This is a genomic window from Pseudomonas sp. 478 (assembly GCF_003254125.1).
Classification (GTDB): Bacteria; Pseudomonadota; Gammaproteobacteria; order Pseudomonadales; family Pseudomonadaceae; genus Aquipseudomonas.
On record NZ_QKZG01000002.1, the window covers coordinates 565,584 to 622,359 of the forward strand.

The following is a 56,776-nucleotide window of genomic DNA, read 5'->3' on the forward strand; positions in this document are numbered from 1 at the left end:
TCCAGCACGTTGTTGTTGAACATGCGGAAGCAACCGTGGCTGGTGCGCATGCCGATGCCGAACTTCTTGTTCGAACCGTGGATCAGGTAGCCCGGCGTGCCCAGCGTGAACTTGAACGGCCCCAGCGGGTTGTCCGGGCCGGCCGGCACCACGTTCGGCAGCGGATCGCCATCGGCGGCGTGCTCGGCCTTGATCGACGCTGGAGGGGTCCAGGTCGGGTTCGGCGTCTTGGCGGTGATGGTGGTATGGGCAATCGGCGAGCCCCAGCCTTCACGGCCGATACCCAGCGGGAAGGTGTACACCACGTTCCGGCCTTTCGGGAAGTAATAGAGGCGGTACTCGGCCAGGTTGATAACGATGCCTTCACGCGGGCCTGGTGGCAGGATGAAACGCGTCGGCAGCACCACTTCGGTGCCAGCGCCCGGCAGCCATGGATCGACGCCAGGGTTGGCCGCGACCATTTCCGAATAGCCCAGATCGTAGGTGGTGCCAAGGTCGGCGAAGGTATCTTCGTACTTGGCCTTGATCACCTGGACCTGACCGACGATGTCTTCACCGGGCGGTGGCAGGGGCAGCTCCAATGCTGCTACGGGACCCGCCACACAGAGGGCGGCGAGAGACAGGTAGCGGGTGACGGCAGGAAAGCGCGGCAACATCCGGAAAATCCTTCGCATGATCGACAAGGGTATAAAAAACGGGATTGTACACCGGCGTCTGCAAAATCGGGGAGTTGACCGATAGCAAGCAATCTATCGGCTTCTAAAGCTCGAAACGCAGTTCCGGCCAGATCGGCGATGTGCCGCGTTTTTGCGATTCCAGAATGGCCCGGCACAGCGAGCACAGGCGCTGATCCTGGAACACACGGCGATCGACGCTCGACCAGCGCGGTTGTGCTGGCAACAGGCTGCCGCACAAGGTCCGGTCCGCCGAGCCGCCCAACTCCAGTTGACGGGTCACCAGGTGTACCCGCACTTCCTGGCAGGCGAACAGATCCAGCTGTTCGTCAGGCTCGATCAGTTGATAGGCAAAAAGTGACCAGGCAGGACGCGGCATCGGGGGCTCCAAATCGGGGGCGCCACCTTAGCCGAAACACCGCCGCTAGAAAAGCGTCAAAGCAGCGGTTTCAGTGTAGGCCAGACATTTTCCAGCAACTTGCCCTGAGCCCCGGCAGCCGGGTGCAAGCCGTCGGACTGCATCAAGTCCGGATGACCACCTACGCCGTCGAGAAAAAATGGCACCAGCGGGATCTTTTTCTCCTCGGCCAATGCGTTATAGACCTCTAACTTGGGCAGTCATGGCACGTCTGTCGGATTTAAGAGCTGGATAGCACTCCATGGTTAATTCCACATTGACATCATGGCCAACCGCCAGCGAGACTCGCTGTATAACCTCACCAATGATAAGGAAATCCAATAATGAAAAAGCGCTCCTTTTTGGTACCAATGGCTACTCTGGCAGCAGCCGTAGCTACCGAGCACGCTTCAGCCTTAGCCACCCACGAGGTTGTCGAGCCCAACACCGATACCACCATCTCACTTCAATCGGCTGCTCAGAGCGAAAACATTTCGGCTCGCGGTGGTAATGATCTATTTGCGTTTGTCCTAAAACGTGGTGATCAAGGTCAATTCATGGCTTACCACAGCTCTCATAGCTCCCACGCGTCGCACAGCTCACATAGTTCCCACCACTCGGGCTCCTGAAATGGAACTTGCGACTACGCTCGCCTTTGATGAGCGGCTTTATGACGTACAGGTTCTGCAAAAAGCCGCTTACCGCTCGATGAACTCACTGACAGCTGATATCACATGCGCTGATGGAAAATTTATCTGCGCCTTATCCCCGAATATCGGCATAGACGAACCTTCGTTTTTGTCTGCGGTTCAAGAATTCAAAAAGGACGTACTCGACTACCAGCTACGCCACCAGCTGAACGCTGAAACCCTACCGATCAAGAATCTGATCCTTGGGCTGGCCTTCTCAAAAACCGGACTGATCAGTGAGTAAATTCCAAAAGCTGGAATTTTATGTACAGCAACGCCCCTACGAGTTGCTGCCATTCAAATTTGATCGCCTGAATGACGACGAGTACGTCATCACCAATATGGCAGGCGAGTATCACGTCATACCGATACCGATGCTCGAACCGCTGATCAGCAAGACGCTCCCGATCACATCAGAGCTGATCCCTACGCTCCGGTCGAAGCAGTTCATCCGATTCACCAATGAGCAGGCACCGCTTCAGCTTCTGGCACTCAAGATACGTACACGCTTGTCCAGACTGGCCCAGTTCACCAACCTACATATCTTTGTCGTAACCCTTCGCTGCGACCACAGCTGCCCGTATTGCCAGGTATCAAGGCAATCGGAGAGCAAAGGCGAATTCGACATGACGACGAAGATGGCTGAAAAGTCGTTGGATTTTGTTTTCAGGTCACCCAATCCAGCCATCAAAATAGAATTTCAGGGTGGCGAGCCACTGCTGAACTTCGAGATGGTGAAGTACGTCGTTCTTGAAGCAAAAAAACGCAACCTCAAGGAAGGTCGTGACCTTCAGTTCGTCATTGCAACCACGCTTTCGCTACTGACCGATGAGGTGCTGGTTTTCTGCAAGCAGCACAATATCGTGCTTTCATCCTCTCTCGATGGACCAATGGATCTCCATAATGCGAATCGCCCGCGCCCCGGAAGAGACAGCCATCAGCGCTTCGAAGAAGGCCTGAATAAAGCCCGCGCCGCCCTTGGTTACGATCAGGTTTCAGCTCTGATGACGACTACAGATAAAAGTCTGCCGCGAGCACGTGACATCATCGATGAATACTTGCGCCTGGGTTTTGACGGAATCTTTCTCCGTACACTCTCCCCATACGGCTTCGCAATCAAGACCAAGAAATTCATGTCGTATGACACCGAGCGCTGGCTGGAATTTTACAAGGAAGGTCTTGAGTACATCATTGAGCTGAACAAGTCCGGCGTACGATTTGTGGAGCAGTATTCCGCACTCGTGCTGACGAAAATGCTGACATCAGGGGATCCTGGATTTGTTGATTTGATGAATCCTGCTGGCGCTGGTATCGCCGCCATCGTGTTCAACTACGACGGATCGGTCTATGCCTCAGACGAAAGCCGAATGCTTGCCGAGATGGGCGATCATACGTTCAGGCTGGGCAATATTCTTGAACATTCCTATGAGGAGATCATCCTCTCGGACCAGCTGCTGGATGCACTGGAGAACTCCTTCACCTTAAGCGCCCCTATGTGCTCTGACTGTGCATTTGAACCCTACTGTGGTGCCGAGCCCGTCTACCATCACGCCATGCACAAAGACCTAGTAGCGAGAAAACCTGAATCCTCGTTCTGCAAGCGCAACATGGGGATTTTCAAGCATCTCATTGGACTGATGGGAAGTGACGAACCTACAAAACGGATTTTTATGGGGTGGGCCAATCGATGCTGAAGCTCAGCGGCAAGGTTATCCGTATCCACGCGGTTAATGTTTACAAGGATCTCACCCTGATCAAGGTTTCCACCAACCGGAACCTGCCAGAAGTCTTGCGCCGGGAAAGGGCCTATCTGATTTCCGATCATCAGATTCCCAGCGGATTTGCACACTATCTACTGACGGAGCCATATCAGAAGCTGGCGGAGAAGCTGCCTACCGGATCTGACTACTCAATCCTGCCAAATGACTACAGCTACATCGGTGACAATGACGTTATCCGGCTTTCAGCGGATCGTCAGAGCATCCGAGTGCTGTTTCGGGCTACGTCACCGAACAACAGCATCCTGCTGACCGAGCAGTGCAATAATTACTGCCTTATGTGCTCCCAGCCACCTAAAGCAAGTGATGATTCATGGATACTCGATGAGGTCGAAAGCTTGATTCCGTTGATCTCAAAAGAGACCCGGGAGCTGGGCTTTACAGGGGGCGAGCCAACGACCAACAAAGAGCGTTTTCTTAAGATCATCCGCCTAACCAAAAGCTATCTGCCAAGAACCGCAATCCACATCCTCTCGAACGGTCGAAGCTTCAAAGACCCAACGTTCGCAGAAAAATATGCAGAAATTGAATTGTCCGATGCGATGATCGGAATCCCAGTCTACTCAGACGATCCCACACTGCATGATTACATCGTCCAGGCTCGAGGGGCATTTGATGAAACCATCCAAGGTATTCTCAACCTGAAGCGCTTGGGCCAGAAGGTTGAGATCCGCGTGGTCATTCACAAACTCTCAGTACAGCGCCTTCCTGAACTGTGTGAGTTCATCGCCCGCAATCTTCTGTTTGTTGATCAGGTAGCGCTGATGGGCCTTGAAATGATGGGTTTCACCAGAGCAAATCTAGACGAGCTATGGATTGACCCATTCGAGTACAAAGACACGCTCAGCAGGTCGGTTAACATTCTGGCCAGATATGGCATGAACATTTCTGTCTACAACCACCAGCTTTGCTTAGTGCATCCGGACATTCTGCCCTACTACCGCAAATCGATCAGTGATTGGAAAAACGAGTTCGCACCCGAATGCCAGAGCTGCAAAAAACAGAATGAGTGCGGGGGATTTTTCGCCTCGGGGGTCAAGTTCGGATACAGCAAACAGCTATCTCCATTCTGATCTCGTTGTCTCGCCTCGGGATTCCGTATTTTTTCAGTCGCCAGAGATGAAAAATCTGTTTTCGAGGATCAGCGTCTGTTCTGATCCTCCTGTGAGATTATTTCAAAGCAGCGGTTTCAGTGTAGGCCAGACATTTTCCAGCAACTTGCCCTGAGCCCCGGCAGCCGGGTGCAAGCCGTCGGACTGCATCAAGTCCGGATGACCACCTACGCCGTCGAGAAAAAACGGCACCAATGGGATCTTTTTCTCCTCGGCCAGCGTGCTGTAGACCTTCGCGAAGGCCTCGGTATAACGAACGCCGTAGTTGGGTGGCAATTGCATGCCGAGCAGCAGCACCTTGGCGCCACTGGCGCGGGAGCTGTCGATCATTGCTGCAAGGTTTTGTTGCAATTGCGTTGGCAGCAATCCGCGCAGGCCATCGTTGCCGCCCAACTCGAGGATTACCAGCTCCGGCTTATGCTCTGCAAGCAGCGCGGGCAGGCGCGCCTGGCCTCCGGCGCTGGTGTCGCCGCTGATGGACGCATTGACCACCTTATCGTCGAAACCTTCGCGCTTGAGCCGTTGCTCAAGCAGCGACACCCACCCCAAGCGGGTATCCAGTCCGAAACCGGCGCTGATACTATCGCCAACGATGAGGACAGTACCCGCCGCTGCGTTCTGGGCCATGCACATCAAGGCCAGGCCAGCACTCAAAAACCACACACGCATCGGATTCTCCATGGGCGCAAGCATTCTCACCGCGAAGAACCTCAGCAAAGTGGTTCCCAGCGCGGAAGGTGAACTGACCATCCTGCACGAACTGAGCCTGAAATTGAACAAGGGCGACAGTCTGGCCATCGTCGGTGCCTCCGGTTCCGGCAAATCCACCCTTCTGGGCCTGCTCGCCGGTCTCGATCTGCCAAGCAGCGGTGAAGTCACGCTCGCGGGTCAAGCCCTGAGCAACCTCGATGAAGACCAACGGGCGCGCATCCGCGCCGAGCATGTGGGTTTTGTCTTTCAATCATTCCAGCTGCTGGACAGCCTCAACGCCCTGGAAAACGTCATGCTGCCGCTGGAACTCGATGGCCGCAAAGACGCCCGTGAGCGTGCCACCGAACTGTTGCAACGCGTCGGGCTGGGCCAACGGCTGACCCATTCGCCCCGCCAGCTCTCCGGCGGTGAACAGCAGCGCGTAGCGATTGCCCGTGCGTTTGCGGCAGAACCCGATGTGCTGTTCGCCGACGAACCCACCGGCAACCTCGACAGCCACACCGGCGAGCGCATCAGCGATCTGCTGTTTGAACTCAATCAGGAACGCGGCACGACCCTGGTGCTGGTGACCCACGATGAACGCCTGGCACATCGCTGCCGACGCCTGATCCGCCTCGACGCCGGCCTGCTCGTCCCGCCTCTGGAGGTTTAATGGCACGCCTGCCGCTGTTGCGCCTGTTCAGTCTTGCCATCCGCCAACTGCTGCGCGACGCCCGCGCCGGTGAGTTGCGCGTGCTGTTTTTTGCCTTGCTGGTGGCCGTTGCGGCAAGTACCGCCATCGGCTACTTCGGCGCCCGCCTGAACGGCGCCATGATGCTGCGCGCCACCGAGTTTCTCGGTGCCGACTTGCTGCTTGAAGGCAGCTCTCCGGCACGGCCCGAACAGATTAAAAGCGGCACGGAGCTGGGCCTCGAACACGCTCAAGTGGTGGAGTTTTCCAGCGTCATCGCCACTGACAATGGCATTCAATTGTCCAGCATCAAGGCTGCCGATGACGTCTACCCACTGCGCGGCGAACTGAAAAGCGCCCCGGCGCCCTTCGCCCCGGAAGAACCCGGTGGCGGACCGAAACCCGGTGAAGCCTGGGTCGAAGCGCGACTGTTGACGGCGCTGGACCTGAAGATCGGCGACAGCATCGACGTCGGTATGCGAACCCTCAAACTGGCGCGAGTGCTGACCTACGAACCGGATCGCGCCGGCAATTTCTACAGCCTGACACCGAGGGTGCTGATCAACCTCAGCGATCTCGCCGCGACCGGCGTGGTGCAACCCGGCAGCCGGGTCAGTTACCGCGAACTCTGGCGCGGTAAAGCCGAGGCGCTGGAAGCCTATCGTCAATTGATCAAACCCGGCCTGGCCGCCAACCAGCGTTTGCAGGATGCCCGTGATGGCAACCAACAGATCGGCGGCGCCTTGGGCAAGGCCGAGCGTTATTTGAACATGGCCAGCCTGGTGGCAGTTCTGCTGTCGGGTGTGGCGGTGGCGCTGTCGGCTACGCGCTTCGCCACCCGCCGATTCGATGCCAGTGCATTGCTGCGTTGCCTGGGGCTGTCCCGACGGGAAACCATGGTGCTGTTCAGTTTGCAGCTGATGGTGCTCGGGCTGCTCGCCAGCATCAGCGGTGCCCTCATCGGCTGGTTCGCGCAGCTGGGTCTGTTTGCGCTGCTGCATGATTTATTACCCACCTACGTTCCACCGGGCGGTCTGTTTCCTGCCATTGCCGGGATTGGCACCGGACTGGTGGCGCTGGCCGGTTTTGCCTTGCCGCCCCTGGCGGCACTGGGCCGGGTTCCGCCATTGCGGGTATTGCGTCGAGACATGCTGCCGATTCCTTCCAGCACCTGGATGGTTTACGGCGCGGCATTGGGCGCCCTCGGGCTGATCATGTGGCGCCTGAGCCTGGACCTGCTGCTGACGTTCGCCCTGCTCGGCGGTGGCGTGATCGCAGCGCTGATCCTTGGCGGCTTGCTGTTGCTGCTTCTGAAGAGTCTGCGCCGAATGCTGGCGCGCGCCGCTTTGCCGTGGCGCCTCGGGCTGGGCCAATTGCTGCGTCATCCACTGGCGGCCGCTGGGCAATCCCTGGCCTTTGGCTTGATTCTGCTGTCCATGGCGCTGATCGCATTGTTGCGCGGCGAGTTGCTGGACACCTGGCAGAACCAGCTACCGAAAAACGCGCCCAACTATTTCGCGCTGAACATTTTGCCGGCGGACAAACAGGCGTTCACCGATCGCCTGATCGAATTGTCGGCGCAATCGGCGCCGCTATACCCGGTGGTACCTGGACGGCTGATCAGCATCAACGGCGAGCCGGTACAGGAAATCGTCAGCAAGGATTCGGCCGGTGACCGAGCGATCCAGCGCGACCTGAGCCTGACCTGGGCGGCGGATTTGCCGGCGGGAAACAAACTCACGGCGGGTAACTGGTGGGCCGAACAGACGCCGGACGATATCCCCGGCGTATCGGTGGAAGGCAAAGTCGCCGAAAGCCTGAAACTCAAGCTCGGCGATCACATGGTGTTTACCGTGGGCGGCGTCAATCGCGAAGCGAAAGTCACCAGCCTGCGGGACATCAACTGGGACAACTTCCAGCCCAACTTCTTCATGATCTTCCAGCCCGGCACACTGAAGGATCTGCCGGCGACCTACCTGACCAGTTTTTATCTGGCGGCCGGTCATGATCAGCAGATCGTGGATCTGTCCCGGGCGTTTCCGGCGGTGACCATCTTGCAAGTCGAAGCCTTGCTTGAACAGCTGCGCAGCATTCTCGCCCAAGTCACCCTGGCGGTGGAATATGTGCTGTTGTTCGTGTTGGCGGCGGGGATGGCGGTGTTGTTTTCAGGGCTGCAAGCGACGCTCGATGAACGCATTCGACAAGGCGCCTTGTTGCGAGCGCTAGGGGCCGAGCGGCAACTGTTGGTCAAGGCCCGGCGGATCGAGTTCGGTTTGCTGGGGGCGGTCAGCGGATTGTTGGCGGCGCTGGGTTCGGAACTGGTAAGTATGGTGCTCTACCGCTACGCCTTCGACCTGCCGTGGCACCCACATCCGTGGTTGTTGGTGCTGCCACTGATCGGTGCGGTGCTGATCGGGGGAGCCGGTGTGTTTGGTACGCGCCGCGCGCTGAACGCCAGCCCCCTGACAGTCTTGCGCGAGGGTTGATAGACTCAAGCTCTCTCTATCACAAGAAGTTGCCATGAGCCGTTATCGCCCTCCCCGCCCCGCTGGCACCGCGCTGATCACCCCCGAAGGTGAAGCGCGGATGCGGGCCGAGTTTCATGAGCTCTGGCATGTTCGGCGGCCGCAGGTGACACAGTCAGTCAGCGAGGCCGCGGCACAGGGCGATCGCTCGGAAAACGCCGAATACACCTACGGCAAAAAGATGCTGCGCGAGATCGACAGTCGCGTACGTTTTCTCACCAAGCGGCTGGAAGCGCTCAAAGTCGTCAGCGAAAAACCGAGCGATCCGAACAAGGTTTATTTTGGCGCTTGGGTCACGATTGAAGACGAGGACGGCAAAGAGTCGCGCTATCGCATCGTCGGGCCAGATGAGCTGGACTTGAAACAGGGCCTGATCAGCATCGACTCGCCGCTGGCCCGTGCCCTGATCGGCAAGGCGCTGGACGCCGAAGTTCGGGTTCAGACACCGACCGGAGAGCAGTGCGTGTACATCGTGGCGATCGACTATCTTTGAGCCGCTGCGCTCTAAACCTCAACGACGGGTAATCAGCCCCTGTCGGGCAACGCGAATCAATTGCTTGATCACTTCGGGGGCGTCCTGGAGGCTGGGCGATTGAATCACCGCCAGATCGAAACTGTCGCTGGCAAATCGAGCCAGCGACTCACCCTCTTCGACAAACTGGATCAGGAAGGCCGCAGGCCCACCAGTGCGACGTGGCCAGCCATCGAGATAACGCAAAAGTGTCGGCTGATGTTTGCCGCCAAGCAGGATTTTTGGATTGCGCTGGGTGAGGTGTGCCGTGATCGGCGCGGGGCGTATAACTGGGCTTAGTGCATTCATTGTGTCGTGTCTCTGCCTCAAAAGTCTGCATGGCAGGTGAGAGGCAACACCGAACCAGCGCTTTAGCGGTATTTCGAAGCCTGTTTCAAGCTTCTATCGGCAACTGAATGAGTCACCTGGCGCCCCGCAAGTAGCTGTTTAAATCGGCGCATGAGCAGCATCCTAGAGAAGCTGACCGGACAGTGTCAAGAATGACGAGCAACAAAAAGGCCCGCAATGCGGGCCTTTTCATTGAGCCAGAGCGGTCAGCCAGCGATAGCGCGGTCAGCCGAGAGCTTGCCGGCGCCTTCGATCAACACCGCGATAGTGCCACCGAGCAGGGCCAGGGCGAATTCATAACCGTTGTTGACCATGAACAGACCGTGAGGGAGGTGTACCGAGAAGATCGCCACCAGTGAGAGGATGGTCAGGCCGAGGGCTGCCGGGCGAACCAGCAAGCCAATGATCAAGGCCAGACCGGCGAAGAACTCGGTACCGCCCGCCAGCGTCGCCATCAGGTAACCCGGCGTCAGGCCGATGCTTTCCATGTACTGCGCGGTGCCCGCCAGGCCGTAACCACCAAACGCCCCAAAGAGTTTCTGCGAGCCGTGGGCAGCGAAAATGATGCCGACGAAAATCCTCAAGACAGTCAGGCCGTAGCCAGCGCGGGTAAACAGTACCTTGTTGATCAGTGTGCTCATGCTGTGTCATCCGTTGTCAGTGTGTGTTGGTTGGCCGCTATATTAATCAGTAAATCTCATGTTAAAAGCGCAATTAATGCGCCATAACAATCAGTTTATTCGATTATTTGCGTGAGGCAACTTTCTGCCCCTGGGGCTCCAACGACTCCCGCTCCCGATCGAACGCCAGGTAATACTTGTTCACGCTATTAACATAGCTGACGGCGCCCATTCCCACCTGCTCCATGGCGATGCGTTCGACCTGGAAGAACCACTGATTGGGATTCAAACCGCGCCGACGAGCCTCGGCACGCATGCCCTGAACCCGCTCCGGCCCCATGTTGTAGGCCGCCAGCACGAACGCCATGCGCTCGCGCTCGTTGAGTTTGGGGCTGGCAAAAAACTTGCGACGAATCATCGCCAGGTACTTGGCCCCGGCCTGCACATTGGCGTCGAGATTCTGAATGTTGTCGACCCCCACCCGCTGGGCGGCGGACGGGGTGATCTGCATCAGGCCGGTAGGGCCGCTGCCACTGCGGGCATTGGGTTGCAGGGCCGATTCCTTGAACGCCAGGGCCGCCAGATTCAACCAGTCCATGCCTTGGGCTTCGGCGTGTTTCTGCAGCACCGGTCGAAGTTTTTCGAGGCGCTGCCGATCAGCCTTGGCCAATGGATAGTGCACTTGATACAGACGTCGATAGATCCGCAGGAACGCGGCATCCTGATCCGATGGGTTTTTGTAACCGGTCAGAAAGCGATCAATGCTCGCGCGCAACATAGAGGCGTCGCGGCGCACGAACCAGAACTCTTCGCCCGGTTCACTGATGAGTACCTGCCGATCGAAACGCAATTTGGGCAGGATCTTGCCCCAGCGCTCGGCAATGGGTTGCTCGACGATCGTCAGGTGAAAGATTCCGCCCTGGACCATCTCCAGCACATCCTCGACCGCCAGACTGGGATCGACCCACTCGATGGTCACCGGTGGCAGTTTGAGCAAGGCGAGCTTTTGATTGATCTGGCTGACCGCGTCCCCGGCGGCACTGCCGGTGGGCAACGCCAGGGTTTTGCCGGAGAGTTGTTCGAGACGGGTATAACGTCGCTCGCCTTTGATCCCGACCAATATCAACGGGATGTTGCTGGCAATCGGTTCACTGGTACTGACCGCGTGGCCCGGTTGCAGGTCCAGCAATTCCCCCGGTGCGACCAGATCCCCCTCGCCGCGCTGCAAAGCGCCGATCAGTTGATCCTTGCCCTTGGGAATGATCTTTAGGGTAATTTCCTGACCGTCACGGGCGTGACCGTTGAGGTACTGCTCGAAGGCACGCAAGCGGTGGTATTCAACACCGATGGCCTGACCCTGGACTTCGCCGGAGCTGTTGCGGCTCTGGTTGACCAGCACCCGCAACACACGACTGCTGCGGATTTCCGCCAAGTCTCGCACTTTGGTCGAAGGCACGGCTTGCAACGGCCCGGCCAGACGCGCAACCGCCGGCATCGGCAGCAGCAACGAACAACACAGCAGGAGCAAAACCGAGGGACGTATCATCCACTCTCCAGAAAGAATACTGGGCCGACTTCAAGAATTTTCATGAAATCGAACGACAGAAACAGAGCGCCGTCAGCGCTGGCAAAGTGCGAAAGACTGGCACAGTGATGGCACCCTGACCACCCTGACCTGTCTCGCGGCACCAAGAGACAGCTATAACTCGTTGTAGTTCTTGGCTTTTCTTATAAATCTACAGCTCTGATATGCTTTCCGGCCTTTGGTCCGAGGTAGCACCATGCAACTCATCGATATCGGCGTCAACCTGACCAACCCCAGTTTTGCCGACAAACACCAGGCTGTACTCGACCGCGCCTACGCTGCCGGGGTCTGCCAATTGGTGCTCACCGGCACCAGTGTCGAGGGCAGTGAGCAGGCGCTGGAACTGTGCCGACAACTGGACGAAACGGCTCAACGGCTGTTCGCCACGGCCGGCATTCACCCCCACTGCGCCAGCGACTGGAACGCCGACAGCGCCCAACGTCTGCGCAGTTTGCTCAAGGAGCCAAACGTTGTGGCGGTGGGTGAATGCGGGCTGGATTTCAATCGTGATTTCTCCCCGCGCCCGCAGCAGGAAAAAGTCCTGGAAAAGCACTTGGAGTTGGCGGTCGAGCTGCAATTGCCAGTGTTCCTCCACGAGCGCGATGCCAGTCAGCGCTTGCTGGAAATCCTTCGCGATTACCGTGATCAGTTGCCGGCCGCCGTGGTGCATTGCTTCACGGGCGAAAAGAAGGCGCTGTTCAGTTACCTCGATCTGGATTTGCACATCGGTATCACCGGCTGGATCTGCGACGAGCGCCGGGGCACGCACCTGCATCCACTGGTGAAAGAGATCAAGCGGGGACGGTTAATGCTGGAGAGCGATGCGCCGTATCTGTTGCCGCGCAGTCTGCGACCCAAGCCGAAGAATGGTCGCAACGAACCGGCGTATCTGACCGAAGTGTTGCGGGAAGTGGCGCTGCATCGCGGGGAGAGCGAGGAAGATCTGGCGGCTCACAGCACCGCGTGTGCGCGAGCATTCTACGGGTTGCCAATGGTCGACTGACGAACCGAACCTGTGGGAGCGGGCTTGCTCGCGAAAGCGGTTGAACAGTCAAAATTGATTTTGAATGTCCGTCCGCTTTCGCGAGCAAGCCCGCTCCCACATTAATCAGTGGCTGTTGCGCAACATTTCTTTGGGTACGTACTTGCCGATCTCGAACTTGCCGATCGCCGCGCGGTGCACTTCGTCCGGACCGTCGGCCAGGCGCAGAGTGCGCTGCATCGCATACATGTAGGCCAGTGGGAAATCGTTGGACACCCCTGCCCCGCCATGGATCTGGATCGCCCGGTCGATCACCCGCAAGGCCACGTTCGGTGCGACGACCTTGATCTGAGCGATTTCGCTTTTCGCAATCTTGTTGCCGACGGTGTCCATCATGTACGCCGCTTTTAATGTCAGCAGCCGAGCCATGTCGATTTCCATCCGCGAGTCGGCGATTTTGTCGATGTTGCCGCCCAGGCGTGCCAAAGGTTTACCGAACGCAGTACGGGTTACCGCCCGTTTGCACATCAGTTCCAATGCACGTTCAGCCATGCCGATTGAGCGCATGCAGTGGTGAATCCGTCCCGGGCCAAGGCGACCCTGAGCGATTTCGAAGCCGCGTCCTTCGCCCAGCAGGACGTTTTCGTACGGCACTCGGACATTTTCGAACAGCACTTCGGCGTGGCCGTGGGGTGCGTCGTCGTAACCGAACACGGGCAACGGACGAACGATCTTCACGCCCGGGGCATCCACCGGCACCAGAATCATCGAGTGCTGCGCATGACGCGGCGCGTCAGGATCGCTCAGGCCCATGAAGATCAGAATCTTGCAGCGTGGATCGCAGGCGCCTGAAGTCCACCATTTTTTGCCGTTGATCACCCACTCGTCGCCATCACGCACGGCGCGGGCGGCCATGTTGGTGGCGTCAGACGAGGCCACGTCCGGTTCAGTCATGGCGAACGCCGAACGGATCTCGCCGCGCAGCAACGGTTCGAGCCAGCGTTGCTTCTGCTCTTCGTTGGCGTAACGCACCAGCACTTCCATGTTCCCGGTGTCTGGCGCGGAGCAGTTGAACGGCTCGGGGCCCAGCAGCGAACGACCCATGATTTCCGCCAACGGCGCGTATTCGAGGTTGGTCAGGCCGGCGCCGAGTTCGGACTCAGGCAGAAACAAATTCCACAAACCTTCAGCCTTGGCCTTGAGTTTGAGCTCCTCCATGATTGCGGTCGGCTGCCAGCGATCGCCCTCGGCGACCTGGCGCTCGAACACCGCTTCAGCGGGATAAACGTAGGTGTCCATGAACGCGGTCACGCGCTCACGCAGTTCTTGCACCTTGGGCGAATAAGCGAAATCCATGGGCAGCTCTACCTTTTGACTGAGGGTTTTGATGAGTTGTTCAGGTCATGCATTCGATGCTAGAACAGCTACGAAAATTTACCTAGCCTATTCTCGGCGTGTATTAACATTCATCACCGATATATGATCGGGTGATCGCCAAGGCCTCCGGCCACAACAAAAAGCCCCAAACAATAAGAGTGCCGCGCAATGAATCTGAGCAAGGTCGACCTCAACCTTTTCATCGTCTTCGACGCGATCTACACCGAAGCCAACCTGACCCGCGCCGGGCAGATTGTCGGCATTACTCAACCGGCGGTCTCGAACGCCCTGGCCCGTCTGCGCGAGACCTTCAATGACCCATTGTTCGTGCGTACCGCTCAGGGCATGGTCCCGACGCCCATGGCGCAGAACATTATCGGGCCGGTGCGCAACGCCCTCTCCCTGCTGCGGGTATCGGTGCAGGAAAGCCGTATTTTCAACCCGTTGCAGGCGGTCAAGACCTACCGCATCAGCATGACCGACCTCACTGAAGCGGTGATCCTGCCGCCGCTGTTCCAGCGCCTGCGTCGCCTGGCACCGACGGTGATCATCGAAAGTTTCCTGTCCAAGCGCCGCGAAACCACCAAGGAACTGGCGGCCGGGCGTCTTGATTTCGCCGTCGATGCCCCCCTCAACACTGACCCGCAAGTGCGCCACGTCAAGTTGATGGAGGACCGTTACGTGTGCGCCATGCGCAAGGGCCATCCGCTGGCGGGCAAAGAAAAGTTCACCCTCGACGATTACCTGTCGCTGACCCATATCCATATCTCCAGCCGCCGCAGCGGTCTGGGTCATGTCGACCTGGCCTTGGGAAAAATGGGCATCCAGCGCAAGATCGCCCTGCGGTCCCAGCATTACTTAATGGCATCCCAAGTGTTGCAGCAGACCGACATGGTGATGACCGTGCCGGAACGTTTTGCCCGTCGCCATGATTTGTACTCGGTGAACCTGCCGGTCAACGATGTGCCGCCGGTGGAAACCCACCTTTATTGGCACGAAAGCACCGACCAGGACCCGGCCAACCGCTGGATGCGCGAGCAGATGATCGAGTTGTGCCAGCAGGTGACGGCACATGAGAAGAAGCTCGATAAAGTGTAGGGCTTGGCACCGCGTCATCGTTCTTCGCGAGCAAGCCCGCTCCCACATTCGATCGCATTCTTTCTGAAAGAACTGGGTTAAATGTGGGAGCGGGCTTGCTCGCGAAGAGGCCCGTAAGAACACCGAAGATCAGCGATGCTTGACGTAAACGTCAACCTGCCATTAGCTTAGCGCCATGACCTTTTTCGAGCGCTTCCATGAGCAGCCAGACCTATAGCATTTCCGACCTCGCCCGCGAGCTCGACATCACCACCCGGGCCATTCGCTTTTATGAAGAGCAAGGCCTGCTCAGCCCCGAGCGACGCGGGCAGGAACGCATTTACTCGCCCCGTGACAAGGTCAGCCTGAAGCTGATCCTGCGGGGCAAGCGCATTGGTTTCTCCCTGGCCGAATGCCGCGAGTTGATCGAACTCTATGACCCCACCGGCGGCAATCAGAAACAGCTGCAAACCATGCTGACCAAAATCGCCGAACGCCGCGAACAGCTGGAGCAGCAGATGCTAGACATCGAACAGATGAAGCTGGAACTGGACACCGCACAGGAGCGTTGCACCCAGGCGCTGGAACAGACCATCAAAAACCAGGAAGTCATTCAATAGGTCTACACAAATCTAATGTGGGAGCGGGCTTGCTCGCGAAGGCGATCAGTCAGCCAACATCAATGTTGAATGTAAGTCCGCTTTCGCGAGCAAGCCCGCTCCCACATTTGAACAGTGTTCGTCCATAACAATAGGTCAATCCCATGTCCCTACCCACTCACGTACGCCTGGTCGAAGTCGGTCCACGCGACGGTCTGCAAAACGAAGCCCACCCCATCAGCGTTGCGGACAAGGTGCAACTGGTCGACGCGCTGACTGCCGCCGGTCTCGGCTATATAGAAGTCGGCAGTTTCGTGTCGCCCAAATGGGTACCGCAAATGGCCGGTTCCGCCGACGTCTTCGCGCAAATCCAGCGCAAGCCTGGCGTGACGTATGGTGCACTCGCCCCGAACCTGCGCGGGTTTGAAGACGCCATTGCAGCCGGGGTCAAGGAAGTCGCGGTCTTCGCTGCCGCGTCAGAATCGTTTTCCCAGCGCAACATCAATTGCTCGATCAGCGAAAGCCTGGAGCGCTTCGTGCCGATCATGGACGCCGCCAGGCAACACGGTATCAGCGTGCGCGGTTACGTGTCCTGTGTGCTGGGCTGCCCTTACGAAGGTGACGTCGCGCCTGCACAAGTCGCTCGGGTCGCTCGCGAGCTCTACGCGATGGGCTGCTATGAAGTTTCCCTGGGCGACACCATCGGCACCGGCACCGCTGGCGCGACCCGCAAGATGATCGACGTGGTGTCGGCCGATGTACCCCGTGAAAAACTGGCCGGGCACTTCCACGACACCTATGGCCAGGCCATGGCCAACATTTACGCCAGCCTGCTGGAAGGCATCTCGGTGTTCGACAGCTCCATCGCCGGCCTCGGCGGCTGCCCATACGCCAAGGGCGCCAGCGGTAACGTCGCGACCGAAGACGTGGTTTACCTGCTCAATGGCCTGGGTATCGAGACCGGTATCGACCTGGACGCCTTGATTCTGGCCGGTCAGCAGATTTGCGCAGTGCTGGGGCGACCGACCGGTTCGCGCGTGGCCAACGCTCGTAGCGCACAGTGAGTGCGCGGATGTGCCGGGGTGTTACCGCCGCGTCTGAAACGTGGGGCGCAAGCGAGTAACACGGAAACAAATTGTCGGGTTTTGACGGAACGAAAAATCCGACAAAATCATAAACTATTGATTTAAAAGGATTTTTAAAAGTTGGCACGGCTTCTGCTATCTCTATGGCATAACAAGAACAAAAAAAGCGGCAAACCTAATAAAAATAAGACGTAACGACTCTGACATAACAAAAACAACACGGCAGAGACGCAGCTAACAGATTTTTTTGGAGAGGATATGCTTTTCAGGGTGCTTTTCGGAGTAACCCGCAACCGGGCAGAGAACAATAAAACTACCTTCAGGTAGCTCCCGAACTGGTTGGATCGCTTAGCGAAAAAGTAGATCAGCGCTCAAAAAAATACGTTTGCTCTTGATCCCGGATGGGGATCGACAAAAACAGCGGTAAAGGGTCACGGTTTCCAAAAACAACAACAGACCGCCCCTCAATAATAAAAAAAGAGCACGCGCAACGACAAAATTAAAGGGGAGCTTCGGCTCCCCTTTGTGCTTTCCGGCATTCGTGTTTTCCTCGATCAAATTGTGGGAGCGGGCTTGCTCGCGAACGCGGCGTGTCAGTCACTGCATGTGTCGACTGATCCACCGCGTTCGCGAGCAAGCCCGCTCCCACAAGGGGAATGTTGTCAGTCTTGGTTACCGCGCAATTCCTCGATACTGATCTCACGCATCCGAAACTTCTGGATCTTCCCGGTCACGGTCATCGGAAACTCATCGACGAATTTAAAGTAACGCGGTGTCTTGAAGTGCGCGATGCGCTCCTTGCACCACGCTTGCAGCTCCTGCTCGGTAGCACTGTGGCCAGGATGGAATTTGATCCAGGCGACAATCTCTTCACCATACCGCGAGCACGGAATCCCGATCACTTGCACATCCGCCACCGCTGGATGGGTAAAGAAGAACTCTTCCAGCTCCCGCGGGTAAACATTCTCACCGCCGCGGATGATCATGTCCTTATTACGTCCGGCAATGCATACGTAGCCTTCGTCGTTCATGCTCGCCAGATCACCGGTGTGCATCCAGCCGGCCTGGTCGATGGCTTCCGCGGTGCCTTGCGGGTTGTTCCAGTAACCGAGCATCACGCTGTAGCCGCGGGTGCACAGCTCACCGATAGTGCCGCGCGGCACGAGATTGCCCGCCTCGTCGATGATCTTGCTTTCCAGTTGTGGCTGGGTGCGACCGACGGTGGTGACGCGCAATTCCAGTTCGTCTGACGGACCGGTCTGCAATGACACCGGACTTGTTTCCGTCATGCCGTAGGCAATCTGCACTTCGCTCATGTGCATCTCACTGATGACCCGACGCATCACTTCGATCGGACAGGTCGCCCCCGCCATGATCCCGGTGCGCAGGCTCAACAGATCGAATTCAGAGCGCTTTGGCTGATCGAGCATGGCGATGAACATGGTCGGTACGCCGTAAAGCGCGGTGGCCTTTTCTTCGGCGACGGTAGTCAGGGTCAGCAGTGGATCGAACGCATCGTTGGGATAAATCATGGTGCTGCCGTGGGTCATGCAACCGAGGTTGCCCATGACCATGCCGAAGCAGTGATACAGCGGCACCGGAATGACCAGGCGATCACTCGCGGTCAAGCCGAGGCTTTCGCCGACCATGTAACCGTTGTTGAGAATGTTGTAGTGACTGAGGGTCGCGCCCTTAGGGAAACCGGTGGTACCGGAGGTGTACTGGATGTTTACCGCTTGGTCGAAATGCAGGCTGTTTTGACGTTCGCTCAACTGCTGCGCCGACACGCTCCCCGCAAGATCGGTCAATTGCGACCACGGCAGGAAACCCGATGGCGGCTGGGCATCAAGGCTGATGACACCGCGCAGCTCCGGCAGTCGTTCACTTTGTAACTTTCCGATGGATTGCTCAGCCAGCTCGGGAACGAGGCCTTGCAGCATCCCGTGATAGTCGGAGGTCTTGAAGGCACCGGCGCAGACTAGCCATTGGCAACCGGATTGCTTCAACACGTATTCGAGTTCGGAGCTGCGGTAGGCCGGGTTGATGTTGACCAGAATCACGCCGATTTTCGCGCTGGCGAACTGGCTGATACACCATTGGGCGCAGTTCGGTGCCCAGATACCCAGACGGTCACCGGTCTGCAAGCCCAGCGCCAACAAAGCTTTGGCATGCAGATCCACGGCTTCTGCCAGTTGCTGCCAGGTGTAGCGCAACTGTTGATGGCGCACGACCAGCGCCTCTCCGGTCGGGTACTGCGCGACGGTGTTATCGAACGCCTCGCCAATGGTCATCGCCAGCAAGGCTTTGTCCTGGGAACCACGGGTGTAACTGCGCTGCGGGCTTGCACTGGGTTGATCCATGACGACCCCTATTGTCTTTATTAGTGGGTTGCCGAACGTCACCTGTGGGAGCGGGCTTGCTCGCGAAAGCGGCGGGTCAATCGACATGAATGTTGAATGACAAACCGCATTCGCGAGCAAGCCCGCTCCCACAGAGTCGGTCCGCTTTACCGTGTCGAAACTGGCTCTACTCTCGCTCAAGTTGACGTTAACGTAAAGGGCGATTGACAGCCATTCGTCACAGGCTTACGTTAACGTAAAGGTGAGAACCAAATCACGGCCCTCCCTACCCTACAAAAATGCCAAAAGGTGACCCATGAGCTACCCATCCCTGAACTTTGCCCTCGGTGAAACCATCGACATGCTGCGCGATCAGGTTCAGTCCTTCGTCGCCAAAGAGATCGCACCACGCGCCGCTCAAATCGACATCGACAACCTGTTCCCCGCCGACCTGTGGCGTAAATTCGGCGACATGGGCCTGCTGGGCGTAACCGTCCCGGAAGAATACGGCGGTGCTGGCCTGGGTTACCTGGCGCACGTGGTGATCATGGAAGAAATCAGCCGCGGTTCGGCCTCGGTCGCCCTGTCCTACGGCGCGCACTCCAACCTCTGCGTCAACCAGATCAACCGCAACGGCAATCACGAACAGAAAACCAAATACCTGCCGAAGCTGATCAGCGGCGAACACATCGGCGCCCTGGCCATGAGCGAACCGAATGCCGGTTCCGACGTGGTGTCGATGAAACTGCGCGCCGATAAACGCGGCGATCACTACGTCCTCAACGGCAGCAAGACCTGGATCACCAACGGCCCGGATGCCAACACCTACGTGATCTACGCCAAGACCGACCTGGAAAAAGGCCCCCACGGCATCACCGCGTTCATCGTAGAACGTGATTCCAAAGGCTTCAGCCGCAGCAACAAATTCGACAAGCTCGGCATGCGCGGTTCCAACACCTGCGAGCTGTTCTTCGACGACGTCGAAGTACCGGAAGAAAACATCCTCGGCGTGCTCAATGGCGGCGTGAAGGTGCTGATGAGCGGTCTCGATTATGAACGCGTTGTCCTGTCCGGCGGCCCGACCGGGATCATGCAGGCCTGCATGGACTTGATCGTGCCGTACATCCACGACCGCAAGCAGTTCGGCCAAAGCATCGGCGAATTCCAGCTGATCCAGGGCAAGGTCGCCGACATGTACACCCAACTCAACGCCAGCCGCGCCTATCTCTATGCGGTAGCACAAGCGTGCGAACGCGGCGAAACCGCCCGCAAGGACGCCGCCGGCGTCATCCTCTACAGCGCCGAATGCGCGACCCGAATGGCCCTCGACGCGATCCAGATTCTCGGTGGCAATGGCTACATCAACGAATTCCCGGCCGGTCGCCTGCTGCGTGACGCCAAGCTGTACGAAATCGGTGCCGGTACCAGTGAGATCCGTCGCATGCTGATCGGTCGCGAACTGTTCAACGAAACCCGCTAAACGGAGCTGTCCATGGCTATCCTGCATACCCAGCTCAACCCCCGTTCGGCGGAGTTCGCGGCCAACAGCGCGGCGATGCTCAAACAGGTCGACGACCTGCACACCCTGCTCACTAAAGTGCAGCAAGGTGGCGGCCCGAAGGCGCAAGAGCGCCACACCTCGCGGGGCAAACTGCTGCCTCGTGAACGGATCAATCGCCTGCTCGATCCGGGTTCACCGTTTCTCGAGATCAGCCAATTGGCGGCCTACGAGGTGTATGGCGAAGACGTTCCGGCTGCTGGCGTGATTGCCGGGATCGGTCGCGTGGAAGGCGTCGAATGCATGATCGTCGCCAACGACGCCACCGTAAAAGGTGGCTCGTATTACCCGCTGACCGTGAAAAAACACCTGCGCGCCCAAACCATCGCCCAGCAGAATCGCTTGCCGTGCATCTATCTGGTGGACTCTGGTGGCGCCAACCTGCCACGTCAGGATGAGGTGTTCCCGGACCGTGAGCACTTCGGACGGATCTTCTTCAACCAGGCCAACATGAGCGCCATGGGCATTCCGCAAATCGCGGTGGTCATGGGTTCCTGCACCGCCGGTGGCGCGTACGTGCCGGCCATGGCCGACGAAGCGATCATGGTGCGCGAGCAAGCGACGATTTTCCTCGCCGGCCCGCCGCTGGTGAAAGCCGCGACCGGTGAAGTGGTCAGCGCCGAAGACCTCGGCGGGGCCGATGTGCACTGCAAGATTTCCGGGGTCGCCGACCACTACGCCGAGAGTGACGAACACGCCTTGGCCATTGCGCGACGCAGCATCGCCAACCTCAACTGGCGCAAACTCGGTGAGCTGCAAAAGCGCACGCCGATCGCCCCGCTTTACGCCAGCGACGAGTTGTACGGCGTGGTGTCGGCGGATGCCAAGCAGCCGTTCGACGTGCGTGAAGTGATTGCGCGGTTGGTGGATGGTTCGGTGTTCGACGAATTCAAAGCACTGTTCGGGACGACCCTGGTGTGCGGCTTCGCCCATTTGCACGGTTACCCGATCGCGATCCTCGCCAACAACGGCATTCTGTTCGCCGAAGCCGCGCAGAAAGGCGCGCACTTCATCGAGCTGGCCTGTCAGCGCGGCATTCCGCTGCTGTTCCTGCAAAACATCACCGGTTTCATGGTCGGCCAGAAATACGAGGCCGGCGGCATCGCCAAGCACGGCGCGAAACTGGTGACCGCCGTGGCATGCGCCAAGGTGCCGAAATTCACCGTGATCATCGGCGGCAGTTTCGGTGCCGGTAATTACGGCATGTGTGGGCGAGCTTACGATCCACGTTTCCTGTGGATGTGGCCGAACGCACGCATCGGCGTGATGGGCGCCGAGCAGGCGGCGGGTGTTTTGGTGCAGGTGAAACGCGAGCAGGCCGAACGCAGTGGCCACGGTTTCAGCGCCGAGCAGGAAGCCGAGATCAAGCAACCGATCCTCGACCAATATGAAGAGCAGGGTCATCCCTACTACTCCAGCGCCCGGTTGTGGGACGACGGCGTCATCGACCCGGCGCAAACCCGCGATGTATTGGCCCTGGCCTTGTCGGCGTCGCTGAACGCGCCAATCGAACCGAGCCGCTTCGGCGTGTTCCGGATGTGATTTTCTGTAGGAGCGGGCTTGCTCGCGAAGGGTTCACCGCGGTTTACCTGATGCACCGCGTTATCGTTCTTCGCGAGCAAGCCCGCTCCCACAAGAGTTGTGGAGACGGATATATATGAGCGACTTCAACACCCTCGAACTGCTGACCGACCCGCGTGGTTTTGCGACCCTGTGGCTCAGCCGTGAAGAAAAGAACAACGCCTTCAACGCCGAAATGATCCGCGAACTGATCCTCGCCCTGGACAAAGTGTCGAGCGACACCAGTCTGCGTTTCCTGCTAGTGCGCGGACGCGGCAAGCATTTCAGTGCCGGCGCAGATCTGGCCTGGATGCAGCAATCGGCCGAACTCGATTACCACACCAATCTCGACGATGCCCGGGAACTGGCGGAGTTGATGTACAACCTCGCCAAGCTGAAAGTCCCGACGCTGGCGGTGGTGCAAGGCGCTGCATTCGGTGGTGCGCTGGGCCTGATCAGTTGCTGCGACATGGCCATCGGCGCCGATGACGCGCAGTTCTGCCTGTCGGAAGTGCGCATCGGCCTGGCCCCGGCGGTGATCAGCCCGTTCGTGGTGCAAGCCATCGGCGAGCGCGCGGCACGTCGCTACGCGCTGACTGCCGAGCGTTTCGGCGGACAACGAGCGCGGGAAATCGGCTTGTTGTCGGAGAGTTATCCGATCGCTGAGCTGGAGCAAAAAGTCGAACAGTGGATCGACAACCTGCTGCTCAACAGCCCGGCCGCCTTGCGCGCCAGCAAGGAATTGCTCCGCGAAGTCGGCCACGGCGCGCTGACCCCGGCACTACGCCGCTACACCGAAAACGCCATCGCCCGCATCCGCGTCAGCCCCGAAGGTCAGGAAGGCCTGCGGGCCTTTCTGCAAAAACGTCCGCCGAGCTGGCAAGCCGAAACCACCACCAAGGAGCCGCGTTGATGAGCGCACCTGTTCTCACCACCCTGCTGGTGGCCAACCGCGGCGAAATCGCTTGCCGGGTGATGCGCACCGCCAAAGCCCTGGGCTTGACTACCGTGGCCGTCCACAGCGCCACTGACCGTGAAGCCCGACACAGCCGCGAAGCGGATATCCGCGTCGACCTCGGTGGCAGCAAAGCCGCTGACAGTTACCTGCAAATCGACAAACTGATCGCCGCCGCCAAGGCCAGCGGCGCTCAGGCGATTCATCCGGGTTATGGCTTTCTTTCCGAGAACGCCGGGTTCGCCCGTGCGATCGAAGAAGCCGGCCTGATTTTCCTCGGCCCGCCCGCCTCAGCCATCGATGCCATGGGCAGCAAATCCGCCGCCAAAGCCTTGATGGAAACCGCCGGCGTACCGCTGGTGCCCGGCTATCACGGTGAGGCTCAGGACCTCGACACCTTCCGCGACGCCTGCGAACGCATCGGTTATCCGGTGCTGCTCAAGGCCACCGCAGGGGGCGGCGGCAAAGGCATGAAAGTGGTCGAGGATATCAGCCAGTTGGCCGAAGCCCTGGCCTCGGCTCAGCGTGAAGCGAAATCCTCGTTCGGTGATTCGCGAATGCTGGTGGAGAAGTACCTGCTCAAACCGCGTCACGTGGAAATCCAGGTGTTCGCCGACCAGCACGGCAATTGCCTGTACCTCAACGAACGTGATTGCTCGATCCAGCGTCGGCACCAAAAAGTCGTTGAAGAAGCACCCGCTCCAGGCTTGAGCCCGGAACTGCGTCGCGCCATGGGTGAGGCCGCCGTGCGATCGGCACAGGCCATCGGTTATGTCGGCGCCGGCACTGTGGAATTCCTGCTGGATTCGCGGGGTGAGTTCTTCTTCATGGAGATGAACACACGCCTGCAAGTCGAACACCCGGTCACCGAAGCCATCACCGGCCTCGACCTGGTGGCCTGGCAGATTCGTGTGGCCCGTGGCGAAGCGCTGCCGATGACTCAGGCCGAGGTTCCGCTGATCGGCCATGCCATCGAAGTGCGGTTGTATGCCGAAGACCCGGGCAATGATTTCCTGCCGGCGACCGGTCGACTGGAGCTGTACCGTGAATCCGCTCAAGGTCCGGGACGGCGGGTGGACAGTGGCGTCGAAGAAGGCGATGAAATTTCACCGTTCTACGACCCGATGCTCGGCAAACTGATTGCCTGGGGCGAGGATCGTGAACAGGCGCGACTGCGGCTGCTGAGCATGCTCGATGAGTTTGCCATTGGCGGGCTCAAGACCAACATCAACTTCCTGCGCCGGATCGTCGGCCATCCGGCGTTTGCGGCGGCCGAACTGGATACCGGATTCATTCCGCGTTATCAGGAAGAACTACTGCCCGTCGCCTCAGACCTCAGTGACGAATTCTGGCAAGCCGCCGCCCAGGCTTTTGCTCAAAGCCAGCCGAGTTCTCCACGAGCCGATGACCCGGTTTCACCTTGGGCCAACAGCAACGGTTTCCGTGCCGGACTGCCGACAGAAATCACCCTGCACTTGAGTTGTGAAAGCCAGGATCGCGCGCTGACATTGGGCGACGCTGATGCCCACACCGCTCAACTCAAGGGCGAGCAACTGCTGACCGAGCACAACGGCCTGCGCCGCCAGCATCGGGCAATCCGCCGGGGCGACGTTCTGTATCTGCAATGGGAAGGTGAATTGCGCCGCATCGAGTCCTACGACCCGATCAGCGCCGTCGAGGCCAGTCACAGCCATCACGGCGGGCTGACCGCGCCCATGAATGGCAGCATCGTGCGGGTATTGGTGCAAGCCGGGCAAACGGTCGAAGCCGGGGCGCAGCTGGTGGTGCTGGAGGCGATGAAGATGGAGCACAGCATTCGGGCGCCACACGCCGGGGTGATCAAGGCGCTGTATTGCCAGGAAGGCGAGATGGTCAGCGAAGGCAGTGCGCTGGTCGAGTTTGAAGAAGCATGAAATGAAGATCGGTCCTACGTCTTGCGAGGACCGATCTGATTAGAATTTGGCGGTTGCCTGGACCACTACGCCGATAATTCGGCACTCGTCGGTGAAGATAGCCTTCGGATAGGTCGGATTGAGCGGGACCAGGTAACGCTGCCCGCCCTCTTCGATCAGCTTGCGAAAGGTCGCCTCGGCGCTGTCCGGCCACTGGGCGATCACCAGTTTTCCGGGTTCCGGCACGATGGCCGGGTCCACCAGGATCATCATGCCCTCGGCAATGCTGATACCCGTGGGCGCGGTCATCGCATCGCCCACCACACTCAGCCAGAAGGCCGGGCCCTGGGCGTGGTAGTCGGTCAGCTCGAAGCGTTCCTCCTTGCGATACACCGTCAGCTCACCATCGCGCAGCTGCGCCGGCTCCTTCCAGTCACTGACCGGGTAGCGGAAGTACGGGTTGTACTTCAGCGCCAGAGGCATCTCCTCCTCTTCCAGGATGAGGGGTTCGCGGATCACCAGCACCACTTCGAGAAAGTCCATGCCCAGCGCCTTCAACACACGGTTCATGTTGACGACGCCGGGGTCGCGGCGTTTGTTCAGCCAGTGGCCGACGCCGCCCTGGGACATCCCGAGGCGATCTGCGAGTTCTTCTTGAGTGACTTTGAGTTCACTCATCTTGGCCTTGACCAATTCAATCCATTTATCCATGTGCGGCACGATACGTGGGCGCCTCCAGCCGTCAAAACACAAATTGTAGTATTTAATCTCTCGTCATAAATACAGTACGTACTAGGATGGGTTCACGGATCTGAATCTATCACGGAGTTTGCCATCGCCATGTCCATCCCCTGCAACGACCTGCCTGACATGCACATCGACACTTCCCTCACCTCGCCCAAAGGCTCTGCCGCCGCGCAACGAGCGCTGGACTATTACTTGAAACCAGCTGTTTCAGAGGACGTGGTCGAAGAACGTTTCTTTGACGTAAACCGCAACATCAGCTGCGAAGAGGCGCTGGTCCATGCCACCGATTTGCTGCGTTGTGCAGCCGCTATCGCGTACGAGTCAGCCAGCAATTTGCAGGGTGCAAGTCGGGACCTGGCGATTTCGACGGTGCACATGATCGACATGGCCAGGGCGATGGTGGATCGATCCCTGGAGGGCGATCAGAACGGGTGAGACACGGGTACTGACAAGGAGGACGGGAAAGAACTTTCCAATCGCGCAGATAAAAACATTTGACTTGCAAACGAGAATGATTATTATTGCACGCAGCTGGTCGCGAGATCAGTCGATTGTCCAAGTGACCTTAGGTCGGTCTCCTGGACTATCTCCTCATCAGGCTAATCACGGTTTTTGACCCGGCTTTTTGCCGGGTCTTTTTTTTTGCCAGTTATTCTGGCTTTACCTTCAGGCTAATGAAGTCTTTAGGTGCTGCAAATTCGAATGGCGCGGATGATATCAAAAGAATATCCATTGGCAAGAGAAGCCCGGCTTCATTGGCCCAAACTAATCATAAATAGCGCTTGAGAATCAATCGCACAGTCTCTAAGCTTCGTCGGCGTCAAGGAGGACGCCCCCCCGCTTCACCCAGAATTTCCCCCCGGTTTTTCCCTTCCCAGCGTGTAAAGTAACAGCCATAAAATCATATTCAGGAATCGACTATGACCGTGGCTAAATCCTCTTTCGACATCAGTGCCAACTTCGACAGTGGCAACATTGAAGTACTGGACATCAGCAATCCGTTGCAAGCCCTGCTGGCCATCAAGCCAGACACCCGCAGCCAGCACTTTCAGTGGTTCCACTTCAAGGCCAGCGGTCTTCACGTCGGTCAGGAACACTGGTTTCGTCTGAACAATGCCAGCAAGTCCTCCTACAACAAAGCCTGGGATGGTTATCAGGCGGTGGCGTCCTACGACCACGTCAACTGGTTCCGGGTGCCGACCATTTTCGAAGGTGACTGCCTGCGCTTCAGCCTTGAAGCCACCGCCACCCACGCCTGGTTTGCTTACTTCGAACCCTACAGCCGTGGCCGTCACGACTGGCTGATCGAGCAAGCGCTGACCAAGGCTGGCACCGAACTGCTGGCCACCGGAAAAAGTGTCGAAGGTCGAGACATCCAGCTGCTGCGTAAAGGCACGGGCGCCGAAGGTCAGCGCAAAGTCTGGATCATCGCCCAGCAACACCCCGGCGAACACATGGCCGAATGGTTCATGGAAGGCGTGATCGAACGCCTGGAAAAACACGACGATCCTGTATTGAACAAACTGCTGACCAGCGCCGATCTGTATTTGGTGCCGAACATGAACCCGGACGGCGCTTTCCACGGTCACCTGCGCACCAACGCGATGGGCCAGGACCTGAACCGCGCCTGGCAGAGCGCCAGCCAGGAAATCAGCCCGGAAGTGTTGTTCGTTCAGCAACAGATGGAAAAGTATGGTGTGGACCTGTTCCTCGACATCCATGGCGATGAAGAAATCCCCTACGTGTTCACCGCCGGTTGCGAAGGCAACCCGGGTTACACGCCACGGATCGAAAAACTCGAAGAGCACTTCCGCAGTCATCTGAAGCACCTGACCAAGGACTTCCAGACCAAGCACGGCTACACCCGTGACGAACCGGGCAAAGCCAACATGACCCTGGCGTGCAACAGCGTCGGTCAGAAATTCGACTGCCTGTCGCTGACCCTCGAAATGCCCTTCAAGGACAACAACGATGCGCCGAATGCGCTGACCGGCTGGTCTGGCAAACGCTCGAAGCAATTGGGCAAGGATGTACTGACAACCGTCGCGGAAATGGTCAACACCTTGCGCTGATTGCCCGATCCATGTAGCAGCAGCCTCGCAGGCTCGGCAGCTGCTACAAGTGAACGTAAGGGATCAGCCGCGATCCTTGCCCCGCAACATGCTGTCCAGCACGTCATCGCGGCGCACCCAGCCATGAAACAACGCCGCCGCCAAATGCAGCAGCACTGTCAGGAACAACAAATACGCCAAATACCCGTGAGCCTTGCGCAGGAACGCAAACACTTGCGCATTCGCCGGTACGATCGACGGCAACTGCAGTGAGCTGCTGAGCATCACCGGATCCCCCGCCGCCGAAATCATCGCCCAACCCAGCAGCGGCAGAATCAGCATCAAGGCGTACAGCAAAACATGCGAAGCCTTGGCCGCCAGCGCTTGCCAACCCGGCAGATCCGCCGGCAGCGGTGGCTGTTGCGTGGAAAAGCGCACGGCCAGGCGCACGACCACCAACAGCAGAATCGCGACGCCCAACGGTTTGTGCAGATGAATCAGCCACTCATGACGCTCGGACACCGAAGCGGCCATACCCGCGCCGATAAACAGCATGGCAATGATCATCAGCGCCATCAGCCAGTGCAGCAATCGCGCTAAAGGCGCGAAGTGGTTCGGTTGAGCGCTCATTGACGAGACTCCTGTTTATTGGCAGAGGGCAACTGGCTGACTTCGCTGGTACGACGCAAGTAGGAAGTGGCGTACCCCGCTGAACGAGCGGCGAGCAAGGGGTCCTCGGAACCTTCTATGCCGGCGGGCAGTACCAGCGGGTCGTAGTTGATGTCACGGCATTCGCCATTGAGTTGCGGCTGGGTGCTTTCGAGTACGAGGGTGCCGGCGTTCAACACTTTGCGACCCTCGGGCCAGGCCTTGCTGGCGTCGTTGACCGGATCGCCGGGGTTGGCCAGCGTGATGTTCAACTGCCAACGCAGCGGCCCTGCGGAAATACGCTGAACCAGGTCTTTCTCGAGGAATTCACCACCCTCAGGCGCCGTAGCACCCGCGGCATCCTGAGCGACGGGCACCATGCTCCAGCGCACCGCTTGCCGTTGCCCGGCCGCGTTCACCAGGTAAAACGCATTGACGCTGTTGTAGGTTTCCGTCACGTAACTGGCCGACGGCTTGGCGGTTTTGATCCAGGCCAGGAACGGTGCAGCTTCCGGATGCGAACCGAAGAACGCTGGCACCGCAGCCGGGTTCGGCTTGCCGGTGGCCGGGTCCGGCGACTGGGCCTGCTGCAATTGATAGAACGCTTCGGGCGTACCCACCGGGAACACCGGCATGCTGTTCATCCCGGTGCGCCACTGCTGGCCGTTGGCCTGGGTGAAGCGCAACGCCAGGCTGCGGATCGGCACGCTGTTGTCTGGCGCATAAGGATTACCGGCCGGCAAGGCGAAACGCCCGACCACCGGGGTCCGCGCAACATTGAACACCTGAGCGCTGGAATAGCTGCGCGCCTCGCCACTGCTCTCGAAATGCCCGATCACGCACACGCCTTTGGAGTGGTTACGCCGGAAGCCCGGGTGCACGCCGTTGTTGGTCTCCAGCACATTGATCAGCTTTTTCGGGGTCAGGCGCTGTGGGTCGAAGGTGCCGTTGACGTAGGCAAAAGCCCCGGCCAGGGCGGCAACCACCACAGCGATACCGGCCAGACGCAATGTCAGGCTCGCGGCACTCAAGGGTGGCCGGGTTGGCGGTGATGAGCGATCTACCATGAAAGACTCCAGGGCCATCGGCCACAAGTGAGAAGGATCAAGCAGACGAACCCCACGGCGGTTTATTCCATCGCCCGGTATTTATTTTTTCAGGCGTGGAATAACCTCCAATGCCGGGCGTCTCCCTAGTCCACAGCGTAGTGACTAGCCAGAACTTCATGAACGATATCGACGAACAACTGCGAGAAATTATTCCCAGATTGCGCCGGTTTGCCGTGTCGTTGACGCGCAATCCCAGCAGCGCCGACGACCTGGTGCAATCTTGCCTTGAGCGCGCGCTGTCGAGTTGGGGCAACAAACGTCCCGACGGCGATTTGCGCGCCTGGTTGTTTTCGATTCTGTATCGACAGTTTCTCGATGCTCACCGACGCTCCCGGCGTTATGCGCGAATGCTCGAATTCTTTACCGGGCGTGACGATTCACAGCCGTCGGTGGAGCGCACCGTGATCGCCCAATCGACCCTGCAAGCTTTCGATCAACTCACCACCGAACAGCGCGCCCTGCTGCTCTGGGTCTCGGTCGAAGGCTTGAGTTATAAAGAGGTCGCCGAGATTCTCGACGTCCCCACCGGCACCGTGATGTCCCGCCTGTCCCGTGCCCGCCAGGCCTTGCGCCAACTCAGCGACGGCGAAATCACCCGCCCTTCTCTGCGGAGACTCAAATGATCAGCCTGCCCCCAAGCGAGCGTGACCTGCACGCCTATGTCGACCAGCAACTCAGCGATGCCGACCGACGTCTGGTGGACACTTTTCTGGCCAGCAACGCTGAAGTGGCTGCCAAAGTGCGGGCCTGGCAGCAGGACGCCCAGCAATTGCGCGCGGCATTGAGCGGCGCCCTGCAGCAACCGGCCAATCCGGAGCTCGACCCGGCGCTGATTCGCCAACGCCTCAAACGACAATCTCGCCGTCACCTGGCCAACGCCGCCGTGTTGCTGATCGCGGTCAGCGTCGGCGGATTCAGCGGTTGGCAAGCCCGGGAGATGATGCTCATCAGTGCCATGCCGCCGATGACCGATGCCCTGCAGGCCTATCGCCTGATTGCCCAGCAAGGCATTTTGCCGGCCGATTACAAAGTCAGCGATGACGGTGACATGCAGGGTTGGCTCGACCGCTACTTCACTCAGGCCAATCGCTTGCCTGACCTCTCGGGCGCCGGTTTCAAACCGGTCAGCGGACGCTTGCTGAGTACCGAGCAAGGGCCCGCGGCGATGGTGGTCTACGAGGATCAGGGCGGCCATAAAATCAGTTTCTACGTCCGCCCACCGGGTCCGAAAAACTACCTGTTGCCGAGGGGCAGTCGCAGTGATGGCGAGTTGCAGGCCGAGTACTGGTCGGGGGGCGGGTATAACTACGCGATGGTCAGCCCCACTGATACGCCAGCAGCGCAGATACTCAAGCAAACCGCGCAGTTCTGACTTCCGATACTGATCGTTCCCTGTGGGAGCGGGCTTGCTCGCGAATGCGGTGTGTCAGATAAATCAATGTCGCCTGACACTCCGCTTTCGCGAGCAAGCCCGCTCCCACAGGGGATTTGTGGCGGTTTCAGCCCTGCCCGAACACTTGCGAAGGCCTACGCAGCAACGGGTCGAACGGATTGATCCGCGGTCCGATCAGCGCCGCTTCGCGCTTGAGCATTTCCACCACTGTCGGCAAGCGATCCGGCCCCAGCCGATCGCTCACGGTCGCCACACTCAGTGCTGCGACCGCCCGCCCTTCACGATCCAGAATCGGCACCGCCACCCCGGCCATGCCCTGCAACACGCCGGTGTTGCGCCCGGCATAACCGAGCTTGCGCACGTTCTCGACTTCCGAGCGCAGGAACACCTCGTCGTACAGGTGGAAATCCTTGAGCCTCGGCAAGTTGTAGTGAATCACCGTGTCGCGCTCTTCTTCCGGCAGGAACGCCAGAATCGCCAGGCTGCCCTGCCCCACGCCCAGCGCCACCCGCCCGCCGATGTCACCGGTAAAGGTGCGGATCGGAAACGGCCCTTCACTGCGGTCCAGGCAGATCGCATCAAAACCGCTGCGCGCCAGCAAGAACAACGAATCCCCCAACGACGCCGACAGCCGCAGCAGCGCCGGACGCACCAGTTCGCGCAGGTTTCCGGTGTTTCCGGCGCGGGCCGCCAGTGCAAAGAACTCCAGGCTCAAGCGATAGCGTTTGCTGCGCGCATCCTGCTCGACCATGCCCTCATCCATCAGGCTGCGCAGCAATCGGTGCGTGGTCGGTTGCGACAACCCGATGCGCTGGGCCAATTGCGTCACCCGCTCCCCGCCCTCGACGGTGTCACCCAGACTGCGCAGCACGGCAAACAGTCTGGAGACCGCGCCGACACCGACATCACTTTTGCTTTCATTCCGCTCAATGGAATCTGTCATGGGTTTTCTCGAGTATTAATTTACTCACCGAATGAAACTGAAAATAGTCATCGCTTCAGTGAAATAGGCCATTGAGCCCATCCTATTCTTCGTCCTACTCTGCGTCCAGACAGGGGCGATTCGAACAACAGCGGCAGCCGACAGAAGTCGAGCGCCAACGCACCCAGCAAGACCTTTTCGTATCTGCCCATACAAAAAAGCGCGCCTTCGGGCGACGCATAACAATCTCAGGTGGAGCGCAGTTATGGCTTTTGTGCAACTTGAAGGACTCGGCAAACGTTACGGCGAGATCGACGCCGTCGTTGCCACCAACCTCTCGGTCGAGAAAGGCGAGTTCGTCTCGCTGCTCGGCCCCTCCGGCTGCGGTAAAACCACCACCCTGCAAATGATCGCCGGCTTCGTCGAAGTCAGCAGCGGCCGCATTGTGCTGGACGGTCGCGACATCACCCACGCCAAACCCGCCAGCCGTGGTCTGGGCGTGGTGTTCCAGAGTTACGCGCTGTTCCCGCACATGACCGTTAAAGACAACGTCGCCTTCGGCCTGCGCATGCGCAAAGTGGCCAGCGGCGAGTTGCAGCAGCGGGTGGACCGGGTGCTGAAACTGGTGCGCCTGAACCAGCACGCCGAGCGTTACCCGCGAGAGCTCTCCGGTGGCCAGCGTCAGCGTGTTGCATTGGCTCGGGCCCTGGTGATCGAGCCGCCGGTGCTGCTGCTCGATGAGCCGCTGTCCAACCTCGACGCCAACCTGCGCGAAGAGATGCAATTCGAGATCCGCCGCATCCAGCGCGAAGTCGGGATCACCACGCTGATGGTCACCCATGACCAGTCCGAAGCACTGTCCATCAGCGACCGGGTGGTGGTGATGCAGGCCGGGCGCATCACCCAGATCGACGCGCCGTACACCCTCTACGAACACCCGCGCACCGAGTTCATTTCCGGTTTCGTCGGCAAGGCCAATCTGCTGCCGGGGGAGCGTGATGGCGCTGGCGTGGTTCAAGTGAACAGCGGCGGCGAATTGACCTTGAGTCTGCGTCCGGAAAAAATCGATCTGCGGGACAAAGGCCAAGGCCGCCTGCAAGGCAACATCGTCAGCCGCTTCTTTCTCGGCAGCCAATGGCTGTACGGCGTCTCGACAACCTTGGGCGAACTCAGCGTGGTGCGCCGCAACGACGGTTCGGCACCGCTGACCGAAGGCACGGCGGTCGGGCTCGATTGGGACGCGACGCTGCTGCGGGTGCTGAGTGTTGACGAGGTGCCGGCATGAGTACGCTTGTCGCCATTCGCCAGGGACGCCAGGGTTACTGGCTGTCGGCACCGGCCCTGGCCTTGTACCTCAGCCTGCTGGTTATCCCATTGCTGCTGACCTTGGTGCTGTCGTTCAACGTCTTCGACTACAGCTCGGGGATCAACGGCGACGCCTACACCCTCGATCACTACAGCAGCCTGCTGGGCGATCCGTACTTCTACGAAATCTTTTTGCGCACGATGTGGATCAGCGCCCTGACCACCCTGCTCTGCGTGGTGATCGGCGTTCCCGAGGCCTACATCCTCAGCCGCATGGGCACGCCGTGGCGCTCGATTTTCCTGATTCTGATCCTCACCCCGCTGTTGATTTCGGTGGTGGTGCGCGCTTTCGGCTGGAGCCTGTTGCTCGGCGCCGACGGCCTGGTCAACCAGACCCTGCAAGCCCTCGGCGGCTCGCCGATGAAGCTGCTCTACACGCCGTTCGCGGTGGTGATTGCGCTGGTCCACGTAATGCTGCCGTTCATGATCATTCCGGTCTGGACCTCGCTGCAAAAACTCGACCCGGCGGCCGAACAGGCCGCGATGTCCCTCGGTGCCAGCCACTTCACCGTGATGCGCCAAGTGGTGCTGCCGCAGATCATGCCGGGCGTGCTCTCCGGCACCTTGATCGTGTTCGGGCTGGCGGCGAGCTCGTTTGCCATCCCCGGCCTGCTCGGCGGACGCCGGATAAAAATGGTCGCCACGCTGATCTACGACCAGTACCTGTCGGAGCTCAACTGGCCGATGGGCGCGGCCATCGCCGTGGCCCTGCTGTTGCTCAACCTGCTGATCATGCTGTCGTGGAACCGGATGATCGAAGGCCGCTACAAGAAGTCATTGGGATAACTCGTCATGTCCAAGAACGGTCCTTTCGCCCTGCTGTTCCATACCCTGGTGGTGCTGTTCATGCTGGCGCCGCTGGTGGTGGTCTGCCTTGTGGCCTTTACCCCGGAAAACACCCTGAGCCTGCCGACCACCGAGTTTTCCCTGCGCTGGTTCCGCGCGGTGTTCGAGCGTGCTGACTTTGTCGATGCGTTCTACAACAGCCTGATCCTGGCGTTTTGCGCGGCCAGTCTGGCGACGCTGATTGCGGTGCCGGCGGCGCTGGCGATCACCCGCTTCGAGTTCCCCGGCCGCGACTTTTTCAACGGTCTGTTCCTGTCGCCGATCATCATTCCGCACCTGGTGCTGGGTGTGGCGTTGCTGCGGTTGTTTGCGCTGATGGGCGTCAACGGCAGCTTCGCCTGGCTGATCTTCTCCCACGTGCTGGTGATCACACCGTACGTGCTGCGGCTGGTGCTGGCGTCGGCCATCGGCCTGGATCGCAGCGCCGAACACGCCGCGCAATCGCTCGGTGCCGGGCGCTTCACGCTGTTCCGGGAAATCACCTTGCCGATGATTCTGCCGGGGGTGGCCGGGGGCTGGCTGCTAGCGTTCATCAACAGTTTTGATGAGGTCACGCTGTCGATTTTCGTCACCTCGCCGGCCACGCAAACTCTGCCAGTGCGGATGTATGTGTACGCCACCGAATCCATCGATCCGATGATGGCGGCGGTGTCGGCACTGGTGATTGGGCTGACTGCATTGACGATGATTCTGCTCGACCGGGTCTACGGCCTCGATCGGGTTCTGGTGGGCAAACAATGAGGGCGCCATGGCTCTGCTGAAACGACTGGCCGAAGGCGACCGCCCGGCCCTGGACTTTACCCTCGACGGCACACCGGCCACCGGCCTGCTCGGCGACACCTTGCTGACGGCGGTGCTGACCTGCAGCGAACACTTGCGCGGCAGCGACTTCAGCGCCGAACCCCGTGCCGGATTCTGCCTGATGGGTGCATGTCAGGACTGCTGGGTAAGGCTGGGCGATGGTCGACGCGTGCGCGCCTGCTCGACGTTGCTCGAAGCCGGACAGCAAATCAGCCGCGAACCGGGGAGGTCCCTATGAACACCTTTTCAATCTGCCGAACCCGGATCCCCTGTGGGAGCGGGCTTGCTCGCGAAAGCGTCGTGTCAGCCACCACACCTATTGAATGTACCGCCCCCTTCGCGAGCAAGCCCGCTCCCACAAGGGGTCGGCAGCGTTCACAACACCCGGGGGCACCCCGCATCAACTGTGGGAGCGGGCTTGCTCGCGAAAGCGTCGTGTCAGCCACCACACCTATTGAATGTGCCGCCCCCTTCGCGAGCAAGCCCGCTCCCACAAGGGGTCGGCGGCGTTCACAACACCCGGGGGCACCCCGCATCAATTGTGGGAGCGGGCTTGCTCGCGAAAGCGTCGTGTCAGCCACCACACCTATTGAATGTGCCGCCCCCTTCGCGAGCAAGCCCGCTCCCACAAGGGGTCGGCGGCGTTCACAACACCCGGGGGCAACCCCCATCAACTGTGGGAGCGGGCTTGCTCGCGAAAGCGTCGTGTCAGCCACCACACCTATTGAATGTGCCGCCCCCTTCGCGAGCAAGCCCGCTCCCACAAGGGGTCGGCGGCGTTCACAACACCCGGGGGCACCCCGCATCAACTGTGGGAGCGGGCTTGCTCGCGAAAGCGTCGTGTCAGCCACCACACCTATTGAATGTACCGCCCCCTTCGCGAGCAAGCCCGCTCCCACAGGGGGTTGGGTATGAATTCGGTGGTCATCATCGGTGCGGGTCCGGCCGGGATTCGGGCAGCGCAAACATTGGTCGCCCACGGCGTTCGCCCGGTGCTGCTGGACGAAGCCGCACGCGGTGGCGGGCAGATTTATCGTCGCCAACCGGCAAACTTCAAGCGCTCGCCAGTCAAGCTGTATGGCTTCGAAGTCGGCAAGGCCAACGCGCTGCATCAGACGATCGACGCGCTACGCGAGCAACTCGATTACCGTCCCGAGACGCTGGTATGGAACGCCGAAGACGGTGCGCTCGACACCTTGCATGAAGGCCGCGCCGCGCGGCTGGCGTTCTCCCGGGTGATCGTCGCCACGGGCGCCACCGACCGGATTCTGCCGGTGCCAGGCTGGACCCTTCCGGGGGTTTACAGCCTCGGCGCTGCGCAGATCGCCCTCAAGTTTCAAGGCTGCGCCATCGGTGAACGCGTGGTGTTCGCCGGCAGCGGGCCGTTGCTGTACCTGGTGGCGTATCAATACGCCAAGGCCGGCGCCAAGGTGGTCGCGGTGCTCGACAGCTCGCCTTTCAGCGCTCAAGCCCGCGCCCTGCCCGGCCTGTTCTCGCAACCGGCCACCCTGGCCAAAGGCATCTATTACCGCAGTTGGTTGACCGCCCACGGCATCCCGGTGCACCAGGGTGCCAGCCTCACAGGCATCAACGGCGAACAGCGGGTGCAATCGCTGACCTGGTGCAACGCCAAGGGCGATCAGTCTCTGGAGTGCGACGCCGTCGCCTTCGCCCACGGCCTGCGCAGTGAAACCCAACTCGCCGACCTGCTCGGCTGTGAATTCGCCTGGAATCCGCTCAACCGCGCCTGGCTGCCGCAACGCGACAGCGCCGGTCGCAGCAGTGTCGCCGAGGTTTACCTGGCCGGTGACGGCGCCGGCATCATGGGCGCCGACGCGGCGGAAATGGCCGGCGAACGCGCGGCTTTGGCGTTGCTCGAAGACATCGGTTACCTGATCCCGCCGCAACGAGGGGCGCAATTGGAGCAGGCGCTGGGACGGATCGATACCTTCCGCCAAGGTCTGGAACGGGCCTTCGTCTTTCCCGAGCATTGGGCCGCCGATGCCCCGAATGACGTGATGATCTGCCGTTGCGAAGAAGTGCGGGCTGGCGACATCCGCCAGGTTGTGCGCGAGGGTCATTGGGAGATCAACCGGGTCAAAGCGCATTGCCGGGTCGGCATGGGCCGCTGTCAGGGACGGATGTGTGGCGCCGCCGCCGCGGAAATCATTGCCTGCGAAAGTCAGCGCTGCGTGTCCGACATCGGCAGGCTTCGGGCTCAGGCCCCCATCAAACCCCTGCCGTTTGGTCTGGAGGTCGAGTCATGATCGAAGTCGATGCCGTCATCATCGGCGGCGGAATTGTCGGCGCCTGCGCCGCGCTGTTTCTAAGCAAGGCCGGGCGTCGCGTGGCGCTGCTGGAGCGGGACTTTTGTGGCTCGCATTCCAGCGGCGTGAACTACGGCGGCGTGCGGCGCCAGGGGCGACCACTCTCGCAACTGCCGCTGTCGCAGCGGGCCCACGACATCTGGGGACAACTGCCGCAGCTGATTGGCATCGACGGTGAGTATCAGCGCAGCGGCCACCTGAAACTGGCCCGCAGCCTCAACGATCTGCACGCCTTGCAAGACTATGCCGCCAGCAGCCGGGGCTTTGGCCTCGACTTGCAGGTACTCGATCGCAGTGAATTACGCGCACGTTTTCCGTGGGTCGGCGAGGTGGCGGTCGGTGCCTCGTTTTGCCCCGATGACGGTCATGCCAACCCGCGACTGGTGTCCCCGGCGTTTGCCCGGGCGGCGCGGCGACATGGCGCCCAGGTCCATGAACAATGCCCGGTGACGGCGGTGGAACACGACGGCCAGCGCTTTCGCGTCAGCACTCAAACCGGTCTGGAACTGCAGGCGCCCTGGCTGCTGAATTGCGCCGGAGCCTGGGCCGGCACCCTGGCAGAACAGTTCGGTGAGAAAGTGCCGATGCACGCCGGGCACCCGGCGATGCTGGTCACCGAGCCCTTGCCGCTGGTGATGAATGCCAGCACCGGGGTCGAGGGCGGCGGTATCTATGCCCGCCAGGTCGCGCGCGGCAATTGTGTATTGGGTGGCGGCCAGGGCTTTGCCCTCGACAGTGCCCGCGCCCGGCCGGGCCAGCACGCGGTAATCGAGATCCTGCGTCAGGCGGTCGAGCTTTATCCGTTTCTTGAAGGCGCCCAGGCGATTCGCACCTGGAGCGGCACCGAAGGTTACCTGCCCGATCGCCAACCGGTGATCGGCCACAGTGGCACTCAACCCGGTCTGTTGCACGCATTCGGCTTTGCCGGTGCGGGCTTTCAGATCGGTCCCGCGGTGGGCCAGGCGCTCACCGAAATCATCTGCAGCGGCGCCTCAAAAACGTCGCTGGATGCGTTTTCCATCACCCGGTTTCACTCCATCTCCGTTGCTTGATAGAGGAAGGTCGCGCTAATGAATAACGTCAAACGCACTGCACTGCTCGGTATCTCCTGCCTGGGCGCCCTGCTCGCCGCCACCCAGGCCCAGGCCGAACCGACGCTTTACCTGGGCATGAACGGCGGGACCATGGAGCGGCTCTACGCCGACAAGGTGCTGCCGGTTTTCGAGAAGGCCAACAACGTCAAAGTGGTGATCGTGCCCGGCACCTCCGCCGATATTCTGGCCAAGGTCCAGGCCAGCAAAGGCAACCCGCAGATGCACGTGATGTTCCTCGACGACGGCATCATGTACCGCGCCATCGCCATGGGGCTGTGCGACAAACTCGAAGACAGCGCACCGCTGGCGCAGATTCCGGCCAAGGGCCGTATCAAGGATCAGGCCGTAGCGGTCAGCCTCGGCGTGACCGGGCTGGCGTACAACACGCGTCTGTTCAAGGAGAAAGGCTGGACCGCGCCGACCTCGTGGATGGACATGGCCGACCCGCGCTTCAAGGACAAACTGGTGTTCCAGTCGATGGCCTCCTCGACCTTTGGCCTGCACGGCTTCCTGATGTTCAACCGGATTCAGGGCGGCAGCGAAACCGACGTCGAGCCAGGCTTCAAGGCGTGGCCGAACACCGTCGGGCGCAACGTGCTGGAGTACATTCCGAGTTCGGCGAAGATTTCCGAAATGCTTCAGACCGACGAAGCCGCGCTGTTCCCGCTGACGCCGACCCAGGTCACCGCCCTGAAACTCAAGGGCATGCCGGTGGAATATGCGCAACCGAAGGAAGGCGCCGTGGTGCTCAACGTGGCCGAATGTGCCATCGCCAACAACACTCAGCCGGAACTGGCGCAAAAACTCGCTGCTTTCTTGCTGACACCTGAAGCGCAGGCCGCCGCGCTTGAAGATGGCGACCAGATCCCGTCCAACCCGAATACCCCGACCACCGACAAGACCCGCGGCCAGGTGGAGGCGATGAAGCAGTACCTGACCACTGCCATTGCGATCGATTGGGATCAGGTCAACGAACAGCGCCCGGCGTGGAATGCGCGGTGGAATCGTAGTATCGAGCGCTAGTCGCCTGAGCGATTCCAGACACCGTAAACCCTGTGGCGAGGGAGCTTGCTCCCGCTCGGCTGCGCAGCAGTCGTAAACCATTCAACGCGGTGTGTCTGGAACACCGCGTTGAATGGTTTTGGGGGCTGCTTCGCAGCCCAGCGGGAGCAAGCTCCCTCGCCACACAGGCTTCGTCGACAGAACTGGAATGAAAATTCCCCGTTTGGTTACACTACGCCGCCGCAGCTCGGGGGAGCCGGCGTGCAAATTACGGGGTGAAATCACAGTGGCCGTTCGACCGCCAAACCGCTCGCGACTCACACCACGCTGGCCTGCGCTTCGCCGCTTGTTCGGCAAATCATCGGCGGCATCCGCCGGTGACACCGCAACCGGTCGAGTCATCCACGACTACTTCCACCGCAAGGCCCACACCCAGGGTTACACCCTCAGCCATAGCCAACTGCGCGTCATCGACTGCATGGCGCAACACGCCGCCGCGCTGTCGGGCACCTCGGCAAAAACGCTTCCCGGCCTTTATCTGCACGGCGCTGTGGGTCGCGGCAAGAGCTGGCTGCTCGACGGTTTTTTCCAGGCCCTTCCCATTGCGGAAAAACAGCGCCTGCATTTTCATGGTTTTTTTGCGGACCTTCACCAGGGAATGTTCACTCATCGCGATCAACCCGATGCACTGGAAACCACCCTCGACGAACAGCTGCGCGATTGCCGGGTGCTGTGTTTCGACGAGTTTCACGTCCATGACATCGGCGATGCGATGCTCATTACCCGGCTGTTCAAGGCATTGTTCCGCCGACGCATCCTGCTGCTGGTCACGTCTAACTACCCACCGGAAGGACTGCTGCCCAACCCGCTGTACCACGCGCGCTTCAAACCGGCGATCGACCTGATCAACGCTCGCATGCAGGTCATGGAGGTCGGCGGCCCCCACGACTACCGCAGTCAGGCGAGAACCCACGCCCAGCAGCTGTTTACCCAAGGCCAGTACGTCTGGCCGGCCACGCTGGCGCAGCGTCAGTCGTTGAACCTGCCCGAACGCGACGCGCCGGCCATTCAACTGCCCGTCGGGACACGCAATCTTCAGGCCCGACACTGCGAAGGGCGAACCATCGGTTTCACCTTCGGCGATCTGTGCGACCACCCCACAGCGGTCATGGATTACCTGGAGCTGTGCCGACGTTTCGATCATTGGTTCATCGATAAACTGCCCAACCTCGCCGAGTGTTCCATCGCCGCCCAGCAGCGCTTCATCAATCTGGTCGACGTCCTGTACGACCAGGACAAGCACCTGATTCTACTCGGCCAGCAGTCTTTGCGCGAAAGCCTGAGCGGCGATGCCATCGATCTGGCGCGCACGCGCAGCCGATTGGGGCAGTTGGTCGAAGTCAGGGGGCCGTAAGTTTTGTGGTGTCTGTCAGGCCGCCTTCGCGAGCAAGCCCGCTCCCACAGTTGATCGCATTCCAATGTGGGAGCGGCGGTGCGACGATTCGACTTGCTCGCGAAGGCGGCCTGACAGACATCACACATTTGCCGGTATCATGTCGCCCGTTTCCAGGCCTCCGCGCCCTCCTCTCGATCAAGAGTGAATCTGTTCATGGATACCCTTGCCCAACTGCGCGCCGGCCAACTGTCGGGCATCACCCGCCTGGACCTCACCGGCGGCCTGACGGAGTTTCCACGAGAAATCTTCAACCTGGCGGACTCGCTGGAAGTCCTCAACCTCAGCGGCAATGCCTTGAGCAGTCTGCCGGACGACTTGCACCGCCTGACCCGTTTGCGCGTGTTGTTCTGCTCGGACAATCTGTTCACCGAACTGCCCGACTGTCTGGGCCACTGCGCCGCGCTGACGATGATCGGCTTCAAGGCCAACCGCATCGAGCACGTGCCAGGCGCCGCCCTGCCACCGTTGCTGCGCTGGTTGATCCTGACCGATAACTGCATCACTGAACTGCCCGCTGAGCTAGGTGAACGCCCGCACCTGCAAAAACTCATGCTGGCTGGCAACCGCTTGCAACGTTTGCCGCAGAGCTTGCGTCATTGCCATCGACTCGAACTGATCCGCATCGCCGCCAATCAGTTGAGCGAGTTGCCCGAGTGGCTGCTGTCCCTGCCCAGCCTGACCTGGCTGGCGTACGCCGGTAACCCGCTGGAGACCGAAGCCGATGCGGCCGCTCTCGAAGCCACGCCCCGCATTCCCTGGTCTGAACTGCGGCTGGAGCAGCAACTGGGCGAAGGCGCCTCAGGAGTGATTCATCGGGCCATGTGGGATCGACCGGACCAGCCGGCCACTCAGGTCGCGGTCAAACTCTACAAAGGCGAAATGACCAGCGATGGCTCGCCGTTGCACGAGATGAACGCCTGCATCACCGCCGGTAGTCACCCCAACCTGATCCGGGTTGAAGGGCGAGTCGTCGAGCATCCAGAAGCTCAGGCCGGGCTGGTAATGCAATTGATCGATCCGAGCTACCGCAATCTGGCCGGGCTGCCGAGCCTGGCGTCATGCACCCGAGACGTTTACGCCAACGACACCCGGTTCAGCGCTGGCGTGGCATTGCGGATCGTCTGTGGCATCGCCTCGGCAGCCGAACATTTGCACCAGCATGGCATCACCCACGGCGACCTCTACGGCCACAATATTCTGTGGAACGAGCACGGTGATTGTCTGCTGGGGGATTTTGGCGCCGCGTCTTTCCATGCCCTCTCGGACAGCCTTGAAAGCCGTGCGCTGCAACGGATAGAAGTGCGGGCGTTTGGTGTTTTGCTGGGGGAATTGTTGGAACGGATCGACTCAGGGTTGAGCGATGAAGGTCGTGTGCAGCTGGAGCAGTTGCAGCAGCGCTGCTGTCAGCCGCAGGTGCTGGAGCGACCGGGGTTCGCGGAGATTGTGCGAATACTGGAAAATCGGTGACCGCTACGCGGTCATTCGCGAGCAAGCCCGCTCCCACATTTAATCTCTGTTAATAGCAAAATATGTGTTTAACACAGATAAATGTGGGAGCGGGCTTGCTCGCGAAAGCGGTGTCACTGAAAAATCAAATTACCCCGCCAACCCGACAAACATGTCCTGCACGTCATCGTGGTTATCGAGGCCTTCGAGGAAGGCTTCGACTTCAGCCATCTGCTCATCGCTCAGACCGCTGACCGGGTTTTTCGGCTGGTAACCCAACTTGGCCGACAACACGGTGAACCCTTGCTCGGGCAGAGCTTTCTGCACAGCGTCCAGGTCCGCAGGCTCGGTCAGGAACAGAGTCGTGCCCTCTTCGTCACCTGGTTCGAAATCCTGGGCGCCGGCTTCGATGGCGGCCATTTCCGGATCGGCGTCAGGGCTGTCCGGGGACGCCTCGATCATGCCGACATGGTTGAAGTCCCACGCTACCGAACCGGAAGCGCCCAATTGGCCCTTGCGGAACGCAACGCGGATTTCAGCAACGGTGCGGTTGATGTTGTCGGTCACGCATTCAACGATCAGCGGCACCTGATGCGGTGCGAAACCTTCATAGGTCACGCGATGGTATTGCACGGTTTCACCCAACAGGCCCGCGCCTTTCTTGATCGCGCGATCCAGGGTTTCCTTGGGCATCGAGGCTTTCTTGGCCTGCTCGACCACCAGACGCAGGTGTGCGTTGGTGGCAGTATCGGCACCGTTTCGGGCCGCGATGGTGATTTCTTTTACCAGTTTGCCGAAGATCTTGCCCTTGGCGTTAGATGCCGCTTCTTTGTGTTTAACCTTCCACTGTGCGCCCATTACTCACTCTCTTGATCTATGGCGCCGAGACATCTATTGGCCGACGCATGGCGCAAGTTTATACGCCCTAAAGTTGGCAATCGACCAAAAAATCCACCCTGTTCACCCGCATGACCAATCGACATCTTCACCGGCAGTTGTAGGGCGTTTCTGAAACTTCGATTTGCGGTGACCATAAAGGGCTGTGGTTTCGTACCCTCTGCGCCCGAATTCCATGGCAGAAGCGCGCTCGATGCACAACGACAAGGAAAGTCCCTTCACCCTGACACTTCTCGACGGCGATTTGAGTTTGCAGGTGTTGCAGTTCAGTGGCCGAGAAGCCCTCAACCAGCCCTATCGATTCGACATCGAAGTGATCGGCCTCGCACCGGCCATGAACCTCGACCGATTGCTGCAGCAGCCGGTGTTCCTCAGCCTGATGGAGGGCCAGGGTATTCATGGCGTACTTCACAGAGCCAGTCGCGAGCATCGCGGCCCACACCGGATCGGCTACAAACTGGTGCTGGTGCCCTACCTTCAATGGCTCGACCGGCAGCGTTCACGCCGCGTCTTTCATCACCTCAGCGTACCGATGATCCTGCGCCAACTGCTGGAGGAACATGATGTGCCCGCAGGGAGCTATCGCTTTGAATTGTCGAACGAACACTATCCCGTCCGGCCTTTTTGCATTCAGTACGAGGAGAGCGATCTGGCATTGCTGCAAAGGCTGTGCGAAGAAGAAGGCATTCACTATCACTTCGAACATCAGCGCGACGGGCATGTGCTGGTCCTGGCCGATGACAGCCTGAGTTTCCCCCAGGACCCCGTCCTTACGCCTTTCCAGGGCAACGCGCCCGACGACACTGACGTGCCGGTGATCAGTGAGTTGTTCCAGCGCCATGACTCGCCGCCCTTTCCCTCACGACTGGAAGCCAGGAACCGTGGCTCGCAAAAACCCGACGAGGGAGCGGCCAACCACGCTTTCAGCAAACCATTGCCAGTGATAGTCCGGCCCGCGGCCGAGCACATCCATCGCGATCAGTTGAGCCGACGACAACTGGAACGTCTGCGTTGCCAGCACCTGCAGATCCACGGTCAAAGCAACCAGAGCGCACTGCGCAGCGCACGGATAGTGCAAGTGTCAGAACATCCACTGGCGAATTTCAACGATCAGTGGCTGCTCACCGAAATCCGCCATCAGGGCCAACAACCTTCGATTCTTGCCACCGACAACCCCGTCACTGTCCGCCATTACCGCAATCAGTTCGCCGCCATTCCCTGGTCAACCGTATTCAGGCCGGCGCTCAAACAGACCAGGCCGAGCATCCCGGGCTATCAGCCCGCCCGGGTGCTGGGCCCTGCCGGGCAGCCGGCGGCGCTGGATGATCGAGGTCGAATACAGGTCGGGCTGTGGCCAACAGCGCAAGCGGATCCGCTTGAATCTGCCGGACTCTGGCTACCGGTGGCCCTTGCAGCGCCGGACGCTCGGATTAACCCGTGCAACCTGCCAACGGGCGGCAGCGACGTCCTGATCAGTTTTCTCGACAGTGATCCGGACCGGCCGGTGCTGTGCGTCGGCATGGGCCATCACCCACGCACCCGGCCTGTTCCCGAGCCACGCCGCGATAGCCACTTGCTGCTCGATTGGCTGGTCAATCGCTCGGACCTCACGCCCTGACACTCAGCCCTTGTCAGCCTTGCCGGCCGCCGCCGCGAACTTCGCCAGACGCACATCCAGATGCCGTGGCCGGCGCCCGTGATCCTCGGCGCGTTCCTTGCGGCGAATGGCGTTGCGCACCATCAGGGAGCCGAGGTAACGAATCGGTTCTGGCGGAAACAAGCCCAACGGTCCGTTGACCAGAGGCGAACGGGTCCAGGCGTTGTCCAGCCCCTGAACCATCGAGGCGAGAATCTGCCCGCCCATATGACACGGGCCAACCCCGCTGCCGGAGTATCCGAAACCATAAAACACGTTGCCGCTGGCACTCATCTGACCGAAAAACGGCAAACCGGTGACCGAGCGATCAGACGGACCGTTCCAGGTCGCCTCGACCTTGACCTGGGCAAACGCCGGGAAGAACTCGCTCAGGCTGTGCTGCAACAAACCGGCATAGGGCGATGGCTGATCGAACACCGGCAACATTCGCCCGCCGTAAGCAAAGGTGTTGCCGCCCTTGCCGAGCATGATTCGGCCGTCCGGAGTGTTGTGGTAGTAGTGCACGAAAATCCGCGAATCGAGCACGGTGACGCCGCTGGTCAAGCCGATCTCGTTGAGCAGATCAGGTCGCGGTTCGGTGATCAGCATGTCGCTGGAAACAATCGCCACACTGCGCTCGAACTGTGGAAACGCCCGGGCCATCCAGGCGTTCATCGCCAGCACCACGCGATCCGCGCGAACGGTGCCGTTGAGGGTTTGTATCCCCGCAGGCTTGCCCTCCTGCAACCCAGTCATGGCGGTGTGCTCGTGAATCCTCACCCCGAGTTGTAAGGCGACCCGGCGCAAGCCGCGCACCAGTTTGCCCGGTTGCACGCTGGCCGCCGCCGGGGAAAACCAGCCTTCCAGATGTTTGCTGGAACCGGCCATGCGTTGCACATCGGCCACCGGCCGTTGGGTGAAAGAGTTGATGCCATTGCGCTCCAACGCCGCGATCACGGCATCGGTCGAGCCGCATTGGGCACGGTTGGTGGCGGTGTAGAGCGTACCGTCGAGGCGGTAATCGGCGTCCACCGCGTACTGCTCGCAAAAGGCGCCGATGGCATGGATGCTGCGCTCCGACTCCTTGACCAGTCGCACCGCTTCTTCGACGCCGAACAGCCGTTCAAGGGTGAAGTACTTGGCCGACCACGACAGCGCACAACCACCGTTGCGCCCACTGGCGCCGGCGCCGCAGATATCGGCCTCGATCAGCAGCACATCCAGCTCGGGGTTCTGTTCCTTGAGCATGATCGCTGTCCACAGCCCGGTGTAGCCGCCGCCGACGATGCAGACTTCGGCCCGGGTGTCGCCTTCCAGTGCCGGACAGGTGTCGGACACATCGGCCTTCAGGGCCTGGTCCAGCCAAAAGGGTCTCATTGGAAATCTCCAGTCAGATGTCCACCCGCTAGCCTGCCGCAGGCGCAGCAAGCCGCGAGGGAAAGGGGTTCAGCTACGCAGAGGTTTTACAGTCATCCGTTGGTTAGGCACGAAAGCGCTTTCGGCACGCAGGCCAGCCGGGCGGCTGTTCCAGTGCGGGATCAGCACCAGGGCCGAGAACAGCGCGCAGCCGGCGAAGACGATGAACACGGTGACCGAGTCGAAGTAGCCCGGCAGCAATCCGCCGAGAATCGCCCCGACCGAACCACAACCGTTGACGAAACCGGCCGCTGTGGCGCCCGCCTTGGCGGTGCCGAAATCGATCGCGGCCGCGCCGCTGATCATCGAGTCCGGTCCGTACAGGGTCAGGCCCATGACGAACAGCAGCGCCACCACCAGCATCACGCTGCCGGTATGCAGGGCGCCCATGAACAACGCCAGGGTCACCGTCAGCGCCAACAGGCTGAGCACACACGCCGGCATGCGTCGGGCGCCGAACAGTTTGTCCGAAGCCAGCCCCAGCAGGATCGGCCCAAGCAACCCGGCCAGTTCAAACGCGGTCGGAATGATTGCCGCGCCGACCTTGCCCACCGAGGGCATCTGCTCGAAGACGATCACCGGCCCCCAGAGCAGAATCGCGTAGCGCGCCGGTTTCAGCAGAAAGTATGCGAGGCCCAGAACCAGCACGGTGCGGTTGCGCAGAATTTCCTTTAACGGTTCCAGAATGCTGATCTTGCTTTGCGCGTCGGCCTCTTGCGCCGTCAGTTCCGGCTCCGGCTCCACCGCCGGCAAGCCAACGTCTTCGGGTTTGTTGCGCTGAAAAATAAAAAACAGCACGGCGACCAGCCCAACCACCGCCGCACTGGAAAAGAACGCCGCATGCCAGGTGCCGATCAGCGTATACGCCCACCAGCCAGCGAACGGCGAAGCCACCAACCCACCAAAGGCGTAGCAGGAACTCCACAACCCCAGCACCCGCCCGCGCTGTTCGGCGGGAAAGAAGCTACCGAGGTTCTTGCACAGCCCGGACCAGCCGGTGGACTGGGCAAACCCTTGAATCAACATGCAGGTAGCGAAGATTGGCAACGTCGCAAAACTGCCCATCACCAAGGCTGCTGCCGCTGAAATCAACAACCCGCCAAACACTACGACCCTTGGGCCAAAGCGGTCGGCCAGGATGCCCCAGGTGAATTGCCCGATGGCATAAGCCGTGAGGTAGATGGCGTCGAGGTTGGCCATGGCCATTTTGTCGAGCATGAAGGTGGGGTCTTCGGCGATCCCCAGTTTTGCCACGGAAAAAGCTTTGCGGGTGAAGTAGAACGCGGCGTAAGCGAGCCAGGTGATCGCGAAGATCTGCACGCGCCAACGCTTGATGGTGCCGATGTGCTTGTTCATGGTGGTTCTGACCTCAGGGTGTGAGTGTGCCGGCAGAAATTGAGAAATAACGCCTGTTTTTTTATTGTTGAGCACTTCGATATCGCGGCTTCCCTTTGGCGATATCGGTCAGATGAGTCCTGCTGTTGCACGCACAGGCTCATGGCCGCCGACGCTGTTCGACTGACCAGTCACCGGGGCTGAGGTGGATAAAAACAATTACTGATTAATAAGTGAAATCGATTTATCGTATTTCCAATATAAGCTCAGCTTGTTACTGGAGGTTTCGATGTCGGTTTCCCACGCCCAGCTCAAAGCCTTCCACGCCGTGGCCGTCCATGGAAGCTTCACCAAAGCCGCCGAGCGGCTATTCCTCACGCAACCGGCGATTTCCGACCAAGTGCGCAAGCTCGAAGAGCGCTTCGGTGTGCTGTTGTTCCACCGCAACAAACGTTCGGTCCGGCTGACGGATTTGGGCGAGCGGTTGCTGAGCATTACTCAACGATTGTTCGTTATCGAGGCCGAGGCGCAGGAGCTCTTGCATGACTCCAGGGCCTTGCAAACCGGCAGCCTGATTCTCGCGGTGGATGCGCCAGTGCATGTGTTGCCGCAGATTGCTCGCTTTTGTGAGCGCTACCCCGGCATCAGCGTGAAGATCGAAACTGGCAACACCGACGAATCGCTGTTCCGGTTGTTCAACTATCAGGCCGATCTGGCGCTGCTGGGCCGGGAGGTGAGTGACGAGCGTCTGATCTCGTTGCCGCTGCGCAACGACCCGATGGTGGCGTTCGTTTCGCGCCATCATCCGTGGGCCGACCGCGAGTCGATTTGCCTCGCGGATCTGGATGACACGCCGTTGGTGCTGCGGGAAATCGGCTCGGTGACGCGGCAGACGCTGGAAGAAGAAATGGCTCAGGCAGGCTTACGTATCCGCCCGGCGATTCAGGTTGAAGGCCGGGAAGCAGCGCGTGAGGCGGTGGTGGTGGGGATTGGTGTAGGTGTGGTGTCGGCCGCCGAGTTCGGTGCAGATTCCAGGGTTTGCGCGTTGCCGATTACCGACTGCAAGCGGCGATTGACCGAGACACTGGTGTGCTTGCGCGAGCAGAGTTCGCGGCGGGTGGTGGCGACGTTTCTGGAGATGGTACGCGAAAGCCTTGTGTAGGCAGGCCCGGCCCCTTCGCGAGCAAGCCCGCTCCCACATTTGACCGAGTTCTTCCTGGAGAAATGCGATCAAATGTGGGAGCGGGCTTGCTCGCGAAGGCCGCGCCTCGGTTTATCGGGCGGGTGCCAACTCGAAAAACGCCTGTATCAAGCGCAAATCTCGCCGCCGCTCCATGCAGCCAATCATGTGTCGGTTAACCAACCCTTCACCCAGAATCGGCACCGCCGCCACCCGCGGGTCATGACTGACCTCCACCGACGACACCACGCCGACCCCCAACTCTGCGGCGACGGCTTCAGTCACCGCCTCGCGACTGTCCAGCTCCAGCAACACCCGTGGACTGACCGACGCCGCTACGCACGCCTCGTCAAAAGTGCGCCGGGTGATCGAACTCGGCTCACGCAACACCATGATCACCTGATCCAGCGCCTTGAGCGGTACCCCCTTGGACATCTGCGCCCAGGGATGACCGTCGGGCACCAGCGCACAAATCCGTGATTCGCTCAAGTCTTGCAAATGCAGCCCCTTGCGCGGTTCGACCTCGGTCAGCACCGCCACGTCGGCATGCTCCGACAACAACGCCGCCAAGGTTTCCTGAGCATTGCCCAGCCGCAGGTTCACGGTAATGCCGGGATACCGCGCGCGCAAACTGGCGAGCATCGGCATGACCATGTGCGGCCCGTCCGCCGCCACCTCCAGACGCCCGGTCAGCAACTGCCGGTTCGCTTCCAGCATCACCTGCGCTTCTTCGGCCAGACCGAACATCGCCCGGGTGATCGCGGCCAGTTTGGTGCCCTCCTCCGTCAGCTCCACCCGTCGTGCGGTGCGCCGCAACAAGGTGATCTGGTAATGCTCCTCCAGCGCCTTGATGTGCCCGGTGACCGCCGGTTGGCTGATGAACAGTCGCGCGGCGGCCCGGGTGAAACTGCCCTCGCGGGCCACCGCATCGAATGCGCGGAGCTGGAACAGGTTCATGAATAACCCTCACTGATGACTGGCATAACAACAAACAATTTGATTGATAGCACGGCAAATTGCAATTTAAGCCCCGTAGCTTCATCCCATCGATTGCGAGGACACGAGAATGAGTACTGTCGAACCCATCCTGCTCACCCCCGGCCCACTGACCACATCGGCCCGCACCCGTCAGGCGATGATGGTCGACTGGGGTTCATGGGATGACCGTTTCAATCAACTGACCGCCAGCCTGTGCGAACAACTGCTGGCGATCATCAACGGCGGCGACAGCCACCACTGCGTGCCCCTGCAAGGCAGCGGCACGTTCGCGGTCGAAGCGGCGATCGGCACGCTGGTGCCTCGCGACGGCAAAGTCCTGGTGCTGATCAACGGCGCCTACGGCAAACGCCTGGCGAAAATCTGCGAAGTACTCGGCCGCTCCTTCAGCACCTTCGAAACCGCCGAAGACGAGCCGACCACCGCCGCCGACGTCGACCGCCTGCTGCGTGCCGACGCCAGCATCACCCACGTCGCGCTGATTCACTGCGAAACCAGCACCGGCATCCTCAACCCGCTACCGGAAATCGCCCACGTCATTGCGCAACACGGCAAACGCCTGATCATCGACGCCATGAGTTCTTTTGGCGCGTTGCCGATCGATGCGCAACAGGTGCCGTTCGACGCGCTGATCGCCGCTTCGGGCAAATGCCTGGAAGGCGTGCCGGGAATGGGCTTTGTCTTCGCTCGCAAAGAAGCGCTGGCTAATGCCGCTGGCAACTCGCACTCGCTGGCGATGGACCTTTTCGATCAGCACATCTACATGGCCAAGACCGGCCAATGGCGCTTCACCCCGCCGACCCACGTGGTCGCGGCGTTGCACGAAGCCCTGCTGCAATACAACGAAGAAGGTGGTTTGCCCGCACGGCATCAGCGCTATGCCAACAACTGCCAGGTGCTGCTCGATGACATGGCCAAACTGGGGCTGCGCAGCTTCCTGCCCGCCGCGATTCAGGCGCCGATCATCGTCACCTTCCACGCGCCGAAAGATCCGCGTTACCAGTTCAAGGAATTCTACGAACGCGTCAAGGCCAAGGGTTTCATCCTTTACCCCGGCAAATTGACCCAGGTCGAAACCTTCCGCGTCGGCTGCATCGGACACGTCAACCAGGACGAGATGCACGCGGCGGTGGCGGCAATCGCCGAAGTACTGCGCGAGATGGAAGTCCTCGAAATCTGATTCACACCGCAATCCCCTGTGGGAGCGGGCTTGCTCGCGAAGGCGGAGTGTCAGGCAACAATTATGTCGACTGCCTTCGCGAGCAAGCCCGCTCCCACCAAACGCAGCTCTCCTTTAGCCAGTTGCCACAGGATTTGATCACCATGAACTATACAAACCCAACCAAACTGCAAGCCGCCATCCTCGACTGGGCTGGCACCGTGGTCGATTTCGGCTCCTTCGCCCCAACGCAGATTTTTGTCGAAGCTTTCGCTGAATTCGACGTCCAGGTTTCCATTGAAGAAGCCCGCGGCCCGATGGGCATGGGCAAGTGGGACCACATCCGCACCCTGTGCGATCAGCCGCAAGTGGCCGAACGTTATCGCGCCGTGTTCGGCCGCACGCCGACCGACGATGACGTCACCGCCATCTACAAACGCTTCATGCCCCTGCAAATCGAGAAAATCGCCGAGCACTCGGCGCTGATTCCGGGCGCGCTGGACACCATCGCCAACCTGCGCCAGCAAGGAATCAAGATCGGTTCCTGCTCCGGCTACCCGAAACAGGTCATGGACAAGGTGGTCGAACTGGCCGCCACCAACGGCTACATCGCCGATCACGTGGTCGCCACCGACGAAGTGCCCAACGGTCGTCCATGGCCGGCCCAGGCGCTGGCCAACGTGATCGCCCTCGGGATCGATGATGTCGCGGCCTGCGTGAAGATTGACGACACCGTGCCGGGCATTCTTGAAGGTCGTCGCGCCGGCATGTGGACCGTGGCGCTGATTTGTTCCGGTAATGCGCTGGGCCTGGACTACGAAGGTTACCGCGCCCTCGGCAGCGACCAACTGGACAGCGAACGCAAGCGCATCCACGGGATGTTCGAAGGCTCGCGCCCGCACTACATGATCGACACCATCACCGATTTGCCGGAGGTGATCGCCGATATCAACAAGCGTCTGGCCAAGGGCGAGATGCCACAAACCAGCTGATTGCGCCTGCCGCAGCATAAAAAAGCGCCAATTCCTTAACGGAACTGGCGCTTTTTTGTGTCCAACCACTTGATCCAGAGCATTGCACGCCCAAATAGCCACAGGCAAATCCACCAAAGCGGATTACAGTTAAAGCACACCGTCGAACAAGAGCGGTGGCTCGACCTGACCTGTGAGGAACACCGTATGCCCTGGAAGAATTCCGACTCACGCTACAGCACCGTATCGATCGCGATGCATTGGTTGATGCTGGTCCTGCTGGCGCTGGTTTATGCCTGTATCGAATTTCGCGGGATCTTTCCAAAAGGCAGTGGCGGCCGGACGCTGATCACCGAATCGCACTTCATGCTGGGTTTATTGGTGTTCGTCCTGGTTTGGCTGCGGCTATTCGCTCGAAGCCTGGGCCCGGCACCGAAAATCTTCCCGGCCTCGCCTCACTGGCAGACCGTGCTGGCCAAACTGATGCACTGGGCGCTGTATATTTTCATGATCACCATGCCGATTCTGGGCTGGCTGGTCACCAGCGCCAAGGGTCACCAAGTGATGTTCTTCGGCTTCGACTTGCCATTGCTGGTCGCGGAGGACAAGGCGTTGGCCAAGCAGATACAGGGTTGGCATGAACTCGGCGGCACCATTGGTTACTGGCTGATCGGCCTGCACGCCGTAGCGGGGATTTATCACCACTATGTCGTGGGTGATAACACCTTGCTGCGGATGATGCCCAAGCGCGGGTGAGTCCCGCCGCTCACTGGAAGCCCCGGCGGCCCTGCAAACCGCCGGTATGGATGAAGATCAGGCGCGTGCCGCTTTCAAATCTTCCCGCGTCTACTTGCTGCTTGAGCGCCAACAGGGCTTTACCGGTGTACAGCGGTTCGAGGGGAATGCCGCTGGCCTGTTCGGTCTGATCGATGAATTCGAGCAACAGCGGATCAACTTTGGCAAAGCCGCCACGGCTGGCGTCGAACCATTCATAAGCGCGATCCGGTAAACCCGCTTCTTGCACAATTGATTCGACTTGCTGCGCCACCCCATGATCGTCGGGCACCGCCAGCGCGCCATACACCGGGTGTTCACCCGCCTCGGCCAGCACCAGACCAGCCAGGGTGGTGCCCGTTCCGCAGGCCAGCCACCAGCCGTCGTAGTCGCTCCAGCCCAGACCGTTCAGTTGCTCGCTGACCATTGTCCTCAGCGGCATGCAACCCTTTGCTCCCTGCAAGCCGCCACCACCTTCCGGTACAGGATGCAGGTCGGGATACTGCGCCTGCCATGGCAACCAGAAACCCGGCTCGTTCCGCGCGCGATAACCGCCATAACCCAGCCAATGCAACTGCATGCCGAACGCCTGCAAGTCTTTCACCGTCGGCGTTTCTTGCGGATGACCGCGCAGCAGGCCAACGGTGCGAAAACCAAAACGCTTACCCGCCGCCGCCAATGCATACAGATGATTGGAGTGGGCACCGCCCAGACTGATGATGCCTTCGGCACTGATCCGGTCAGCGGCCTTCAGGTGCTCGATGAGTTTGAACCACTTGTTGCCGCTGATCAGCGGGTCGATCTGGTCGAGGCGCAGGATCGCGACTTCGATGCCAGCGTTGGTCAGCCAGCCGAGATGAAGGAATTCGAGGGGGGCCTGGGGTAGCCAATCGGTTGGAGGGGAAAGCATTGGCGCCTGATTGTGCTCGGATAGATCCAACAGTCTAGCCGCTCAATGGACGCCTTCGCGAGCAAGCCCGCTCCCACAGGGGTTTTGTATCGGTCACAAAATTTGTGAACAACACAGAACCTGTGGGAGCGGGCTTGCTCGCGAAGGCCGTTGGCACGCTAAACCTGCGGGTTACAACTCCGCAGCCAACCGCGAACCCTGGTTGATCGCACGCTTGGCATCCAACTCTGCCGCCACATCCGCGCCGCCAATCAAATGCACGTTCTGCCCGGCCGCCACCAGCCCCTCGTGCAATTCACGCAGCGGATCCTGCCCGGCGCAGATCACGATGTTGTCCACCGGCAGCAACTGCGGCTCGCCGGTTTCGCCGATGCGGATGTGCAAACCCTCGTCGTCGATCTTCAGGTACTCGACGCTGTTGAGCATCTGTACCTGCTTGTTTTTCAGACCGGTGCGGTGAATCCAGCCAGTGGTTTTACCCAGACCATCGCCGACCTTGGATTTTTTGCGTTGCAGCAGGAACACTTCACGCGCCGGTGCGTGAGGTTCAGCCTTGATGCCGGCGACACCGCCGCGCGCTTGCAGATGCGTATCGATGCCCCACTCCTTCCAGAACGCCTCGCGATCCTGGCTGGTGGCCACGCCTTGTTGAACCAGGAACTCCGAGACATCGAATCCGATACCGCCGGCACCGATCACCGCGACGCGCTTGCCCACCGGTTTGCGTTCAAGGATCACGTCCAGGTAGCTCAACACCTTGGCGTTCTCGACACCCGGAATCGCCGGGGTTCTTGGCGCGATGCCGGTGGCGAGAATGATTTCGTCGTAACCGCCCTCGACCAGTTTCGCCACGTCGACGCGGGTGTTCAGGCACACCTCAACGTGGGTGGTCTGCAGTTTGCGGTTGAAGTAGCGCAGGGTTTCGAAGAACTCTTCCTTGCCCGGCACACGCTTGGCGATATTGAACTGGCCGCCAATTTCACTGGCCGAATCAAACAGGGTCACCTGATGACCACGCTCAGCCGCCACGGTCGCGGCGGACAAACCCGCAGGGCCGGCACCGACCACCGCGATTTTCTTGATCTGCTGCACCGGTAGGTAATTGAGTTCGGTTTCATGGCAGGCGCGCGGGTTCACCAGGCAACTGGTCAACTTGCCGCCGAAGGTGTGATCGAGGCAAGCCTGGTTGCAACCGATGCAGGTGTTTATTTCATCGCCACGGCCGGCCGCGGCCTTGTTGACGAAGTCCGGGTCGGCGAGGAACGGCCGCGCCATGGAGACCATGTCGGCATCGCCTTCGGCCAGAATCTGCTCGGCCACTTCCGGGGTATTGATCCGGTTGGTGGTGATCAGCGGAATGCTCACCGAGCCACGCAGCTTGGCCGTGACTTTGCTGAACGCGCCGCGCGGCACTTTGGTGGCGATGGTTGGGATCCGCGCTTCGTGCCAGCCGATGCCAGTGTTGATGATGGTCGCGCCGGCCTGCTCGATGGCCTTGGCCAGCGTGACGATTTCTTCCCAGCTGCTACCGCCTTCCACCAGATCGAGCATCGACAGGCGGAAGATTATGATGAAGTTCGGGCCTACCGCTTCGCGCACCCGACGGACGATTTCCACCGGCAGGCGCATGCGGTTTTCATAGCTGCCACCCCAGCGGTCAGTACGGTGGTTGGTGTGGGCGGCGAGGAACTGGTTAATGAAATAACCTTCGGAGCCCATGATCTCGACGCCGTCGTACTCGGCCTGTTGCGCCAGGGTCGAACAGGTGACGAAATCGCTGATCTGCTTCTCGATGCCTTCCTCGTCCAGTTCTTTTGGCTTGAACGGGTTGATCGGGGCCTGAATGGCGCTCGGGGCGACCTGTTTCGGGCTGTAGGCATAACGCCCGGCGTGAAGGATCTGCATGCAGATCTTGCCGCCGGCCTCGTGCACCGCGCGGGTGACGATCCGGTGCTTGAGCGCTTCTTCCTCGGTGGTCAGTTTGGCTGCGCCGGAGTACACCCCGCCCTCGTCGTTCGGGCCAATACCGCCAGTGACCATCAGGCCAACGCCGCCGCGGGCACGTTCGGCGAAGTACGCCGCCATGCGCTCGAAACCGCCGGGCTTTTCCTCAAGACCAGTGTGCATCGACCCCATCAGGGTACGATTGCGCAGCGTGGTAAAACCCAGGTCCAGCGGGGCCAACAGGTGCGGATAATGAGCGGCGGCCATCGGTAACTCCACATCGAGCGATCACGGAAAAAGTGCAGGAGCTCTACGGCCCCCGTCAGTCATGTAGGACAGACTAAGAGTCACACCGCCATCACTCAATGACCGTAACTGACAACTTATTGATCCAAATGTGCAGCGCCCCTTGGCAAGTGCCGGTATGCGCCCTACCCTAGTCGCGAATCCTGCACACGGCCGTTGACTGTTTCCCCATGCGCAAACTTCTGTACCTGACCTTCTCCATGGCATTGATTGCCGCCCTTACGACCTACGCCATGTGGGCCGCGGACCGTCCGGTGGGTCATTACCTGTCGGACCTGCGCATCAACCTCGCGGTCGACCAAGGCACCCCCGCTGATCGCGGCAATTTGCTGGGCATCCAGCCCGAGCTGTTTCCCACCGACTATCAAAGCCCCGAGCGCCTGCACCGCAAGCTGGCGGCTTATTTGCAGAAGGCCCGGGACCAGGGCCTGCTGAATGAAAAAACCATCGTCGTCCTGCCCGAACATGTCGGCACCTGGTTGATGGTCAGCGGCGAGAAAGATGAGCTGTACCAGGCCACCACGCTCAAGGAGGCCATGAACTGGCTGGCGGTCAGCAACCCACTGAAGTTCGTCCGCGCACTGATCAGCGCCAAGGGCGAAAAACGTCTGGACGACGCGCACCTGCGCATGAAGGCCAAAGGCATGGCCAAGGACTACCAGGCGCTGTTTGGTGGTCTGGCGAAAGAATTCCACGTGACGTTGGTGGCGGGCTCCATCGTGCTACCCGAGCCCAGCATCATCGACGGCACCCTGAAAATCGGCCGCGGCGCGTTGTACAACAGCAGCGTGGTGTTCGGTCGCGATGGCCTGCCAATCGGCCAACCCCAGCGCCAGATGCATCCGATTTTCGATGAACATGAAGTCATTGCCGCCAACGGCGAGCATACGCTCAACGTCGTCGATACCCCGGCCGGACGCCTGGGCGTGCTGATCGGCAGCGACAGCTGGTACCCGGACAATTACCGCAAGCTCGACGACCAGGGTGCGCAGTTCGTCGCG

At 60.0% G+C, this 56,776-nt stretch carries 52 protein-coding genes and 1 pseudogene (2 of these 53 only partly in view); 34 read left to right on the forward strand and 19 right to left on the reverse strand.

The annotated features are described in order from the left end of the window. The 3 genes and pseudogenes from DFS28_RS06465 to DFS28_RS06475 all read right to left on the reverse strand — a co-directional run. Window positions 1-656 carry the 5' portion of a L,D-transpeptidase family protein gene (locus tag DFS28_RS06465; RefSeq protein ID WP_111449032.1) on the reverse strand. Its footprint begins 316 nt before the window's first position, so the window shows 656 of its 972 coding nt (coding positions 1-656); the start codon lies at window positions 654-656; its stop codon lies beyond the left edge, outside the window. 103 nt (window positions 657-759) lie between these two features. Further along, complete coding sequence (locus DFS28_RS06470; RefSeq protein ID WP_003226812.1) at window positions 760-1,053, reverse strand: hypothetical protein; 294 nt, start codon at window positions 1,051-1,053, stop codon at window positions 760-762. Window positions 1,054-1,109: 56 nt separating this feature from the next. Further along, window positions 1,110-1,280 (reverse strand): annotated as a pseudogene (locus DFS28_RS06475) (arylesterase); the annotation flags it as partial. A 135-nt stretch (window positions 1,281-1,415) separates the two neighbouring features. On the opposite strand from DFS28_RS06475, the gene hxsA2 reads away from it, so the two are divergent. The 4 genes from hxsA2 to hxsC are packed head-to-tail and all read left to right on the forward strand — an operon-like array spanning window position 1,416 to window position 4,611. Beyond that, a complete protein-coding gene (gene hxsA2 / locus DFS28_RS31085) occupies window positions 1,416-1,700 on the forward strand; it encodes a His-Xaa-Ser repeat protein HxsA2 (RefSeq protein WP_111449033.1) in 285 nt (94 codons plus the stop codon). Window position 1,701: 1 nt separating this feature from the next. Next, the gene (locus DFS28_RS06485; RefSeq protein ID WP_111449034.1) at window positions 1,702-2,004 is read left to right on the forward strand and encodes a His-Xaa-Ser system protein HsxD; all 303 of its coding nucleotides are present in this window, start codon (window positions 1,702-1,704) and stop codon (window positions 2,002-2,004) included. Continuing rightward, entirely contained in the window at window positions 1,997-3,454 is a 1,458-nt protein-coding gene (gene hxsB / locus DFS28_RS06490) for a His-Xaa-Ser system radical SAM maturase HxsB (protein WP_111449035.1), read from the forward strand. Before DFS28_RS06485 ends, hxsB begins: the two co-directional genes overlap by 8 nt. After that, a complete protein-coding gene (gene hxsC, locus DFS28_RS06495; RefSeq protein ID WP_111449036.1) occupies window positions 3,448-4,611 on the forward strand; it encodes a His-Xaa-Ser system radical SAM maturase HxsC in 1,164 nt (387 codons plus the stop codon). Before hxsB ends, hxsC begins: the two co-directional genes overlap by 7 nt. A 102-nt stretch (window positions 4,612-4,713) precedes the next feature. Here hxsC and DFS28_RS06500 read toward each other — a convergent pair whose 3' ends face one another. Beyond that, window positions 4,714-5,319, reverse strand: coding sequence for an arylesterase (locus DFS28_RS06500; RefSeq protein ID WP_111449037.1), 606 nt, complete (start codon window positions 5,317-5,319; stop codon window positions 4,714-4,716). A gap of 10 nt (window positions 5,320-5,329) precedes the next feature. Between DFS28_RS06500 and DFS28_RS06505 the strand changes: the two genes are divergently transcribed. From DFS28_RS06505 to greB, 3 genes are read left to right on the forward strand one after another with little or no spacing between them, the layout of a single operon-like run. After that, window positions 5,330-6,013 (forward strand): ABC transporter ATP-binding protein, encoded by a 684-nt coding sequence (locus DFS28_RS06505; protein ID WP_008148510.1) that lies wholly within the window; start codon window positions 5,330-5,332, stop codon window positions 6,011-6,013. Next, window positions 6,013-8,517: an ABC transporter permease gene (locus DFS28_RS06510; RefSeq protein WP_111449038.1), complete on the forward strand. Its 2,505-nt coding sequence runs from the start codon at window positions 6,013-6,015 to the stop codon at window positions 8,515-8,517. The genes DFS28_RS06505 and DFS28_RS06510 overlap by 1 nt, the downstream gene beginning before the upstream one ends. Before the next feature lie 34 nt (window positions 8,518-8,551). Then, on the forward strand, window positions 8,552-9,049 hold the full coding sequence (greB, locus tag DFS28_RS06515; RefSeq protein WP_111449039.1) for a transcription elongation factor GreB: 498 nt from the start codon (window positions 8,552-8,554) through the stop codon (window positions 9,047-9,049). 18 nt (window positions 9,050-9,067) lie between these two features. On the opposite strand, the gene DFS28_RS06520 is transcribed toward greB, so the two are convergent. The 3 genes from DFS28_RS06520 to DFS28_RS06530 form a co-directional block, all read right to left on the reverse strand. Further along, complete coding sequence (locus tag DFS28_RS06520) at window positions 9,068-9,376, reverse strand: class I SAM-dependent methyltransferase (RefSeq protein WP_111449040.1); 309 nt, start codon at window positions 9,374-9,376, stop codon at window positions 9,068-9,070. A gap of 245 nt (window positions 9,377-9,621) precedes the next feature. Then, the gene (locus tag DFS28_RS06525; protein ID WP_111449041.1) at window positions 9,622-10,056 is read right to left on the reverse strand and encodes a DoxX family protein; all 435 of its coding nucleotides are present in this window, start codon (window positions 10,054-10,056) and stop codon (window positions 9,622-9,624) included. 103 nt (window positions 10,057-10,159) lie between these two features. Beyond that, on the reverse strand, window positions 10,160-11,581 hold the full coding sequence (locus DFS28_RS06530) for a transglycosylase SLT domain-containing protein (RefSeq protein WP_111449042.1): 1,422 nt from the start codon (window positions 11,579-11,581) through the stop codon (window positions 10,160-10,162). Between the two features lie 235 nt (window positions 11,582-11,816). Between DFS28_RS06530 and DFS28_RS06535 the strand changes: the two genes are divergently transcribed. Further along, window positions 11,817-12,623, forward strand: coding sequence for a TatD family hydrolase (locus DFS28_RS06535; protein WP_111449043.1), 807 nt, complete (start codon window positions 11,817-11,819; stop codon window positions 12,621-12,623). Window positions 12,624-12,728: 105 nt separating this feature from the next. Here the strand turns inward: DFS28_RS06535 and DFS28_RS06540 are convergent, their stop codons facing one another. Further along, the gene (locus tag DFS28_RS06540) at window positions 12,729-13,958 is read right to left on the reverse strand and encodes an acyl-CoA dehydrogenase (protein WP_111449044.1); all 1,230 of its coding nucleotides are present in this window, start codon (window positions 13,956-13,958) and stop codon (window positions 12,729-12,731) included. 189 nt (window positions 13,959-14,147) lie between these two features. On the opposite strand from DFS28_RS06540, the gene DFS28_RS06545 reads away from it, so the two are divergent. The 3 genes from DFS28_RS06545 to DFS28_RS06555 all read left to right on the forward strand — a co-directional run bounded on the left by DFS28_RS06545 (window position 14,148) and on the right by DFS28_RS06555 (window position 16,719). Beyond that, window positions 14,148-15,077 (forward strand): LysR family transcriptional regulator, encoded by a 930-nt coding sequence (locus DFS28_RS06545; RefSeq protein ID WP_008148497.1) that lies wholly within the window; start codon window positions 14,148-14,150, stop codon window positions 15,075-15,077. 197 nt (window positions 15,078-15,274) lie between these two features. Further along, complete coding sequence (locus tag DFS28_RS06550; RefSeq protein ID WP_111449045.1) at window positions 15,275-15,676, forward strand: MerR family DNA-binding transcriptional regulator; 402 nt, start codon at window positions 15,275-15,277, stop codon at window positions 15,674-15,676. A gap of 143 nt (window positions 15,677-15,819) precedes the next feature. Beyond that, window positions 15,820-16,719 (forward strand): hydroxymethylglutaryl-CoA lyase, encoded by a 900-nt coding sequence (locus DFS28_RS06555; protein WP_111449046.1) that lies wholly within the window; start codon window positions 15,820-15,822, stop codon window positions 16,717-16,719. Between the two features lie 683 nt (window positions 16,720-17,402). Here DFS28_RS06555 and DFS28_RS06565 read toward each other — a convergent pair. Then, entirely contained in the window at window positions 17,403-19,100 is a 1,698-nt protein-coding gene (locus tag DFS28_RS06565; protein ID WP_111449047.1) for an AMP-binding protein, read from the reverse strand. A gap of 295 nt (window positions 19,101-19,395) precedes the next feature. Between DFS28_RS06565 and DFS28_RS06570 the strand changes: the two genes are divergently transcribed. The 4 genes from DFS28_RS06570 (at window position 19,396) to DFS28_RS06585 (ending at window position 25,065) form a co-directional block, all read left to right on the forward strand. Continuing rightward, complete coding sequence (locus tag DFS28_RS06570) at window positions 19,396-20,559, forward strand: isovaleryl-CoA dehydrogenase (RefSeq protein ID WP_046047545.1); 1,164 nt, start codon at window positions 19,396-19,398, stop codon at window positions 20,557-20,559. Window positions 20,560-20,571: 12 nt separating this feature from the next. After that, window positions 20,572-22,179, forward strand: a complete 1,608-nt coding sequence (locus DFS28_RS06575) for a carboxyl transferase domain-containing protein (protein WP_111449048.1) — start codon at window positions 20,572-20,574, stop codon at window positions 22,177-22,179. Window positions 22,180-22,294: 115 nt separating this feature from the next. Continuing rightward, window positions 22,295-23,110 (forward strand): gamma-carboxygeranoyl-CoA hydratase, encoded by an 816-nt coding sequence (locus DFS28_RS06580; protein WP_111449049.1) that lies wholly within the window; start codon window positions 22,295-22,297, stop codon window positions 23,108-23,110. Continuing rightward, window positions 23,110-25,065, forward strand: a complete 1,956-nt coding sequence (locus DFS28_RS06585; protein ID WP_111449050.1) for an acetyl/propionyl/methylcrotonyl-CoA carboxylase subunit alpha — start codon at window positions 23,110-23,112, stop codon at window positions 25,063-25,065. Before DFS28_RS06580 ends, DFS28_RS06585 begins: the two co-directional genes overlap by 1 nt. 39 nt (window positions 25,066-25,104) lie before the next feature. Here DFS28_RS06585 and DFS28_RS06590 read toward each other — a convergent pair whose 3' ends face one another. After that, entirely contained in the window at window positions 25,105-25,755 is a 651-nt protein-coding gene (locus tag DFS28_RS06590) for a LexA family transcriptional regulator (protein WP_111449051.1), read from the reverse strand. 129 nt (window positions 25,756-25,884) lie between these two features. Between DFS28_RS06590 and DFS28_RS06595 the strand changes: the two genes are divergently transcribed. Both DFS28_RS06595 and DFS28_RS06600 read left to right on the forward strand, forming a co-directional pair. Continuing rightward, window positions 25,885-26,226, forward strand: coding sequence for a DUF6124 family protein (locus DFS28_RS06595; RefSeq protein ID WP_111449052.1), 342 nt, complete (start codon window positions 25,885-25,887; stop codon window positions 26,224-26,226). 485 nt (window positions 26,227-26,711) lie between these two features. Further along, a complete protein-coding gene (locus tag DFS28_RS06600; protein ID WP_111449053.1) occupies window positions 26,712-27,863 on the forward strand; it encodes a M14-type cytosolic carboxypeptidase in 1,152 nt (383 codons plus the stop codon). A gap of 63 nt (window positions 27,864-27,926) precedes the next feature. Here DFS28_RS06600 and DFS28_RS06605 read toward each other — a convergent pair whose 3' ends face one another. Both DFS28_RS06605 and DFS28_RS06610 read right to left on the reverse strand, forming a co-directional pair. Beyond that, window positions 27,927-28,472: a cytochrome b gene (locus tag DFS28_RS06605; RefSeq protein ID WP_111449054.1), complete on the reverse strand. Its 546-nt coding sequence runs from the start codon at window positions 28,470-28,472 to the stop codon at window positions 27,927-27,929. Further along, window positions 28,469-29,557 (reverse strand): catalase family peroxidase, encoded by a 1,089-nt coding sequence (locus DFS28_RS06610; RefSeq protein ID WP_111449055.1) that lies wholly within the window; start codon window positions 29,555-29,557, stop codon window positions 28,469-28,471. Before DFS28_RS06610 ends, DFS28_RS06605 begins: the two co-directional genes overlap by 4 nt. 158 nt (window positions 29,558-29,715) lie before the next feature. On the opposite strand from DFS28_RS06610, the gene DFS28_RS06615 reads away from it, so the two are divergent. Then, a complete protein-coding gene (locus DFS28_RS06615) occupies window positions 29,716-30,222 on the forward strand; it encodes a sigma-70 family RNA polymerase sigma factor (protein WP_111449056.1) in 507 nt (168 codons plus the stop codon). Beyond that, entirely contained in the window at window positions 30,219-30,971 is a 753-nt protein-coding gene (locus DFS28_RS06620; protein ID WP_111449057.1) for an anti-sigma factor, read from the forward strand. The genes DFS28_RS06615 and DFS28_RS06620 overlap by 4 nt, the downstream gene beginning before the upstream one ends. 127 nt (window positions 30,972-31,098) lie before the next feature. On the opposite strand, the gene DFS28_RS06625 is transcribed toward DFS28_RS06620, so the two are convergent. Further along, window positions 31,099-31,935: an IclR family transcriptional regulator gene (locus DFS28_RS06625; protein ID WP_008148459.1), complete on the reverse strand. Its 837-nt coding sequence runs from the start codon at window positions 31,933-31,935 to the stop codon at window positions 31,099-31,101. Between the two features lie 244 nt (window positions 31,936-32,179). Here DFS28_RS06625 and DFS28_RS06630 point away from each other — a divergent pair, with 244 nt between their 5' ends. The 9 genes from DFS28_RS06630 (at window position 32,180) to DFS28_RS06680 (ending at window position 42,272) form a co-directional block, all read left to right on the forward strand. After that, the gene (locus DFS28_RS06630; RefSeq protein ID WP_111449058.1) at window positions 32,180-33,199 is read left to right on the forward strand and encodes an ABC transporter ATP-binding protein; all 1,020 of its coding nucleotides are present in this window, start codon (window positions 32,180-32,182) and stop codon (window positions 33,197-33,199) included. Beyond that, the gene (locus tag DFS28_RS06635; protein ID WP_111449059.1) at window positions 33,196-34,065 is read left to right on the forward strand and encodes an ABC transporter permease; all 870 of its coding nucleotides are present in this window, start codon (window positions 33,196-33,198) and stop codon (window positions 34,063-34,065) included. The genes DFS28_RS06630 and DFS28_RS06635 overlap by 4 nt, the downstream gene beginning before the upstream one ends. Window positions 34,066-34,071: 6 nt before the next feature. After that, a complete protein-coding gene (locus tag DFS28_RS06640; protein ID WP_111449060.1) occupies window positions 34,072-34,866 on the forward strand; it encodes an ABC transporter permease in 795 nt (264 codons plus the stop codon). Between the two features lie 7 nt (window positions 34,867-34,873). Then, on the forward strand, window positions 34,874-35,164 hold the full coding sequence (locus tag DFS28_RS06645) for a (2Fe-2S)-binding protein (RefSeq protein ID WP_111449061.1): 291 nt from the start codon (window positions 34,874-34,876) through the stop codon (window positions 35,162-35,164). 673 nt (window positions 35,165-35,837) lie between these two features. Further along, window positions 35,838-37,193, forward strand: a complete 1,356-nt coding sequence (locus DFS28_RS06655) for an NAD(P)/FAD-dependent oxidoreductase (protein WP_111449063.1) — start codon at window positions 35,838-35,840, stop codon at window positions 37,191-37,193. Beyond that, window positions 37,190-38,305, forward strand: coding sequence for an FAD-binding oxidoreductase (locus DFS28_RS06660; protein ID WP_111449064.1), 1,116 nt, complete (start codon window positions 37,190-37,192; stop codon window positions 38,303-38,305). The genes DFS28_RS06655 and DFS28_RS06660 overlap by 4 nt, the downstream gene beginning before the upstream one ends. 18 nt (window positions 38,306-38,323) lie before the next feature. Next, window positions 38,324-39,370, forward strand: a complete 1,047-nt coding sequence (locus tag DFS28_RS06665) for an ABC transporter substrate-binding protein (protein WP_102616487.1) — start codon at window positions 38,324-38,326, stop codon at window positions 39,368-39,370. A gap of 265 nt (window positions 39,371-39,635) precedes the next feature. Continuing rightward, on the forward strand, window positions 39,636-40,763 hold the full coding sequence (zapE, locus tag DFS28_RS06670; RefSeq protein WP_111449065.1) for a cell division protein ZapE: 1,128 nt from the start codon (window positions 39,636-39,638) through the stop codon (window positions 40,761-40,763). A gap of 195 nt (window positions 40,764-40,958) precedes the next feature. Then, complete coding sequence (locus tag DFS28_RS06680) at window positions 40,959-42,272, forward strand: leucine-rich repeat-containing protein kinase family protein (protein ID WP_111449067.1); 1,314 nt, start codon at window positions 40,959-40,961, stop codon at window positions 42,270-42,272. A 129-nt stretch (window positions 42,273-42,401) separates the two neighbouring features. On the opposite strand, the gene DFS28_RS06685 is transcribed toward DFS28_RS06680, so the two are convergent. Beyond that, window positions 42,402-43,109 carry a YebC/PmpR family DNA-binding transcriptional regulator gene (locus DFS28_RS06685; RefSeq protein WP_008148440.1) on the reverse strand — a complete coding sequence of 236 codons (708 nt, stop codon included), beginning with the start codon at window positions 43,107-43,109 and terminating at the stop codon, window positions 42,402-42,404. A 232-nt stretch (window positions 43,110-43,341) separates the two neighbouring features. On the opposite strand from DFS28_RS06685, the gene DFS28_RS06690 reads away from it, so the two are divergent. Continuing rightward, a complete protein-coding gene (locus tag DFS28_RS06690) occupies window positions 43,342-44,766 on the forward strand; it encodes a type VI secretion system Vgr family protein (protein ID WP_111449068.1) in 1,425 nt (474 codons plus the stop codon). Window positions 44,767-44,769: 3 nt separating this feature from the next. Here the strand turns inward: DFS28_RS06690 and DFS28_RS06695 are convergent, their stop codons facing one another. After that, the gene (locus DFS28_RS06695; protein WP_111449069.1) at window positions 44,770-46,161 is read right to left on the reverse strand and encodes an FAD-dependent oxidoreductase; all 1,392 of its coding nucleotides are present in this window, start codon (window positions 46,159-46,161) and stop codon (window positions 44,770-44,772) included. Between the two features lie 69 nt (window positions 46,162-46,230). Further along, on the reverse strand, window positions 46,231-47,556 hold the full coding sequence (locus DFS28_RS06700; RefSeq protein WP_111449070.1) for an MFS transporter: 1,326 nt from the start codon (window positions 47,554-47,556) through the stop codon (window positions 46,231-46,233). A 268-nt stretch (window positions 47,557-47,824) separates the two neighbouring features. Between DFS28_RS06700 and DFS28_RS06705 the strand changes: the two genes are divergently transcribed. After that, a complete protein-coding gene (locus DFS28_RS06705; protein WP_111449071.1) occupies window positions 47,825-48,697 on the forward strand; it encodes a LysR family transcriptional regulator in 873 nt (290 codons plus the stop codon). A gap of 111 nt (window positions 48,698-48,808) precedes the next feature. Here DFS28_RS06705 and DFS28_RS06710 read toward each other — a convergent pair whose 3' ends face one another. Then, window positions 48,809-49,672: a LysR substrate-binding domain-containing protein gene (locus DFS28_RS06710; protein WP_111449072.1), complete on the reverse strand. Its 864-nt coding sequence runs from the start codon at window positions 49,670-49,672 to the stop codon at window positions 48,809-48,811. Between the two features lie 109 nt (window positions 49,673-49,781). Between DFS28_RS06710 and DFS28_RS06715 the strand changes: the two genes are divergently transcribed. From DFS28_RS06715 to DFS28_RS06725, 3 genes are all read left to right on the forward strand, one after another. Next, complete coding sequence (locus DFS28_RS06715) at window positions 49,782-50,891, forward strand: 2-aminoethylphosphonate--pyruvate transaminase (protein ID WP_111449073.1); 1,110 nt, start codon at window positions 49,782-49,784, stop codon at window positions 50,889-50,891. A 143-nt stretch (window positions 50,892-51,034) separates the two neighbouring features. Then, window positions 51,035-51,862, forward strand: coding sequence for a phosphonoacetaldehyde hydrolase (phnX, locus tag DFS28_RS06720; RefSeq protein WP_111449074.1), 828 nt, complete (start codon window positions 51,035-51,037; stop codon window positions 51,860-51,862). A gap of 186 nt (window positions 51,863-52,048) precedes the next feature. Beyond that, window positions 52,049-52,597 carry a cytochrome b gene (locus DFS28_RS06725; RefSeq protein ID WP_111449075.1) on the forward strand — a complete coding sequence of 183 codons (549 nt, stop codon included), beginning with the start codon at window positions 52,049-52,051 and terminating at the stop codon, window positions 52,595-52,597. A 10-nt stretch (window positions 52,598-52,607) separates the two neighbouring features. On the opposite strand, the gene DFS28_RS06730 is transcribed toward DFS28_RS06725, so the two are convergent. Continuing rightward, entirely contained in the window at window positions 52,608-53,525 is a 918-nt protein-coding gene (locus tag DFS28_RS06730) for a 1-aminocyclopropane-1-carboxylate deaminase/D-cysteine desulfhydrase (protein ID WP_111449076.1), read from the reverse strand. A 171-nt stretch (window positions 53,526-53,696) separates the two neighbouring features. Beyond that, a complete protein-coding gene (locus tag DFS28_RS06735) occupies window positions 53,697-55,736 on the reverse strand; it encodes an FAD-dependent oxidoreductase (protein WP_111449077.1) in 2,040 nt (679 codons plus the stop codon). A gap of 209 nt (window positions 55,737-55,945) precedes the next feature. Here DFS28_RS06735 and DFS28_RS06740 point away from each other — a divergent pair, with 209 nt between their 5' ends. After that, window positions 55,946-56,776 carry the 5' portion of a carbon-nitrogen hydrolase family protein gene (locus DFS28_RS06740; RefSeq protein ID WP_111449078.1) on the forward strand. 300 nt of this gene lie beyond the right edge of the window, so only the first 831 of its 1,131 coding nucleotides appear in the window; its start codon is at window positions 55,946-55,948; the stop codon falls past the right edge of the window.

Coding starts and splice junctions, on each gene's coding strand:
- phnX (WP_111449074.1), top strand. CDS start 51,035: ATGAACTATACAAACCCAACCAAACTGCAAGCCGCCATCCTCGACTGG.
- DFS28_RS06730 (WP_111449076.1), bottom strand. CDS start 53,525: ATGCTTTCCCCTCCAACCGATTGGCTACCCCAGGCCCCCCTCGAATTC.
- DFS28_RS06505 (WP_008148510.1), top strand. CDS start 5,330: ATGGGCGCAAGCATTCTCACCGCGAAGAACCTCAGCAAAGTGGTTCCC.
- DFS28_RS06590 (WP_111449051.1), bottom strand. CDS start 25,755: ATGGATAAATGGATTGAATTGGTCAAGGCCAAGATGAGTGAACTCAAA.
- DFS28_RS06700 (WP_111449070.1), bottom strand. CDS start 47,556: ATGAACAAGCACATCGGCACCATCAAGCGTTGGCGCGTGCAGATCTTC.
- DFS28_RS06715 (WP_111449073.1), top strand. CDS start 49,782: ATGAGTACTGTCGAACCCATCCTGCTCACCCCCGGCCCACTGACCACA.
- DFS28_RS06470 (WP_003226812.1), bottom strand. CDS start 1,053: ATGCCGCGTCCTGCCTGGTCACTTTTTGCCTATCAACTGATCGAGCCT.
- DFS28_RS06615 (WP_111449056.1), top strand. CDS start 29,716: ATGAACGATATCGACGAACAACTGCGAGAAATTATTCCCAGATTGCGC.
- DFS28_RS06610 (WP_111449055.1), bottom strand. CDS start 29,557: ATGGTAGATCGCTCATCACCGCCAACCCGGCCACCCTTGAGTGCCGCG.
- DFS28_RS06640 (WP_111449060.1), top strand. CDS start 34,072: ATGTCCAAGAACGGTCCTTTCGCCCTGCTGTTCCATACCCTGGTGGTG.
- DFS28_RS06710 (WP_111449072.1), bottom strand. CDS start 49,672: ATGAACCTGTTCCAGCTCCGCGCATTCGATGCGGTGGCCCGCGAGGGC.
- DFS28_RS06585 (WP_111449050.1), top strand. CDS start 23,110: ATGAGCGCACCTGTTCTCACCACCCTGCTGGTGGCCAACCGCGGCGAA.
- DFS28_RS06725 (WP_111449075.1), top strand. CDS start 52,049: ATGCCCTGGAAGAATTCCGACTCACGCTACAGCACCGTATCGATCGCG.
- DFS28_RS06705 (WP_111449071.1), top strand. CDS start 47,825: ATGTCGGTTTCCCACGCCCAGCTCAAAGCCTTCCACGCCGTGGCCGTC.
- DFS28_RS06485 (WP_111449034.1), top strand. CDS start 1,702: ATGGAACTTGCGACTACGCTCGCCTTTGATGAGCGGCTTTATGACGTA.
- DFS28_RS06635 (WP_111449059.1), top strand. CDS start 33,196: ATGAGTACGCTTGTCGCCATTCGCCAGGGACGCCAGGGTTACTGGCTG.
- DFS28_RS06620 (WP_111449057.1), top strand. CDS start 30,219: ATGATCAGCCTGCCCCCAAGCGAGCGTGACCTGCACGCCTATGTCGAC.
- DFS28_RS06545 (WP_008148497.1), top strand. CDS start 14,148: ATGAATCTGAGCAAGGTCGACCTCAACCTTTTCATCGTCTTCGACGCG.
- DFS28_RS06575 (WP_111449048.1), top strand. CDS start 20,572: ATGGCTATCCTGCATACCCAGCTCAACCCCCGTTCGGCGGAGTTCGCG.
- DFS28_RS06600 (WP_111449053.1), top strand. CDS start 26,712: ATGACCGTGGCTAAATCCTCTTTCGACATCAGTGCCAACTTCGACAGT.
- DFS28_RS06630 (WP_111449058.1), top strand. CDS start 32,180: ATGGCTTTTGTGCAACTTGAAGGACTCGGCAAACGTTACGGCGAGATC.
- DFS28_RS06520 (WP_111449040.1), bottom strand. CDS start 9,376: ATGAATGCACTAAGCCCAGTTATACGCCCCGCGCCGATCACGGCACAC.
- hxsA2 (WP_111449033.1), top strand. CDS start 1,416: ATGAAAAAGCGCTCCTTTTTGGTACCAATGGCTACTCTGGCAGCAGCC.
- DFS28_RS06690 (WP_111449068.1), top strand. CDS start 43,342: ATGCACAACGACAAGGAAAGTCCCTTCACCCTGACACTTCTCGACGGC.
- DFS28_RS06565 (WP_111449047.1), bottom strand. CDS start 19,100: ATGGATCAACCCAGTGCAAGCCCGCAGCGCAGTTACACCCGTGGTTCC.
- DFS28_RS06525 (WP_111449041.1), bottom strand. CDS start 10,056: ATGAGCACACTGATCAACAAGGTACTGTTTACCCGCGCTGGCTACGGC.
- DFS28_RS06510 (WP_111449038.1), top strand. CDS start 6,013: ATGGCACGCCTGCCGCTGTTGCGCCTGTTCAGTCTTGCCATCCGCCAA.
- DFS28_RS06555 (WP_111449046.1), top strand. CDS start 15,820: ATGTCCCTACCCACTCACGTACGCCTGGTCGAAGTCGGTCCACGCGAC.
- DFS28_RS06625 (WP_008148459.1), bottom strand. CDS start 31,935: ATGACAGATTCCATTGAGCGGAATGAAAGCAAAAGTGATGTCGGTGTC.
- DFS28_RS06685 (WP_008148440.1), bottom strand. CDS start 43,109: ATGGGCGCACAGTGGAAGGTTAAACACAAAGAAGCGGCATCTAACGCC.
- DFS28_RS06605 (WP_111449054.1), bottom strand. CDS start 28,472: ATGAGCGCTCAACCGAACCACTTCGCGCCTTTAGCGCGATTGCTGCAC.
- DFS28_RS06595 (WP_111449052.1), top strand. CDS start 25,885: ATGTCCATCCCCTGCAACGACCTGCCTGACATGCACATCGACACTTCC.
- DFS28_RS06530 (WP_111449042.1), bottom strand. CDS start 11,581: ATGATACGTCCCTCGGTTTTGCTCCTGCTGTGTTGTTCGTTGCTGCTG.
- DFS28_RS06680 (WP_111449067.1), top strand. CDS start 40,959: ATGGATACCCTTGCCCAACTGCGCGCCGGCCAACTGTCGGGCATCACC.
- DFS28_RS06695 (WP_111449069.1), bottom strand. CDS start 46,161: ATGAGACCCTTTTGGCTGGACCAGGCCCTGAAGGCCGATGTGTCCGAC.
- DFS28_RS06660 (WP_111449064.1), top strand. CDS start 37,190: ATGATCGAAGTCGATGCCGTCATCATCGGCGGCGGAATTGTCGGCGCC.
- DFS28_RS06735 (WP_111449077.1), bottom strand. CDS start 55,736: ATGGCCGCCGCTCATTATCCGCACCTGTTGGCCCCGCTGGACCTGGGT.
- DFS28_RS06655 (WP_111449063.1), top strand. CDS start 35,838: ATGAATTCGGTGGTCATCATCGGTGCGGGTCCGGCCGGGATTCGGGCA.
- hxsC (WP_111449036.1), top strand. CDS start 3,448: ATGCTGAAGCTCAGCGGCAAGGTTATCCGTATCCACGCGGTTAATGTT.
- DFS28_RS06540 (WP_111449044.1), bottom strand. CDS start 13,958: ATGGATTTCGCTTATTCGCCCAAGGTGCAAGAACTGCGTGAGCGCGTG.
- DFS28_RS06665 (WP_102616487.1), top strand. CDS start 38,324: ATGAATAACGTCAAACGCACTGCACTGCTCGGTATCTCCTGCCTGGGC.
- DFS28_RS06645 (WP_111449061.1), top strand. CDS start 34,874: ATGGCTCTGCTGAAACGACTGGCCGAAGGCGACCGCCCGGCCCTGGAC.
- DFS28_RS06580 (WP_111449049.1), top strand. CDS start 22,295: ATGAGCGACTTCAACACCCTCGAACTGCTGACCGACCCGCGTGGTTTT.
- greB (WP_111449039.1), top strand. CDS start 8,552: ATGAGCCGTTATCGCCCTCCCCGCCCCGCTGGCACCGCGCTGATCACC.
- DFS28_RS06550 (WP_111449045.1), top strand. CDS start 15,275: ATGAGCAGCCAGACCTATAGCATTTCCGACCTCGCCCGCGAGCTCGAC.
- DFS28_RS06535 (WP_111449043.1), top strand. CDS start 11,817: ATGCAACTCATCGATATCGGCGTCAACCTGACCAACCCCAGTTTTGCC.
- DFS28_RS06570 (WP_046047545.1), top strand. CDS start 19,396: ATGAGCTACCCATCCCTGAACTTTGCCCTCGGTGAAACCATCGACATG.
- DFS28_RS06500 (WP_111449037.1), bottom strand. CDS start 5,319: ATGCGTGTGTGGTTTTTGAGTGCTGGCCTGGCCTTGATGTGCATGGCC.